Source organism: uncultured Eubacterium sp. (genome assembly GCF_937958975.1).
Lineage (GTDB): Bacteria > Bacillota > Clostridia > Lachnospirales > Lachnospiraceae > Eubacterium_G.
This window is the reverse complement of record NZ_CALGRE010000045.1, coordinates 1-57,671: the sequence shown is the minus strand read 5'-3', so window position 1 is coordinate 57,671 and position 57,671 is coordinate 1. Positions and strand designations below refer to the sequence as shown.

The window sequence follows — 57,671 nt, the reverse complement described above, 5'->3', positions numbered from 1 at the left end:
CGCCAGCTTCTACTTTCTTTAATGTAATTGTTGCTGCATCTGATGCAACTGATTTTCCTGTGCTGTCTGTTACTACACATCTAAGCTGTTTTGCATCATATGTATCTTTCATTGTCAATGTGAAAGTTGCAGTTTTCGCACTTGCTGCTGTGCTGTCTTTCCATGTCTTTCCAGCATCAGAGCTAATCTGCCACTGATATGTAAGTCCTTCTCCTTCTGCAACTACACTTGCTGAAATTGCTTCACCACTTGCAGCTGTGATATTCTTAGGCTGACTTGTAATCTTTAATTCAACTTCTGTTTTTGTTGTTGTTTCTTCTTCCTGCTTAACTTCTTTCTTAATAGATACTGTTGATGTTCCAACTCCATGTTCAATGACAATCTCATTTACACCGTCTTTTAATGCTGAAAGATAAATCACTGCTCCAGCACCGTCAATTGCGGCTACATTTTCTGTCTCACCATTTACTGTTACTTTTGAAACTCCTGCTTCAACACTTACATAAATACCTGCTGCTTCTGACCAATCCGGCTTCTGAACACTAACTACTTCATTCACTGTCATATTGCCTTCATCATAGTAATATGTATGTGCTTTGTCTAAAGCATCCCAGTCAACAAGTGCAAGCCAGTTTTCAACTCCTGTAGGAATTTTCTTTGTTGTTTCTTCAGCAACAACCTCTTTCTTGATAGAAACTACTGATGTTCCAAGTGCATGTTCAATACTAACTTCATTGATTCCTTCTTTTAATGCTGAAAGATAAATTATTGCTCCAGCACCATCATAAGCACCTACATTTTCTGTCTCACCATTTACTGTGACTTTAGAAATTCCTGATAAAACATTTACATAAATACCTGTTTCTGTTGCCCAGTCCGGCTTCTGGATGCTAATTACATCGTTAACTGTCATATTACCTTCATCATAGTAATACTTTGTTGCTGCGGAGCTTCCAGTAACTTCAAGCCAGTTTTCAATTCCCGTAGGAATTCTTGTAGTAGGTTCCTCCGGCTTAACTGTAGTCTCATCTGAATTTACTACTTTCTTAATAGCTACTGTTGATGTTCCAAGTGCATGCTTAATAACGACTTCGTTGACACCTTCTTTTAATGCTGAAAGATAAACTACTGCTCCAGCACCATCAATTGTTGCTACGTTTTCTGACTCGCCATTTACTGTTACAGTTGAAATACCTGATGTAACATTTAAATAGATACCTGTCTCAGCTGCCCATGTTGGTTTCTGTACGCTAACTACATCGTTAACTGTCATGTTTGCCTTATCGTAGTAAAATGCTAATGCAGGATTACTTCCGATAATCTCAACCCATTCTTCCTCAGATGGCTCTTTTGTTGTCTCATCTGATGGAGCTTCTGTTGTTGTCTCATCTGATGGGGCTTCTGTTGTTGTTTCATCTGATGAAGCTTCTGTTGTATACAACCACCAGAATGGATTTGTAATCACATCTCCATCAAATTCATACGGATCACTGACACTTGCCCCCAAAACAGTGATCGCACCTACTGTCACTACTACCGAGAATAAAATTGCTAAAATTTTTTTCATTATACCTTCTCCTTCCTTTTAACTCGGACATAACCTTGTACGTTATATTAACATATTACCAGATTTTTTTAAAGACTTAAACATAATTTTTTACAAAAAAAATTCAAATACCCTTTTAAAAAAATAACACCTGCATATCACATTTTCCTATTTGCATTCTAATATATGTGCACTTTTCCGTTTTTTCTTCTCTTATTCCTCTTTACTTTGTGATAATTTTACAAATTTTGTCCACTTCTTCCATTGGCAAATCAGAATACATTGGCAAAGTCAGAACATTCAAAGATACATTATATGCCACCGGCGTCTCATTTATATCAAACATTTCTTTGTAACAATCATAAGAATTTGTCAGGGGATAAAAATATTTTCTCGCTCCTATACCATGTTCCGCCAATTTGTTGAAAATTTCATCTCTATTACAACCAAACTTTTTTTCATCAAATACAACCGGAAAATATGCATAATTACTTTCAACACCTCTTTGCACCTGACTCAGTTTTATCCCATCTATCCCTCTCAAATTATGGACATATCTTTCCATAACCTTTCTTCTTTTTTGAATTTCAGCATCTAAATGTCTTAAATTACATATTCCCATTGCCGCAGCAAACTCATTCATTTTTGCATTACCGCCTACAAATTCAACAGTCTCCTGACTTGTAATTCCAAAATTTTTCCACTGATTCAGCTTTGTTTTCATTGCTGCATTTTTAAAGCAGACCGCCCCACCTTCTATTGTGTTAAAAACTTTCGTAGCATGAAAACTAAACATAGACGCATCCCCATATACTGCACTACTCACTCCATCCCTTTTAACTGCAAATGCATGTGCTGCATCATATATAACTTTTAAATTGTACTTTTCGGCAATCTTATCAATCGTCTCTGTGTCACAAAGATTTCCATAAACATGTATCGGAACAATAGCACATGTTCTGTCCGTAATTAATGACTCAATTTTACTTGTGTCTATTGTATAGTCCTCTTCATTGATGTCACAGAATACCGGTTTTAATCCTTTTCTGACAATAGCATGTGTAGTAGAAGCAAAAGTGAACGGCGATGTTATAACCTCGTTTTTCGGTTCTCCCCAGGCATTCTTTTCCTTTCCCAGCTCCATAGCTTCCAAAATACATTCCAATGCCTGATGCCCATTTACAAACAGCGCAATATTCTCTTCCGGTATCCCCAGATATTTTGCCAAATCTGCTTCTAATTGTCTATGCTTAAATCCCATGTTTGTCAACCAATGTGTATCCCACATGTCTCTAATTTCTTCCGTATATTCTTCAAACGATGGCATAGACGACCTTGTCACTAAAATTTTTTTTCCCATCACTTACCCTTTCATTTTTTTAAAACAACTGTGGCAATTCTCGGTTCAAAACAACAACACGGTCTTAAACACACTACTCTTACTCCGCTTGCTCTCTGTGGACCCGTTTTCATAAATGTCGCCAAAACCGTCGTATCACCTCCAAGTCCGAGGGGACCAACATATGCTTCATTCACTTTACTCGTAATATATTCTTCCATCCTGCTCTGTTTATCATATGTTCCATCCACTAATGCCATAAGCATCATTGAAGCTGCCTCATAATGGGAACGTCCCACACCAACAGCTAATGTACACGGAGTACAGCCAAGCTGTTTTGTTGCTTCTTTTGCCCAATCCACTATTTCATCTAATACAACCTGTGTATTATGCTTATGGAATATTCTATATGTTTTACCTCTGATAGCCGGTCCTCCACCAAACATTAACACATGAAGTCTTATAACATCCTCCTCTATATCTCTAATCAATATAGGCGAAGCCTCTAATTTCGCCGGGTCTTCTTCCATCCCTAAAGATTGTCCTATTCTTTGCTCATCATTCCCCTTCACTGCCATTGGTCTTCCCGGCAGTTTTTTAAGTCCCTGTCTAATTCCTTCTTTAATAGATTCTAGCATTCTCCCGGTGACAGCCTGATTCCTTCCCACTTCCAGAACCAAATGAGGAATACCTGTATCATCACAAAGCGGACTTTCATTTTTTTCAGCCACTTCTGCGTTTTGCAGTATTTTTTCTAATGTCCATTTTGCCTGCGCATTCGTTTCTTTATTTATCGCCCTCTGATATGCACACTTTTTATCCGGCAAAAATGTCGAACCTGCCTTCACTAATGCATCACACACCTGACCAACAATCACTTCATCATACATTTCATTATCTCCTAATAAATGCTCTCATTATGGGCTGCAGCTATAATCGCCGGATAATCAACTACTTTCAACTCGTATAATGCTTCCATTCCTAGTTCCGGAAAAGCTACAACTCTTTGCTGTAAAGTGTTTTCTCCAAGCAGAGCCGTTACCGGCGGTATTACTGCATAAACCGAATTATTATCATCTAAAGACTTTATAGTCTCCTTGCCAATAGCCCCCTTGCCCAAATGAAGTTTCACTCCGGCTCTCGATAGCGCTGGAAAACTACTCTCAATCTCTAATTTATTGCTCGAAGTCGGTCCTACACCTGCCGGACTTACCGCTGTATGAAAAATAACATTTCCCCGTAATTTAATATCTGTCTTCTCTATTTCATTATTTTCTATTAAGGCACAAACCTTCGGTAAAACGGCATCTCTCCCACAATATATATAACCGGATATAAGAACCTGTTCTCCAACTTTTAATCCGGCAATATCTTCGTCCGAAATTGGCGTTTGAAGCCTGATTGGTTCACTCATTCCCTATATCTCCTTTAATTTTGCTAACATTTCTTCGTTTACCTCGCTGAGAAGTAAATCCAAATTCTTCTCTATTTTTTCTAAACTCCAATCCCACCACTTAATTTCTAAGAGTTCTTCAATATATTTTTCATTGTCATATCTCATCTTAATTGGCTTAGCCGGACATCCTGCTACAATTGTATATGGCTCTACGTCTTTCGTCACAACAGCACCTGCCCCAACAACTGCTCCATCACCAATTTTTATTCCTCTTAATATAATAGCACCATTACCTACCCACACATCGTTTCCAATTATTGTATCCTCAAATTTACTTGGAATAATCTCACTGCTCCCATGAAATATTCTGCCAAACTGATAATCCGATACTGTTGTAGCTCTCCTATAGTTATGATTTTTTCCTCCTACACTAACTCCCCATGAAAGACCGCTAAACTTTCTCATCTGAGTATTTTTAACTACCGTACCATGACTTATAGTCGAACCATATCCCAAAATAGAATCTGTTACATAACAATCTCTTCGGATTTCATTTGAACCTTCCAGTCTGGTATTAAATAAAATAGTTCTGTCTCCCACTGTACAATTTGGTCCGACAAATGATTTTGTAAGTCTTGTATCTTTATAACACATTGAACTCTCATCTAATTCTGACCTGTCAATTATTGCTCCATATTTTAAAATACTCTTCTCGTCCATATTCTCTCCTTATATCTTATCTAAACAATTTTAAATACTCTGTTTCATTTTGTATTACACCATAAGCTCTGGCTCTCATGACAATTCTTTCCGCCCACATCCTATGTGGTCCAATCTCATTCATCTTATTTCCATTAGAACTTTTAATAACCCCTCCACTTGTATTCATAATTTGATATGCATCTTCATACTCTTCTCTTGTCACTGCCAGCATACCGTTTACATATTTTATATGTGTCGGGTGAATAATTGTCTTTCCAATAAATCCATTTGCTTTATCTAAAATCAGTTCTCGCATCAATCCGTCCACCGCATCATTTACGAGTGGTGTACGCTTTAAAAGCGACTCCTTTAAGTCTATTTCAGGTAACTCTTCATCAAATTTCAAGCTCTTATTAATTTTAAAATACTCCCATACCGGTCCCGAAACAGTGTAGTCATTATCACGCGTAAAAACATTTAATATATCCATAAGAATATCACGAACAGTCATAATATCATATATCGTATAATTAATATCGCGCCTTGCGCCAAAACATGCTGAAAAATCGGTTGCCCCCACACGCACATTCAACACCAGTTCTTTATATTCATCCAATATTCTTTTAATATCAATTAATTCCTGAATCCTGCTCTCTTTAAATGCCACTCTTCTATCTTCTAAAATAGGCATCCCATACAAAATTTCTCCAAATCTCTCATTTAACTCTTTTAAATACCCAAAATATCTTGCCCCATTAACCGCATTAAATTTAGGGAAATTAAATCCCGTAATCAACTTAATATGCTCCGGTTTCAGCATATTTGCAAACTCTTTAAACTGCTCCACGGAACGCACTCTAAACACAATCAATGGAAGATTTTTATAGTCAAACCTTCCTTCCTGCAACTCTGCATTTATTTTATCTAACATCCTGATACAGTTTCGTTCTGCCTGCGGCACATCCTCCTCTTTGCACGCATCTTCAAAACACATCGTCATAGATGTGAGTCCTGCACGTTTTTCCTCTAAAATGGCCTCTGTAAAATCTTTTGTTCCCGGCATATACATCGTTGCCCCAAGACAATATTGAAGCATCGACCTGTCTGTATACTTGTTAAAATCTTCCGGTTCTTTTACAAATTTATACTCTGTATTATATTTGTGGTGTCTCATCCCAATCCCTTTCAATCACTATTGATTCAACAAATAATCTATATTTAACTCTCTTCTTATGATACTGTTTCCTGTTTTATCCTTTGCATCAAGCGTTTCATATGCTTTTTTCACCTTCTCAAACATTTCTGTCTCATCATCTGCTTTTACAATAAATGCGCCGATTCTACTGCTGCTCGCCCTGCTATTATCCAGGATTGCTCCTTTCTTTTTATGATAAAACATATATTCAATTGTACCATTATCGATAAGCTTCTCAAACCCTTCCATATGGTCATAAACACTATCCTCACCATAAATTGTATTCACAACATATATGTGTTCCGGATTATAATACTTGTACTCCGGACTACGTCCTAAATAGGAATCGATTGTGGCTGAGATAATATCAAACCCTGTATTGCTCAAAATCGTTCTGTAGCTGATTCCTCCCCCAACCCTCGGTGCAAATTCTATCACATAAATATCATCTCCCCGCACAATTCCCTGAAAGAACAAGGGAGTATTATCCAAACCGAAAGCGTTCGCAATTTTTGTCGTAATCTCCTCAGCATTTTTTTCAGCCTGCTTAGAAATCCTCGCCGGAGCAATCGATGCATAACATTTAATAACCTTTTCCTGACCTTCTGTTATACTAAGCCTCTCTGCGGTCATTAAAAGTTTTGCCTTATGATTCTGAACAAAACAATATGCACTTATCTCCTGACCTTCCACAAATCCTTCGATAATTGCTCTTCCATTTCTGCTGATTTTTAAAGCCTCTCCGAGATACTCTTTCATTTCTTCTTCATCAGATGCCTTTTTCACTCCATTTGCAGAATTACTGTCTGCCGGTTTTACCATGACAGGATATTCAATATCTATCTGTGGAATTTCATCACTGTTTTCAACATATATGTATTGTGATGTGGGAATACCATTCTCTCTCATCACTCTTTTCATATAACCCTTATTTGTTATTTTTTTCGCAACATCATAGCTATACGGAGCATGCAATCCCATATTTTCCAATGCGTAACATGCAGATATATTTGCCTGGTCTACACATCCACTAATCACAAGGCTTGCTCTGCGCTGTTTTGCAATCTCCAGCACCTTTTCTTCATCTAATGTACTCTCTTTTATATGTTCATCTGCGACATCTGCTGCGGGTGGATTGTCCAGATAGTCTATCAGTATTGTATAATACCCTCTTTCCTTTAATTGCCTGATTAATTCCATATGAGGAACTGTACCACCTAAAACTAATGCAATCTGTTTTTCCATGTTTGGTCTCCTTATACACTTTCCAGTCTGTTTGCTACCTCAAACTTTTCTGCCAATTCGTTATAATCTTGTATCTGTTTATCTTTTAATTCAACCTTTACAGCATTTTTTAATGCATTCCTTCCCGATTTTTCACCCGGCATATATATATTTCCATCTTCTCCACAGCCCTTCACTGCCAAAATAAGCTGTTCTATTTTTTTATCGTATTCCTCCACCGTCATTAACTTACTAATATCAATTGCCAACATCATATGACCATGTCGTGACGGTGCATCTTCTGCTCCCAACGGCTTTATCTCGCCCCCAAAAGCTGAACCGCTTAAAAGTCCCGCCAAAATATCAATTGACATCGCAAGGCCAAAACCTTTTACACCACCTATGGCAAGCATATTTCCTTTTAATGCCTCTGTCGGATTATCTGTGGGGTTTCCTTCCCGGTCAACTGCCCATCCAAACGGAATTTTCTCACCGTTCTTCTCTGCCAGTCTTATTTTACCTCTTGCCGCCTCTGATATCGCCATATCCAGAACAATATTTCCATTTTTCGACGGAAATGCATAGCAAATCGGATTTGTTCCAAAAATAGACCTTGTCCCCCCTGGCGGCGCAACTGCCGGCCCGGAACTGGTTACTACCATTCCAACCATCTCTTCATTTGCTGCTATCTCTCCAAAATATCCCGCTACACCAAAATTATTACTATTTCTGACAAACGAAATACCCACACCTGTCTTTTTTGCCTTTTCAATACAATTTCTCATAGCGATATCAGCCGCAATCTGTCCAAAACCGTTATTGCAATCAAAAACTGTCATGGAAACTGTGTCCATAATTTTTTCTACCACAGTATTCCGAGGCATTAAACCAAGTCTCATCTTCTTCTCATAAATAGGCATTCTTGTTATTCCGTGAGTATGTTTCTCATGGGTATGTGCATATACAATAGTATCTGTGATAACTTTCGCCTGTTCTTTCGGAACCTGCCATGTTTTCAACAATTCCTGCGTTGTCTCTCTCAAACTCTCAATTGTTATGTACGACATATTCTTTCCTTTACTATCTGTTATTTTATACTGCCCTTTGGTGACTGAACCGCTTCCGGATAGTACGCATCAATCATTCTCTTTACTAATGATACCTGTTTCGCTCTCTGCTTCGCATCTGCCTCAGAGCTGTCCCAACTATGCGTTTTAGCTACAGAACCTCCTGTTTTCAAATAAATCGGAGAGGCAATCCGAATCATTTCAGGAACTTCATAATGCCTTATAAATCCGCCTGTGGACTTTGGATTTTCTGTATGAATGTCAATTGGTATATCGATTGCCTGACGCATTGCCGCTAACATAGGCAATTGAATATCTCTGACAGGATTTACAGAATTTGCTCCAATTGTCTCAAGAAGTTTTGCTGCACAGGGATTTCCATGACCCGCATGTGCTGATATCTTAAAATGACAATCTCCCGGTATCTCACCCGCTTTTCTCATTTCATTTAAGAGCCACAAACAGCCTTCATCATACACTAAAAAAGAATGACAGCCCAGAGCTGCTGCTCTTTTCACATCTTCTACCGCTCTTACTATCTGTTCCTGTCCGCGAAGCCTATAGCCCATCCTAACTCCCTCAGGTGTATTAACCGAAGCACTCGTGTCCGTTGTTGCTCTAGGTCCTATCGCAAGGATTAAATCAGTACCATAATCCTTTGCCAAACTTACCATGTCCATTATTTCATTATCTGTTAATAACATGATTCCTTTTGTCTGCGTTACTCTGTGAAGACTAATCTGATACTTGTCCATTTCATTTAATAAAGCCTCCATTACTTTAGGTCCCTGTATTCCCGGCACTTCAAAACGATACTGTCCTCCATCGTCGAATCTCTTTTCTGATGAAGGAAGATTATAAGCATCTCCCTCGGGCATTCCTATTAATTTTAAAAATTCTCTTGTCTCTTGCATGACTAAATCTCCCTCTTAATATCTAAACTATTTTTTTAAAGTTCCTAAAACACCTTTTAACAATAAATAATTCATCTTGCCTATTCTATATGTAATCGTGTGAAAAATCTTTTTTGCCTTTCCAACACCCAAATATTTATCTAAATACAACACCCTGCTATCATATGCCAAATTAAGCCTCTTTCCCACAGATTTGATACTCTTCGATATACTTATGGAATGATGGTGAAGGTATTCATACCTATTGAGTACATAATTTTTATAACCTTTTTCTTTCAATTTATATGCCAGTATGTTTTCCTCCCCATATAAAAACGTGTCCTCATCAAACATTCCCACATCTAAAAACGTTTTTTTATGAATGGCAAAAAAAGAACCGTTAATCACATCCACTTCGCTGAACTCTCTTTCAAAATATGTGTCTTCATAGACACCACCGCGTTTATGTAATATTTTTCTTAAAACCAGAAGATTCTCCCATATACAATCAGCATATCCCGGAAGCTTCCATGCCGAATGTATATTAATATCAGATGTCGTAATCATTTTTCCTGTTACAATCCCGACTTTTTCATTATTCCCTTCTTTTTTCTTATAAAAATTTAAAATCTCCTCTATAATTTTTTTATTAAGTTCTATATCAGGGTTGGCTATCAATACATACTCAGGCGAATATTGTTTTATGGCATAGCTTATTCCATAATTATTCCCATATGCATAGCCGCCATTTCTTTCTGTTTTAATTACATCTATTTTTTCATTTTTGTACTTACTTAATTGTTCAAATGATTTATCTGTGGAAAAGTTATCCACTACAATGATTTTATTTATCCTATTAATATCCCTTACATTTTGTAATAGCTTTTCTGTTGTGACATAATCATTATAATTCAAGACAATTAAAACAGTCTCCATCTTTTTCTCCTTTAAAGTATTTAAAACTGTAATACTACTATACCATATCTCCTAAAATCTCGAACAAACCTGCTATTTCCATATTTTCATTATCTGTTTCCCAAATAAACTTCCAAACTTTTTCAATCTCTGTTTCACCTATTCCTCCACTATTCATTAAGGAATAAAATTTGTCTGATAACTCCTGCTTATCTATAGGATTTTCAGGTTCTCCCTTTGGATAATCCACTCTTGCTGTCACTGCTGTGCCATCTAAATAATTTACTGTCACAACTGCACTTCTCTTGTCCGGAACGAGCTTGGAGAGTTCTTCATTTTCTTTTACCATTACCTTATTTGTCAAACTTGTTATTTTCTCATCATAAATAATTTCCTGACGAAACATTTCCAGACCTGCTTTATGATACATTAGTGCCACCGCTACACTATACGGAATACTCATCTTTGCTGAATTTACACCCTCAATTTTTTTATGTTCATGCCCATACACAGCCAAATTGTAAGTATCTACAACAACGTTTTCGATATTCCTCACATCCACTTCTTCCCCTGCGGCAATCTTTAATGCTGCTTCTATCGGTGCATGACAGTGTCTGCATGCCGCATACGGTTTCATATATATTCCATTTATTGCCATTTTATCTTGTTTCTGAATTAGTAAATCCATATCATATTCATCACTCATATTTTTGACAAATCCTCTTTCTCCCCCAAGGATATCTTTCGGACCGCAAAAATATTTTCCAAACAATGCTGCATTTACTCCGGCATTTGCTGCATTTGCTATATTATATGGTTTTTGCTCGGACTTACCCGTGATAGCCTCCAGCAATCCTGCGGCCGATGTAGCAGCTGCACACAAAACATTAAGCATTTCCTGTTTATTGTATTTCAATAAAGTTGCTATCGCTAAAGCACACCCAACCGTTCCACATGTACCTGTTGCATGAAATCCTTTTTTCTTGTGACTTGGCTGTACAGCACTTGCCAGGCGGATTGAAACCTCATATCCAATCACCGCACTTTTCAAGATTTCCTTCAATGTACACTGGTTTTTTTCACCCACGCTAATCAATCCTGAAAATATTGGAGCAGCTAAATGCATCATTGCAACCCTATGGCCATCATCCAATTCTAAAACATGGGAATTGTAGGCATTCACCATTACGGCACTATTAAAAGACACTTTTTTGCAATAACCGATAATGCCATATTCCCCTTGATTACTCTCTACAAACTTTCTAACTTTTTCTTTTGAAGTCTTTGCACCACCTACAGTAACACTAATATAATCTGCAAAACATTTTCGTGCCTGCACCAAATCTGTCTCTGAAACTTCATTCTGGGCTAACTCATATATAAAATCTACAAATCTTTCTGATATATTTTTCATATGCCTATTTCGCTCTCATTTCCTATTCTTTTCTTATAAACATTCCTTTTACCGTATCTAATAAATAATAAAAGCTGTCAAACTTAAATACAACGGAACCTGCTACATATATTATTACTCCTAAGATAATTTGAAAAACAAGTGTAATTGCATATCCCATTCCAATAAAATTTAACCCATAAACGCACACACCCATTATAACCGAAAGCAACATAAACGGTGCAATATCCTTTAGCTGCTCTATATAGCTATAATTCAATAATTTCTTATTTGGCCACGAATTTACAATTTGATTAACAAGGCTGGTAAATAAAAGGCTGTACGCCATAACTAATGGCCCAAACCACATCGTACATATTACGACAATAATACCTATAACTTTCTTGATAATTTCTAATTTTAGAAAAACATCACTTCGTCCCACAGCCTTAATCGCATTCAAATTTGCAGAATGTATCGGATAAAACACATATGTTATACAAAATATTCTAAGATATGGTATACATCCTGCCCATTTGTGAGTCAGCAATAGTTCCACAATAGGTTCGGCTGTAAATACGAACCCTATCATAATCGGCCACATAATATAACTACTGATTTTTATCGCCCTTCTGGTCATTGATTTTACTCTTTCCAGAGCGTCCTGCTGAGAGGATAACGCCGGAAACAAAACACTGTCAATGGATGTATTAATATTTCCTATAATGGTAAAAGGCAGCTGCTTTCCACGATTATAATATCCTAGTTCTGCTGTCGTATCTAACTTTCCCATAATCAACTGCCTTACATTATTATACACAGTCTCAAGCAATGCGGAAACAAGTAACTTCCATCCATATGATACCAGTCCTTTTAATCTGTTAAATGAAAACATTAACTTTGGTCTCCATTTAACAGTGAGCCATAATACAATTGTATCAATTATTTTATTCGTTAAATTCTGAGCAACCAAAGCCCATACTCCATATCCTGCATAAGCCATCCAAATCCCGACAACTGCTGCTACAACAGTTCCGCCTATAGTTGCAAAGAAAAATCTTTTAAACTGCATGGTTTTAGAGACATATGCCTGCTGAATATTCTTCACTCCCGCAATCACAAGCACAAGACTCATAACCCGAATCACCGCTACTAATTCATCATCATTATAAAATGATGCAATATACGGCGATGCAATATACATGCCCAAATAAAGCACACCGCACACTGCCATATTGAAATAAAACACACTTGAAAAATCCAAATCGTCTGCATCTTTCTTTTGTATCAGCGCATTTCCCATTCCACTATCAACAAATATCTGCAATATAGCTGTAAATACGGTAACCAATGCAATGGTTCCATATAATTCCGGCGCAATTAGTCTTGCCAATACAATTTGCACTATAAAATTAACGCCTTGGGCGCCACAGCGCTCCAAAAATCTCCATATTAATCCTGATATTGTTTTATTTCTTAAATTTGCTTCCGTCATTTTCCTCGCCTACACAATCATCTTTATACCCACAATGTTTTATGCAAAACATGGTGCCTAATCCAATGTCTTATATACAGTACAACCGTTCTAAACTTATGATTTATATTTTTCATATAAATCAACATTTGTCTGACACTGCACTGTTTAGAACTTAATCCACTTATCAAATTCCTAAAATAAAGTAATTCTCCATACTTAATACCATCTTTGAAATTATTTTTTTCAGAATATTCAATCAGTGCATAGTTCCATCTTTCTTCTTTTTTAAAGTTATACTTATATGCTGCCGTAAAGCTTGTACCACTTTTTCTAATTTGTCGATATGCACTCATTGGTTCTTGAATACAATATACTTTCCCATTTAATATAAATGCAAAATATGCCAGCCTGTCTCCCGGACTGAGTCCCTTATTCAAAAAAAAAGCTGTATCCATTGTATCGTCTTTTATATAGTTTCGACACATCACTGTCGTGAGTTGTCCCGGCATTATTTCGCTTGCGAAATGTTTTATTGTATATTCCTCATCTTTACATTCAGGATAACTTTTGCCACACGGTTTAGAATTTTCATCTACAACAATACAATTATGGGCAACTGCAACATAATCCTCATGCTTCTCTAAAAACTCAATTTGTTTTTCAATCTTATTTTCATCAATCCAATAATCATCACCTTCTAAGGCAATAATATATTTACCTCTACACCGGCGTTTTAAATCGCCTGCATTGTTAGGATGCTGTCCATGCATATTTTTTTCTCTATAAAACATGCGAAATTTCCCCGGATACTTTTCCTCATACTGTTTCAATATATCTCTTGTCCCATCCGGAGAGCAGTCTTCACCAACTAATATCTCATAAGAATACTTCGTTTTTTGTTTCAACACACCATCTAATGCCTGTGCAATATATTTTTCATGATTATAAGTAGCAATATATATACTTAACATCACTTCATTATTCATATTTTAACTCCTTCTTAGTATCCTCTTCTGAAGCTCTTTAAACCGTTCACCCTTTCCGAATAAAAACAAAATATCATCAACTCGTTTGCCAATTTCAGTAATTATTAATGTAACCGCCAAAACCACAAAGAATAATACGATTCTCTTTGTAAATAGTGGTGTATTCATAAAATAATAGCTTCCCCAAATCATTTTCATGACAACAGGCTGAACAAAGATATAGTGAATTACCATTATATAAAGAGAGTTTTCACCTAAATAACTTACCGGCTTTGTAAGTATGGCTGCCCACCGGTAATTGCACAAATGAATTATAATAAGCGTTTCTGCTAAAGTATATAATACCTTATAAAATTCCAACTCAAAATGATATAAAACAGCTCCCAATACCAGAAATGCTACACCAATGAATAAATTCGCTATATTTCCAAAATTTAATTTTGATAATATTTTATTGGCAATATATCCCATGACAATATACACACATCCAATAACTATCCTATCAAGAAATCTCACTTCCTCAAATATGATTTTTGATGTTGTATTTGTAATATTTATATCAATCCTACATATGACAAAAACATAAAACAAATACATAATTAAACAGACCAGCCCCATAATAAGTGTCTGATTTTTACATTTTTCTGTCTTTTTTATTAGATATATCAATACTATATTTGCAATCAGTATAACCGGTAAAAACCATAACGTTCCTATTCCTGTAAGTGAAAACGCACAATAAAGATTTCTTAATAACAACTGCTTTCCATGATATGTATCACTGATAAAATTATTTCCAAATACAGTACCCACAATAAACTGATATACTATGGCAAACACACTCAATAATATATATGGAATCCCCAGAGCTATAATTTTTCTCTTAATTTTAGTTTTGTAATTATTATTATTCTTACTATATGCATATACCCACCCTGCAGCAAAAAAGAAGGCGTTTAATAAAAATGCACTCAAAAAATCCAAGAACTGCACCGGAGAAATATAGCTGGATGTGATTGTATGATATATAACAACCAACATAATACTTATCCCTTTAATCACATCTATGCCCACAATTCTATTATTCATATAACCTCCATCAATCTTTGTAAATCCATAGTTATTTTAATATTTGTTTTAATTTACAACTATTCCATCCTATAATAGTACCCCAAACCAAAAATGTACCGCTTCCAATAAGTCCTCTTATTACATATGTGGTAACCATCATCATAACATTTACAATTAGCATTTGTGTATAAATGTCAATTAGATACTTTGATTTTACTTTTGAACTCAAAATCCTAATCGGATATAAAAGCCAGAATAAAATTCCAAAAACAGCTAAAACTCCGCCTTTTGTAAGTAATGTATAATATCCATTATGTAATAATGGGGTACTGCTATTTGTAAGTCCATATTCCTGTCTCTGTGTCTTTGGCAGATTTTTTAATTTAATTTCAGTTCCTATTCCCTGACCAAATACCTGCTCAGCAATATTTGTCTTCTGCCACTGTTCTTCTGCATTTTTCTTTTCATATCCTCTCCAGTTACTACTGATACTTGACTCATCATCAAATTCGTTATCCGTAGATAGCTCTGTAAAAGTCTTCTCAACTTTATTAACAAACGGAGCGGTAAAATCCTCCGGTAAAAACAAAAATGTCAGAAATACAAGACAAACTCCAACCGCTGTAGAGACAATCAGATTCATAACAAACCGCTGCTTCTTTTCCGCCTTAATTATAGGTATGATATAAGCAACAAAAACACCGATAATCATACACAGTATCTGCGTTCTTCCAAGAGAAACTAATACTGTTACCATTATGGCTAATATCAAAAATAAATCTCTCTTTTTCCCATAGATAGTTTTTTTATTTAACACGCACTCATAAAATAATAAAACCGAAAACATCATCAAATCCATTATATGATTGTTGAATACGTTTCTTAAACTTCCAAGCGTGCCTATATCTGCTATATTTATTAATAATTTGAGCCAGTCGCCAGCCAGCTGTATTGCACATACAAAATAAAGCGTTTTCATCAATGATTTATTTCTCTCAAACCTGCATGCATAATACCCAACAATAACAATCATAATATTATTAATGACATAAAACGTTCCCTTAAACAAACCTGACATATCATTAACAAAAAAACCATAAACTATCATTATAAGAATCGATATAAAATATATTCTTGCACCATAAATTGCCGGAACAACAATCCTTTTATTCAGTAAAAATACAGCAACAAGTAAAAATGTATATACTATCACTCTAAGTTCATTGTTAAACATAGACTGAATCAGAAATAATAATAGGACCGTTACTGAAATATCTTTCGTCCATTTTGTATTTATTTTTATGACTGGTTGAAACATATTTTTTACCTTTCTTTTCCGTTTTTGTTAATATGCATTCCTCTAAATTCGCATTTTCTATTCCTAGTCGATATTTTCAAATAATTCATCCATTTTCTTTTTATAACATTCGTACGAAAAATTCTCATCATATTGCATAGCCGCACAATTTTGCATTTCAAATATCTCTTCGGGACTAAATTGACATATCTTTTCCACCACCTGGTCTATTATAGCATGATTATAGTTTATTCCAATATTCTTTTGATTAACCATGTCCCATGTATCTTCTTTGCAGCAATTTATAAGCGCCAAGGCATTTGACATATACTCCATACTTTTATAGGAAAGTGCAATTGCAACATTTTCCTTAAATCCATTAAATCCGAAATGACACTTTTTCATGACGTTTGCTTTCATATCCTCATCATAAACTCTACCAAGAAAATCATACGGAATCTTTCTACTGTCTAATTCTTTTAGAAGCCATTCCTTTCTTGGTCCGTCTCCGATAATACTAAGTTTCGCCGGTTTTGTTTTGTTGATTTTTTCCATAATCTCAACAAGTCCTTCAAAGTCATAATTTCCTGTTAATGCTCCAAGATAAAGTATATTTAACTTATCAGTATCTAATATTTCTGTTCTTCTGACACTCTTTTCACTTTTACACAATGGAACAACTTTTAGTTTTTCACATTCTTTAAGATTTAACAAGGTAAAATAATATTTACACGAACCAATAAAACAATCACACTTGTTTATCACGGAATTTCGCAAATAAGACCACCACCAAAATCCACAAATCTTCGCTGCTTTTTTTATGTTTTTATTAAATGGTATTGTTTCGGGATATAAATCATAAATATCAGAAACGAAAAATGCTCCTTTTTTCTTTGCAGTTTTTCTTAACAGGTATGCTGTAGAATTTGGCGGACCTACAACATAAATAATATCAGCCTCCATATTTTTTATTCTTTTCTTTATATTTAACCCAAACTTCCATGCCGAAATCATTCTCGTGAGCGACATATTTTTTTTATATGGAATAACATCGATTTCTTCAGCCACATCAATATCATAATGTACCTTTGTTTTAGAATTATGATCATAATTTCCACATAACAATTGAATTTCATATTCTCTTTCCGTGAAATACTTTAAAACAGTATAACATCTGTCCGTATCCCTCAAATTAAGATAATACGACACTATTAATACTTTCTTTCTTTTCATTTTTATATTAACCTTATTCCTTATGTAATAATATAATTTGTAACATCTATTTATAAACTGTTTCAATTAATTCTTTAATATGTTCTTCCATTTCAGGCACTTTGAATTTCTCTTTGATATTTTTCTTCATACTTTCTACTTTTTCTAAATCTTCCAATAAGCTTCGAATATTTTCCTTTACGCTTTCAAAATTATATTCACAAATCACACCTGTCTCATTATGAATTACCAAATCTTTAGCTCCTACTTCCTCTGTGACAAAAACAGGAACACCATAACTTAACGCCTCTAATACAGTAAATCCATACGAAACATCATGTAATGCCACAACTATATCTGCACGATTCATTACTTGATTTAGATTTTCATACCGATATGGCGGCATAACTTTCATATATGGTTCCGGATTAGAAATTTCATGATATATAGTAAGCTGAAAATTTTGCATTCCCTCTTCATATAACTTGTCCAAAACATTTTTTAACAAGTAAAACCCTTTGTATTCTGCAATTGGACCCATATAAGTTATCTGCAGTACATGATTTTGAATTACTTTATTATACTGATACTTATTATCTTTAATTTGACTATGAGTTATATTACATACAATACCTTTGTCTATATTCATATACTTTTCAAAAACTGCTTTCATATAACTACTATTAAAATGTATTACAGTAATTCTCTTAAAATATTCGAGATACCCTTCTCTTAAACGGGCATATCTTTCTTTCGCCAACTCGTTATTTTCATCTACTTCCTTAACCTCATCCTCAAGTGCAAACACTCTTTCTTTCTGATTTAATCTAACTTTTTGAACAATTTTCGTATTTTTAATACTTCTATAAAATCGGCTTTGCAAAACTCTCATCTTATTTATTCCGAGTGCATTCTCACAACATACTGCACATCCACTGCAATCAAAATTATCTTTGCAGCTCTTCTTGTTAAAAAATAATGTGCTTTTAGGACAAATACCAAAAAAGTCATGCGTTGTATATACTGTCTTAACCCCTAACTGTCTGGCAGCTTCTAAAAAATTAATATGCATTCCCATTAATGTATGTATATGAATAATATCCGGTTTCATTTTTTGTAAGAATTTTATGTAAACTTTCATATTTACATCTACCTGAAACTGTTCAAACTCTTTAATTCCATATATTTGTGGTAAAAACTCCGGATTTTTCAACTCATAGCTCTTAATTCCAAAGTAATCCCGTGTTTTTACAATTTTGGGACAACCGAAACGCATAATTGTACCGGGCCATAACATAGCCACATCATGCCCATGCTTCTTCTGCTCCATAGCCAAATCTACTGCATATTTCGTCAAACCACCCCTTGCATATGGTGGAAAGCCCAATGAATAATGTAATATTTTCATTTAATACCTCTTATTTAGATAAAATTTCTAAAAGACTCAATCTATATTTTATTTTACTATCATCTAAATCCATTTGATTCTCTGTCCGCACCAGATAAAAAGTAATAGTATAAAGAAGATAAGAACAAAATGCCTTATCCGGCTCGCCTATAAACCGTAACATTCGTGATTTAAATATATTGTATTCTTTAATTGTATTTTTTGTATCCATTCCCCGCATAATAAGATTTTTTTGACAAATAAAATGAAAAAAATCAAAAAAAGGAACAGCTCTCTCCAAACAATATTCAAAATCGTATGCATATATTTTATCTTCCACCATATATGTATTCCACGGAGTAAAATCCCCATGCGCAAAAGTATAAATCTTTTCTCCCGCTCCAAGCCAATCTTTCACATAAGATAACGACCCACATAAAACAGCATTTTTTTTCAATTCAGGGTTATTGGCTATTAAATCAGAGAGCTTATTAAAATAAATACATATATCACTATTCTGATACTTTGCTGCACATTTTGTAGCATTGTAAATATTGATTAAAAAATCCCAGTGCGCTTCTGAAAATACAAAACTGCTTTTTATTTTTTTGTTTGTTGTGTCCTGGATAAACGCACTCCATTCTCCAAATTTATGAATAGCAAGACATTTTGGAATATTATCTATTTCTTTTTTTTCTAAATATTGCAATGCCCTCTTTTCTTTTACAAACGTCTTCTTATTCTCTGCATTTTTCGTTATTTTAATATATACAAAGATTTTATTTTTGTTAAAAACCTGTATTGTAGCTTTTGCATTCTGTTGAGATTCATCTAAATTTCCATAATAAACTGAACATTGATAATCGTTATCACAATACCTTTCTATTATCTGAATAATTTCCTTTTTTAAAGACAATTTTTTTATTTGGCATTTTGCAACTTTTCTCACTATTTTACTCCATCTAATCATTGGAAAAACTGTTTTCATTATTTTCCCCTTTATATTAGATGCCTGATATATGCCAAATCCCTTATTCATATTTTTAGCCGGAATAATCCATGTCTTTTTTCCATTATCAAAAACGAAATATTTATGACCATTTATATTCTCTTGAAAAATTTGATTAAAAAAATCATCTTTTACCATTAAAGTCTCCCATTACTGTTTTGTATAATTATCCAATATAATTTTCATTGCCTCGTCACATAAAACATTTATCGATTTTTCAGCATCTAAAAAATGTATATTAGGATATACTTTTTTTAGCTTTTTATATTCTCCTAATTGCCTTTCTATTTCTATCAATGACAATTCCTGTTTTCTTCCATAAATAGTCTCAGGATTCGCAACGAGACAAAACATTACTTTGGGTTTTGGTGTTAATGCCACAAAAAAACGCCTCACCCAATAGGGTAATTTTATTTTACTTCGTTTAGGGTCAACAATCATATCATAACTATACCTGTCAAAAACCGAATATTTGTCGTAGTGAACATCTACTCTTATCTGTTTTCTCCATCCAACAATATAATCCATAGAATAATAGATAATCCTAATCAGGGAAATAATTGGCCCTGATTGCTGTATCTGTTCTCTATCTGTTACATTATCTGACTCTTTTGTTATCTTTATCTTTTGCCCCATTTCGTTTAAATTGGGAACAATTGTAGGCCTAAAATGATAAGACCTGCATTTATTCTCCGAAACATAGTAGTAATTTAAACTATTTTTAATTTCTTTAAGTAAACTTGACTTTCCTGTTCCATCTGGCGCTATCATACCAATTGTGCGTGAATATTTATTATATCTGAAAACAATTCTTTCTAACTTTTCCAGTAAAAACTGTATACGATTTAACAAAGTCTTTATGGGACTTCTATACCTTACATTTATCTTAATCTCTTTATTTAATTGTTTATAATCATTTAATATAGCATCATAATCTCTTGTTAATATGTAAGACTTCACACGCTGTAAATATGACTTTGAAACTCTTTTAGATAATTCTTCAATAAAAAAATCTGAATTATTCTTTAATAAATTACTTATCTTTTCCTGATATTCTAATTTCACAATAGGTCTTTTCTGGCCAAATAACTTACAAATATAAAGCCAAAACGCCTCATATTTATCCTCTAATACCACCATTCCTCTATATTCTTGTGTATGGTCGTACATTTTATCAAATTTTTCTAATTCATATCCTTTTGTATTTAATCCCTGAAGTAAATCAATATGTATTCCTATATTATTTTTAATACTCATGCCATGCATACATATCATTTTTGAAGTTCTAAATTCATCGTAATACTCTAAATCGTTGTTTGAAAACACTTCTCTTAACAACCGATAAGCAACTTTTACTTGCTTTGGCTCAACAACAATATCTATATCTTTTGCTGTATTTTCAAACGGAAGCCCCTGGTAATTTCTCAAAATAAAGTATGCAATTTTATGGTGTTCTAATTCTTTTAAATATTCGATTAACACTTTTCCACATAATTTATTCCACATCTCTTCTACCTATTTTAACTTGTTCCTCAGCTTTATTTCAATATTTCGGGTTTTCTCTTTTCCAATAACTTTTTGCAATATTTTTCTTAAACTTTGTAATAACGGTCGTACGACCTCAATCCATAACTTGCTTTTTCCTCTTTTCTTTTCTCTTTCACTAAGCCAGCTGTTATTGCAATAATGTATTGCCGCCGTTTCCTTCGTTACTCTAAATTCTGTATCACTTAATTTCTTTGGGAAAAAAACCTCCCTTGAAAATACCTTTATACCACATACTTCCTGTTCCCCGCCTCCAAGTACCAATCCTTTTTCTAACATAATATCTGTAAATAATGAAACATTTGCCACAATATCCATATTCCCATCTTCAGAAATAAAGTCATTATTTTCATAATAATCAACTAATTTTCCTATTAATTTATTTTTTGGTTTGCATCCTAAAACTGCCGTTCCCAAAAATTTTCTTCTCTCGAACGCTGCAAAGCCTTCAAAACTATCAGTGTTGGGGAAATTCCGAATCACTTTTACATCTGTGTCTAAATAAATTCCTCCATATTGATAAAGAACCTTTGCCCGGACATAGTCACTCACAAAAGCATACTCTCCCATTTCATATGCCTGTCTTGCAAAATTGCATCCATTAATATCAAAATTTTGTTCATTCCATATTATAAAGTCATAATTTTTAAAAAACCTTTTGTTGTTTTCAATAAACCCTAAATCTCTTTCAGAAATATTTTCTTTCCCAAACCAACAATAATGTACTATATTTCTATCACTCTCAATCAAATGTTTCACCATTAATCTTTTATTTTTATCTATATCTAACACACAAAACGACCAGAGTTCATTTCTGGTCATTTAATGTATTCATATTATCCTGTTATGTTTCTCTGATTTTCAAACAACTCCTCATATCGACTGGTTATATATTCCCAACTATAAAATTTTTCAATTCTTTCTCTTGCCTTGTCTCCCATTATCTGAATTTCTTCCTGCCCCATTTCATCCGCCATTTCTATCACATGGGCAAGCATTCCATATTCATGATTCCAATATTTTGCCCCATCTTCTGCGACTTCTCTATTAAATGATACATCAAACAACAAATTCAATTTTGTCAGTCCAAGTGCTTCTAAAAGACTTGGATTTGTCCCACCTACAGAGTGTCCATGAATATATGCATAAGCTTTTTCTCTTATTTTCTTTAACAGCGGTTGGTCGTAAACTGTTCCCACAAATTTTATTCTATTATCTTTGTCAAAATGTGTTTCTTCAAGCAAAGTATTATAAAAAGGATTCGCTTCATATCCTGTCACAATAACTAAATCTTTATCTGTATTCGACTTTATGAACTCTTTAATCATTCTCTCAAAATTATTTTCCGGTACAAACCTCCCGACAATAAGATAATAATTATTAAATTTAATATCAAATGTAGAAAACCACTCTTTTACTTTCTCATTATCATCAGCCAATTCCGATTCACTCGTCTCAGCACCATATGCTATAAAAGTGGTCTTTGGATTGTACTTCTTGTAATCATTCTTTATGTAATCCTCAATTCCCCTGCTGTCACATACAAGTAAATCTGCATGTTTTACCATGAGCTTTTCTGAAATCTTCCAATATCGTCTTACCGGAGCGCTCCACTTTGCACGTTTCCATTCATGCCCATCCGGGTTTACATAAAGTTTTCCATTTAACTTATGAATCTGTCGCTTTAAGCTTCCAATAAACGGTCCTATCCTACAGGCAAGCACATAAACAACAAAATCCTTAATATTATTTTTCTTAATGTAATTAATGCTATATTTTATAGCATCAATATCATAAAATATAGCTTTCGCAGGTCCGCCCATTCTCTGTTTTATATCAAAACAATGAGCGCCATTATACTCATATTCTGTATTTTTATCATCATATTCGTTATTATCTAGTATTCTCGAAACATGATACTGGATAGACTTGTCCCCGGTATATTCTGTAAGCTTATCAACAAAAGTCTCAAACCCACCGTATCTGGTAGGTATTCCCTTACATCCCACTATAAAAATATGCTTTTTTGATACATCTGTAAAATTCTTATTCATATTACTTCCCATTTCGTCTTTTATCAGATTCATTATTTCTAAATAACCAAATAATTATTTCTTCTTATACAGAGCCTTTTCTTGTCAATACGACAATCACCGTCTTTAAAATAATTTTAATATCCAGTCCAAGACTCCAGTTTTTAATGTATTCATTATCTAATTTGACAATTTCTTCAAAATCTGTAAAATCACTTCTGCCACTAACCTGCCAGATTCCTGTAAGCCCCGGTTTGACAGCTAAACGGCTCTTATGATGTAATTCGTACTTCTCATATTCATCCATTGTCGGTGGTCTTGTCCCAACCAAACTCATATCACCTTTTAAAATACTCCAGAAATTTGGAAACTCGTCAAGAGAAGAGGCTCTTAAAAAGTGTCCCAGCCCTTTTTTCTTTCCGTCAGGTCCGCTTCCTATGATTCTAGGGTCAGCATCTATCTTAAACATTAGACCATCCATCTTATTTTTATCCATAAGCTCTTTTTTACGGGCTTCTGCATCAGAATACATAGAACGAAACTTATAAATTTTAAAGATTCTTCCGTTTTTTCCGGCGCGCTCTTGGGCAAAAAATACCGGTCCCTTCGGATCGGCTATCTTAATAGCCGGCGCAATAAAAATAAATAAAATTGCTGTTATAATACATCCAAATCCCCCGGCACATATATCCAACGCTCTTTTTAAAAATATTTCATATGGTTTTACAGTCTTCATACTTGTTGTCATAACACTGACAGCGTTTATTTTTCCAAAATAGACATTCGGAAGCCCTTTTGCAAACATATTCATCTTGATATGAACTGTAATTCCCATCTCTAAAAACTTGTTTGTTATGCTCTCAATTTTTTCCTGCTCTGACGGATTGATACAAAGCAAAACATCATCTATTACGTTCCTGCACGCATATTCATATATATTCTCCCCATAGGAAACCACCGGAATCCCCAACACCTGTTTCAAGCTTGAAGAAGAATTATCGATTGCAACTCCAACAATCTCATAAGACTTATCATGACCCTGACGAATCAATCTGACCGATTCTTCTACGATATCCTCTGTGGAAACCAATAATATTTTTATCTGACTCTGTTTTACAATACCTTCCCTGCCGGCATGCTTTTTTTTCATGCAAATATGTACCATGTACATACAAATTGTATTGATGAAAAAGTATCCTACCAAAACAGTTCTAGAGTACGAGTTCCCCAACTGCATAACAAACAAATATGTAAATAATAAACCTGTCAATTGTATGTTATATACTAAAACATTTTTAAACTCTGTAAAATATCCTCTTCTTAAGATACCGGAATAAAAATTCGAAAAATATCCAATACAAAAATGCAATATCATGGCAATCACAATTAACATTCGATAACCTTTTAGTGCATATACATTGCATATATCATGCCGTAACCAGTACGCAAAAAGAAATGTTATATTCAGGCAAATCAAATCTGCTAAAATAAAATCCAAGTGCTTTAACCAGCTGCTCTTCTTTATGTGCATATGTATTTCTCCCCTTCCAATTGAATATCAATTTTTTCTCCCCTTTTGCCCATTTTTTCAACTTGATATCGTTTTTATTCTATCTTATTATTACTTAAAAGTAAATATGGAATATTTGTAAACTTTTGTAACGTAAATGTTAAAACTTCTCTATTAATATTGATTTTATTTTTTAGAATTGATAAGTTGTATTTTATATTAGTTTCAGTTTATTGAAAGGAGCCTGTCATGGGTTGGAAAGAAAAATTTTCTCGTTTCATGTATGGGAGATATGGGGTTGACCAATTATCACGTTTTATGATTACATCGACCTTTATTCTCTGCATATTATCTTTTTTTACGAGAGGGCGCATCAGCTCGCTGATTAGCACTCTCATTTTAATTTTGATTATTTTGGTATACCTTAGAATGTTTTCGAGAAACATTTATAAACGTTCTGCTGAAAACGAAAAATATTTACATTTTATTTCAAACTTTAAACGGAATAACAATATAGACCCTCGCACAAGAGAGCAGAAAAAATACTATAAGTTTTTTAAATGTCCGGGATGCGGTCAGAAAATCCGTATTCCAAAGGGGCATGGAAAAATAGAAATACGCTGTCCCAAATGCCATCACAAGTTTATAAGAAGAAGTTGATATGTTTGGTTATGTCGTTGTTCATCAACCCGAATTAAAATTTAAGGAATTTAATATCTATCAAGGTTATTATTGTGGTCTATGTCACTCATTAAAAAAAAGACATGGCATCCTGGGACAGCTTACTTTAACTTATGATATGACTTTCCTTTCTATGCTTCTAACGGCTCTCTACGAACCGGATATTTTTGACGAAACACATCGTTGTATCGCACATCCAATGAAAAAACATAGATTTATTTTTTCGGAATATACTGATTATGTGGCAGATATGAATATTATTTTATCCTATTACAAATTTATGGATGACTGGAATGATGAACATAATTTATTAAAACTAGCATTTGCCAAACTAATTCGCACTAAAAACAGCGTTTATCAAAAAAAATCTGAACTGATAGCCTCTTTACTTGACGAACTTGGTACCCGCGAAAAAGAAAATGAAGCAAGTATTGACGTTATGGCAGGTATTTTTGGTAGAATTATGGCTGTACTATTTGTTCCCAAAAAGGATGAATGGTCTGCCTGTCTGGAACGCATGGGCTTTTTTCTCGGAAAATTTATTTACATACTCGACGCATATGACGACTTGCAAAAAGATATAAAAAAGAATTGTTACAATCCCTTAAAAGAAATTTGCAAAGACAATATGTTTGATGATAGAATAGAGCAGATGCTTACAATGATGATGGCAGAATGTTCCAAAGAGTTTGAAACTCTGCCAATTTTAGAAAATGCAAATATTTTGAGAAATATCCTATACGCAGGTGTATGGAACCGTTTTAGAAAAATATATAAAGAACGAATGGAATAGAGAGAGTTAAAATGAGTGACCCATATAAAGTTCTTGGCATTGACAGAAATGCCACAGACGACGAAGTAAAAACAGCATATAGAAAATTAAGCAGAAAATACCACCCTGATGCCAATGTGAATAACCCGAACAAAGATAAGGCTGAAGAAATGTTTAAATTGGTACAACAGGCATATGACCAAATCATGAATGAGCGTAAGCATGGCGGATATACATCCGGAGGATTTGGCAGTAATGGAACATATGGCGGATTTGGTGACTTTGGCAGTTTTAATGGAAATACCGGATACAGCCAGGATAATTCATATTATACAGCTGCTGCCAATTATATTAACAATGCCAGATATCACGAAGCTCTGAATGTTCTAAATAATATTTCCGATAGAAATGCTCAGTGGTATTTTCTAAGCGCCTTAGCGAATAATGGTGTGGGAAATAATATTCTTGCGCTCGATATGGCAAAAACTGCTCTGCGTATGGAGCCTAATAACCCTACTTATCAGCGCCTTGTCCAAACTTTTGAGAGTGGCGACCAATGGTACAATGAGAGACAATATTCATATGGTGGCGACAGAGACGGTATGTTCTGTTGTTCAGACCCTTGCACCACATTATGCTTGTTAAACTTATGCTGTCACTGCTAATTTTTTATTAATCTAAATTAATAAGACCAAAATTTAACAGTTTCCTCGTGTCACTCCATCTCTCTTCGTCCGTATTGTCATTCAAGATAACACTGACACACTCCCTGCCATCCTTTCTGCCAACCGACACAAGGCATTTTCCTGCAAGGTCTGTGCTTCCTGTTTTCAATCCCTGACAATACTCATAATAAAATTTCCCATTTTTATTTAAAAGTTGGTTTGTAGATGTCCATGTCTTATCTAATGTCTCTGAATACGAAGAACTCTTCTTGCAAATATCCGATATCACTTTATTGCTATAAGCCTCAATGGCTATTTTAGACAAATCTGTCGCAGTGGTATACTGATTCCTGTCGTCATACCCATCAGGAGACGTGAAATGCGTATTATCCAAGTTCATGTCTCTGACATTTTTATTCATCTCCAAAATAAATCGCTGAATACACTGTGTATTTGAAAAGGTTTTACCTTCATTTGCTATATTATCCTCAAATATGGCCTCTCCTGCTGCTTTTGCTAAAACATATGCGGCATCATTTCCCGATGAGATAAGAAGTCCTTCTAACAACTCCTCAACCGTTGCCATCTGTCCCTTAGAAAAACCGGCTTTGCTGGAATCCGAAGCTATCAATGATACCTCATCCCCAATCGTTACGACATCGTTAATACTCATAATTTGAAGAACAGTTAATGCCGTCATTAGTTTTGTGGTACTGGCAGGGTACATCTGCTTATTTTCATTTTTCCCATACAGTATCGTTCTGGAATTTATGTCAACCAATACTGCTGACTTTGCACGAATTTCTTCTTGAAATACATGATTATCCGCAGCAGAATATTCTAATGGATGCAAACTGTAATCTGTCCACGGATTTTTTTCACTAATCACATAATTATCATGAATAAAATCCTGTAATACCACTTCACTCTGGGCAGCTTCCTGCACCGGATTATAATTTTTCTTTTCTTCTTTTCCTATGTTAAGTGTGTAGTTCAGAGTACAAATTATCAAAAATACTGATATGGCAGCACTTATTACACACGTCAAACGACCTTTCACTTTGTATCCTCCAATGTAAATATAGGTTCACCAAAATTAATCATTTCCCATTGTTCGTCTGCTGTAACAGTATTTCCTTTTTTCCATTTATTATACATATCATCTGTCAGGCTTTCATCTGAAGCTTTCAAAATATTCTCGACATGTTGCGCTATTTTCTGCTTTTCAAATACTTCTTTGAGTCTCTCCCGCTTAATATTAATTTTTTTTATTAATTTTTCACTGGACTGCTCAAAATATTCATCTGCCGCTTTCTGTATGTTTTCCTCTTCACTGTCAGATAACTCCACATCATATTTATCTGCCAGAGAGCAAAAATATTCTCTCCTACATATATCATCTAAAATAATGCTTTTTATTCCCTGTTGCCATGTAACCCCTTTTTTCATCTCGGCATTCCAGTTCATCTCTTTTCCCTCTGCCAGATAATAGGTTTCATATGTTGCCTGTGTCGTATACGCATAATACAAAACTTCATCCAGATAAACTTCATTTTTACCAAGCGAAATAACTGCAATCTCATCCGCAGATTCCCCAGCTTCATTATCCTCTTCACTCATTATTGTAGATACATTTTCTTTTGAATATTGTTTATTGCATCCCACAATTCCCATTCCAAGAATTGCAACCATACATAAAATCCAAAATCTTTTCATTGAAAACTCCATTCTTAAATGTTCATTCCATTCTTTTCTACACACTCTACCTGAGTGTCGACATAGATTCAACAAGCTTTTTCGCTCTTTCTATGACATTATCATCACTAGGCTTAGGTGAATAAATAAAATGAGGTGTGTCTCCTGCCACAAACTTCAATCTTCCTTTATATTCTCTCACAAGAATAGGGATTCTCTCCACATCAATCTTTGCCTCACTCCACATCATAACTTTCAACCTGTCTTTTGTGCCTGATATCTCAGTAATATAAGCTTCATGGGCTGCTGCCTTGAGCATGACAACCTGTAGCAGGTTTTCCACCTGAGAAGGAATATCACCAAACCTATCAAGGAGTTCATCCTGCATATCCTCATATTCCTCTTTTGTTTCAATCCCGGCAATCCTCTTATAAATGTCCATTTTTAGAGATTCATTTTTAATATAAGACGGCGGTACAAAAGCATCACACAATAAATCTACCTTCGTCTCAAAATCATCCTTTGGCGTATGCCCCTTCAACACCTCAATCGCCTGATTCAGCATTTTACAATAAAGGTCATATCCAACCGCCTCTAAGTGTCCGCTCTGTTGTGCACCGAGCAGATTTCCCGTTCCTCTTATTTCCAAGTCCCTCATCGCAATCTTTACACCTGAACCCAGTTCAGTAAAATCTCTGATTGCCCCAAGTCTCTTTTCAGCCACTTCTGTAAGCATTTTATTTCTGCTATACATCAAAAATGCATATGCCATACGGTTAGAGCGTCCAACACGACCACGAAGCTGATAAAGCTGTGATAGTCCCATGCGCTCAGCATTATGAATAATAATGGTATTTGCATTAGAAATATCAAGTCCCGTCTCTATTATAGTTGTGCTGACAAGCACATCAATATCACCATTTACAAAATCATACATGATTTCTTCTAATTGGCGCTCACTCATCTGTCCATGGGCAAATGCTACACTTGCTTCCGGTACCATATTCTGTACAGTCACCGCCATATCTGCAATATCCTGAACTCTATTGTGAACAAAATAAACCTGTCCACCTCTGGCTAATTCTCTATTGATAGCATCTCTGGCTATTTCCTCATTATACTCCATGACAAAAGTCTGTATCGGCATCCTATCCTGTGGCGGTTCCTCCATGACACACATATCCCTGATACCAATTAAACTCATATGAAGCGTTCGCGGTATAGGTGTTGCAGTCAAAGTAATTACGTCCACCGTGTTTTTTAGCTCTTTAATCTGCTCCTTATGCTTTACTCCAAATCTTTGTTCCTCATCAATAATCAACAATCCTAAATCTTTGAATTTAACATCTTTCGACAAAAGTCTGTGAGTTCCAATTACAATATCTACATACCCTTTTTTCAAATCTCTAATATTCTGCTCTATATTAGATTTTGTCCGAAATCTGGAAAGCATTTCTACTCTTACCGGAAAATCCTTAAATCTTTGTTTAAAAGTCTTATAATGCTGCTGTGCAAGGACTGTTGTAGGCACAAGATATGCCACCTGTTTATTATCCTGTATTGCCTTGAATGCTGCCCTGATTGCAATCTCTGTCTTGCCAAATCCAACATCTCCACAGATTAACCTATCCATAATCTTGGAACTTTCCATATCTTTTTTCACTTCATTTATGGCGCTGAGCTGGTCATCCGTTTCCTCAAACGGAAACATCTCCTCAAACTCTTTCTGCCATTCAGTGTCAGGCGAAAACATATATCCTTCGCCATTTTGTCTTACGGCATATAATTCAACCAACTCTCTGGCAATTTCAGCTACTGCTTTTTTCACCCTGGTCTTGGTTTTATGCCATTCCTGACCACCGAGCTTATTTAATTTTGGTGGTTTTGCCTCACTGTCAGCATATTTCTGTATCATATCAAGCTGCGTTGCCAATATATATAAGCTGCTTCCACCTGCATATTCTATCTTAATATAATCCTTTACAACATGGTCTACTTCTACCTTTTCTATGCCCCGGTAAATTCCAAGACCATGATTTTCATGTACAACATAATCTCCCACATTTAAGTCTGAAAAGCTGGAAATATTTGTGCCTGAGTAGCCATGTTTTCTACGTTTCTTCTTTTTGCGTTCTCCAAAAATATCAGTATCTGAGATAGCCACAAATTTTATCATCGGGTACATAAATCCTTTTCGAAGTCTCCCCTTAACAATCATAACTTCACCGGCATTTACCTGCCTCTTTGTATCCTTTTCAAAAAAAGCGCTCAGCCCAAACTCTCTCAAATCCTCCGCCAGACGTAGTCCTCTCGTTGTAGAAGATGTCACAAGCAAAACAGAATATTTTTGAACTTTATACTTCTTTAAATCCTCCACTAACATTTCAAATTTGCTATTATATGGACTGATATTCTTTGTGTCCACCTCAACAAATTCCTCTGTGTAAAAGAAAGAAACCTTTTGTGCAATTGCGGTTAAAACTACCTTTGGCTTAGAATTAATATACTCAAGTATTGTATCTTTATTCCATAAAATGTCTGTCTGACCCGCTAACACATATCCTTTTTCCAGTCGATTGGACATACTTGCCCTAAACTCAGCCTCCACTGCATTTAACTGTTCCACAACCCTCTTTGGTTCATCAATAAAAAATATAGGTTCGTCAAAGTAGTCCATTAAACTTACTAAATCATCAAAGAAATAGTTTACATAACTGTCAAAAGCGACATGAAACGGATTAATGTTTATATTCGTCAGAAACTCACCGACTGTCATCTCCAATCGATGTGCTTCCTCCGTATTAAAATTTTTCCTAAATTTCTGCACAGCCTTATTTAATTCTGTTTTAATTTTTTCTGTTCCAAATTTTAGTGATTCACTATCAAAGAAATATTCTGTGGCAGGATATATTTGAACGCTGTCAAGATTTTCAATAGAACGCTGGTTTTCAATTTCGAAGCTCTTAATTATGTCAACCTCATTATCCCAAAAATCTATCCTATATGGTACCTCATCTGTCAATGTGTAGATATCCAGTATACTTCCTCTCACGGCAAACTGACCCGGACTATCAATCTGTTCCACTGCTTCATAACCCATTTTTACGAGTTTTGTCTTTAAAGCATCCAGCTCTATCATACTTCCCTCTGAAATCTCTATACAATTGTCTTTTATCTTTTGAAAGGGTTGGATTTTATCCATAAAAGCATCTGCGGTTAAAATTACAGTAAAAGGCTCATCTTCCACTATTTTTCGGATAAACTCAAGACGTTGCTGCAATATAAAATTTCCATGAACATCCGCACTAAAAAATATGAAATCTTTGGATGGATATATCACTACATCATTTGTAAATCCCTTCATATCCTCATATAATTCTTTCGCTCTTAAGGCACTAAAAGTAACAATGACTTTCTGCTTGTAGCCATTGCTAAGACCTGTAATAAAATGAGCAAGCTGGGAATCACCACATCCTGTTACCTGACAGGATTTCCCTTGTGACAGGCAGTCCCTCACCTGCTCATACTCATTCAGTTGTAAAAGAGGATAGTCAAAACTATTCATTCACTCCTCCTAATTAAATTTATTCATTGCTTCCGCTATACCGCATATAATCATAACTTCTGCCGCGGAAGCTGCTTTTTTTATGGAATCCTCAACCACTTTTCTCTCTCCCTTGGAAAATTTCCCAAGAACATGCTTCACCAGGTCTCCCTCATTGGCTCCGACGCCTACTTTAATCCTTTGAAAACTGTCTGTTCCTGCGTGTGCTATAATACTTTTTAATCCATTATGGCCACCTGCGCTGCCCTTCGCTCTTATTCTGATTTTTCCTGTGGGGAGACTAATATCATCGGAAATAACAATAATATCTCTCTGGGGATTTAATTTATAAAAATCAATTATCGACCTTACAGATTCCCCACTGAGATTCATATAAGTCTGTGGTTTCACCAAAACCACTTTTTCCGAACCAATCACGCCAATGCCGCAAAGCGCCTTATGCCGCTTCGTCTTCACCTCAACTCCCATCTGAGCTGCCAATTCATCTATCACATCAAACCCCACATTATGTCTTGTCTTATCATATTTCTTGTCCGGATTCCCCAGACCTATAATTGCATACATAAACCTTCTCCAGTTCTAAACTCTCACTATCTATTTCTTCTAATTATTTTGCCGATTTTTCTTTTTACCTTTGTTTTTAAGGAATCATCTATCAATTTTACCAGCTCAGAACATTTTTTGCCTTGACCAAACTGTTTAAAAAACTCTTCCCTTTTTGGATGCGGCTTAACAGATTTTCTTGAATCTGAAGATTCCGGCAATATTTTTTCTATCTCGGCCTCCCTCACTTCTAAGTCACCGCAAATAGTTTGAAATAGCTTTTTTCCTGCAATAGAATGAATCAAAACAAGGGATGTCCCCTTATCATCATCCATATCCGGCATGTAATTTTCTATTCCCCAACAATCGCCTAGGGTAATATCTGACGGACGTTTTAAATCTTTAAACTCACATGCATAGCATGATTCTCTAAAACAAATATTTGACATAAACAATCTCATAAAAGAATCAAAATAAAACTGTTTTCTATATATTTTCAATGGTTCAAATACAATTTTTAAGCTGAATTTTTTCCAGCCAAAATGCTTATTTCTAAAATATATTTGTTTTACACTACTCCCACTTTCTTTCTGTTCATCTAAATACCTTCTCCATATTTTAGGACTTGGTACACCGTGGCAAAGTATATCTACTGTTATAAGATTTGCATATTCTTTTCCAAGATACCGCTTCAAACCTGCAATCTGACATGCCATTCCGGAAAAAAGGACTCTTTCCCCCTGCTCCAAAATATTTTTGGTCTCTTCGAATGTATTTTCTATTCTGCTTTGAAGATATTTACTTCCCCTCAATTTTTCTAATTCCGCTTTTTTTGTAATAGCAATATGATGTACCATAAACTCTTCATCAAATGCTGCTCCAAATACTACTCCCCCCTCGTCCAAAACTTTTTCAGCCAACAGGGTAAATAATCCACCCGAAGAACTCTTCACTCTAATATCTTCATTCAATGCATATGCTGCAAATGCTGTAATATCCTTTTGCTCTTCCTTCTTTTTTTGAAGTATTGGGCAAACCTTTTCGCACATATTACAATGAATACACTTTTCTTTATCAACTTCCGGGTACCAGAACCCATTCGCGTCTTCCTTAAAAGAAATACATTTCTGCGGACATACTGTCACGCATGCACCACAGCCACAACACTTTTCTTTTTCCTTAATCTCTATCACTATACTCTCCTAATTAATTTTCAATGCTTCTCTTAAAAAGCTTATTGACTTCTTCTTCTCTATTTCTAATTGCAAATCCACCTTGGCATAGTCTACTTTTTCATCAATTGTAAAAACTCCCTGCAAAAGATTTTCCTGTAAACCTACAGTTTCTGCCAATGTACTGATTCTTGAACTCATATCCAGACCTTTTCGCTTATAATTCTTAACAGATTTATGAAACAATATTGAAAATACCGTCGCATGAAATGAATCTGTCAAAATCATTTCTGCATGATTAATAAGATATAAAAATTCTGCCGGTCCTAAACATCTCTCAAATCCAAGAAAATTCTTGACCCTTATATCAAAAATTTCCCATTCCCCTTTCTTTTCAATTTCCTGTAACTCCCTTTGAAACTCATCACTTTTTTCACCAATTGAATATACAAAACAATATTTTTTCTTAGGACAGATAGACGGTTTTTTTTGAACTTTTCTCCATTCGTCTCCACTTAGCAGCAATGTAGGGTCTAATACAACCTGTGCTTTTCGTCCGGTTAGTTCCTCTATTAATTTTACAGCTGACTTTTCTCTTACAGAAATTCTTGCAAAATCCTGTAATGCATTTTTATATAATTCTTTCTTTGAATCCGGCAATGTTTCAATCCCAAAGCTTGCTGCATAAGATATTTTCTGTTCACTCTTCGCAAAAGTCAACAAATCACATTTTCCCACGAAAGGAAAGTAGGGATTCCACAGTTGGTCACTCCCTGCCACAAAAAAGTCATAATAGGATTCCAAATTTTTTTCTGCTTCATCCTTTCTTGCATAATGTTTACTGCTATGAATTAATTGATTAAATTCACTATACTTTACGCCCTTTGCATGGACAAGTATCTTAATAATGGCTTTAAATTTCTCACTTAATTTTTTCGTTATTTCCTTATAATTATTTCTATCAATCGTTTCCACTTCACATCCCAGTGATTCTATTATAGTTTGTAAAGCATAATTTTGAAGCCTGTTTCCAAAATTCTCGGATTCAATTGTGACTATTGCTACTTTTTTCATATTTTATACTTTTTAATAAATCAGTAATTTATCGACCTTTCTTTATGTTTTTATTTTAAACCTCATAACCATCATTTAAAATCACATCTGTAATTCTTTTCGCTACACTTTCCCATGAATATTTTTCTATATAATGCTCCTTCTTTTGTATTACCCCCTGTCTTATTTTTTCATCACTTAACAGGTCATACATCTTTTTTGCTAAATATTCAGCACTATCTTCATGTATTAAATAACCATTTTCGCCTTCAACAATAAACTCTTTCATAGCAAACGCATCTCTTCCAATACATGGCAGTCCATATATCAACGCCTCTGCAAATACAATTCCATATGCCTCGAAATATGATGGCATAACAAAAATATCACACAAATTATAATATTTCTCTAACTCTTCCGTTGTTTTTAAGCCTAAAAAGTGAATCCCGTCCGGAATATCTCCTTTCCCCGGCCACTCCTTTGGTCCGGCAATATATAACTGATATTTTCCGGGATATTTATCATTTAATATTTTAAACGCATCTAAAACTAAAAAACCACCTTTTCTTTCAAAATCCTTTCCAACAAACAGGATTTTATTTCCCTGCTTTTTAGAATCATCTACCTTCTCTATAGAAATATTACATCCCCCACCAACACAATGCACTTTTTTCTCTTCGACTTTGGTATTTTTAACTAAATCATCTGCAAGCCATTGTCCCATTGTAAAAATACCTCTACATTTTTTATAAAAAACATCTGCCCGATTTTTTCTAATATGAATCAGGCTATGTTTCCCCGTTTTTTTCAGCGGAATGTATTGGGAAAATAATTCCCCGCTGTTCTGACATCGATAGGCAAAATCCACCGAGCAGTCAATAAATAGATAACTATTGTCTATGTACTTTGATAATTGCTCTGTAAACATAATATTAGGCTGCTCATGACAATCCATCAAAAGTTTTTTTACTATTCTGTCATCAAATTTATGCTCCGTAACCTCACATTCGTTTATATGAAATATTTTACCAATTCCTCTTACTACTTTGCACAAAACTTTTTGTATTCTTTTTTGAGAAATCACTACATCTTTTATCTTTTCTTCACCATGTATTTTCTGAAGACCTGATAAAATACCTAACGGAGTCCCTGACCATGTGTCAGCCTTACTATCTCCCCACTTTGTAAATAACAATATCATATATCTCTTATCCTTTTCCTATACTTTTCTAAAAATCTCCAATATGAAATCTAATACATATAATTTTAATAATATTTTTTAAATCTTGTATTCCCAAGTGTTTTGCCTTAATAATTTTATAAAACTCTCTATGTGATTTTTTTCTCTCCCCCGCTTTATAATACAGTATCATATTTAGCCTATAATATTTTACCTTTACTTTATCAATAAGTCTTCTTTTTCTGCCCTCATTCATATCAATACTCTCAATTGTATGAATCAATATCTCCTGATGCATCTTATATCTGTTAATATACTCCTGTGCATCCAGCATCTGCCTCGAATGGCTATTAGAGACCACCCTGTAACCATATAAAACCTCATCAATATATGCATACTTATATTGATACAAAACCGGCAATAGCATCTGCCAGTTTTGTCCTCCCCTTCCGGCGTAAATCTGCATATTGGGAACACAGTTTCGAAACATCTCCGTCCTACACATAAAAATTCCCGGACAAAAAATAATGTTTCTCTCAAAAATAAAATCTAAAAATAAATTATCTTTTTTAGAACAATCATCTCTTTTTAAAATTTTATCTGTTTTCTCACCTGATTCCTTAATAATAACAGCCTGTGCCATTACTAATCCTATGTCTGTATTTTCCTCTAATACCTCTATCTTTTTACTTATATTATTTGGCAATAAAATATCATCTGCATCCGGCCACATGAAATACTTTCCCTGAATCAGTGGTAAAGCTTGATTAATTGCAACTGCCTGTCCTCCGTTTTCCTGCTTTATGTAATGAAACTGCATATTGTTATCAACAAACTTTTCTTTATATCTGATTGCGATTTCTTCTGTCTTATCCGTAGAACCGTCATTTATAAAAAATAACTCTATATTTCTATAATTCTGGTTCAAAATTGAATCAAAAAAATCACCTAAAAATCTTTCACCATTATAACAGGGTGTAATAATACTTACTAATGGTTCACTACTGTTTATCATTTTGTTAGTCCTTTATATATTATTTTTTATTCCTTTTTATTATAGCATTTTTATTCTTTATATCAATAAAAAAGGGGATTGGAATGCTTACTTTCAAACGCCTTTTATTGTTTATTTGTCTATTAATAATCTTTTCTCTCATAATTTAAAACAAAATCTATTAAAATTCAAAAATAAAAGCCTCATAGAGATTTTTTCTCTACAAGGCTTTTATTTTATCGCTTTCTTTTAAAAACTTTCAAAAGTCTCTTTTTTACTTTTCTCTTCGCTTTGATTTTAACTACCTTTCTTACTTTTTTATGGAAAGCATTCTTTGATACTTTTACTAATTTCGTTCCTTTAATTATAATCTGCTTCAGCTTTCGGCTCTGGTAAAAAGCCTTGGAATTAATTTTCCTTGCATTTTTTCCTATTATGACCTTTTTCAGTCTTCTACAATTTTTAAATGCCTTTTTACCTACCACAGTTACTTTGAATCTATACCCATTATATTTTATAGTTGTTTTTACTGTAGCGCTTTTCAGCTTCCTGGCATATTTTTTCTTACTTACCTTAACAAGCGTAACTGTTCCTTTTTTTCCTGAAACCTTTGTTATCCTGTATGTATACTTTCCTACCGTAATTTTTTGTCCTGACTTTAGCGTAATACTATTATAAATATTATCATCTTTCTTTTTATCATCCGGCTTTACAGTAGGAGCCTCTCCGTTTTCACAACCCTCTATCTTTTTATCAAAATCTTTCTCTGTCATTTGCCACAGAGGAGTCTCCGAATCTTTGCTAAATGTCTCCTTTTTTATATCCTTTTCAGCAAGATTATCTCTTGTTGGCTCCTTCCCCTGTTGAATTTGTGGCTCAACGCTGTCCTTACTTACATAATAGTCCGGAAGAGAAATGGAATTACCATTATTATAACTTAAAAGTCTCTGGATTGCATAACCACCGTTATTTTCTGCTCCGGTTCTTATTCCTGCTGTTGTTCCATTGATAATATGATTAATTCCTACTTTGGGTCCACTTCCCGATGCGATTTCTACAATACACACATTTTCAATCAGAACATTTTCTTTATTTGGTACCTCAACAGCGCTATCCAGATAAATACTCGCACCATTCGTATTAATAAATACATCATAAACGCCAAGGCCTACTGCATAATGTTCTCTGACATTGTTCGTAACTTTATATGCCGCAAACCCCTTCTTTTGTCCATCATGGCTCATCCAGCCTTTCTGACTCTGTGGGTCATAACATTTTTCATTTTGCAGAAAATAGGTTTTTCCCTGTTCTCCACGCCACAATATATCATATTCTTTAAAATGCTCTACAAATAAACCATAAGCCGTCACATTGTCGCCATTAACCACAAGACCGTTCTTTGCCACATTGGCATTCCATCCTGTATTATCACCATGGTCTGCTCTCCAAATCCATGTATGGTCGATAATTACATTATTACTATTAATTACCTGACAACTGTCACTCCTTCCAAGATGCCCTGTTCCCCCTACACGATAAATGACATCGCTGAGAACCGTCGGGTTATCCTCATGATTTTTATTACATCCTTCGTCTCCCACTGTAAGCAGAGTTTTTGAATAATTACCTGCATCCAATATTAATCCGCAAATTGCAATTCCTCCAACATCTGATGTCTTAATTGCCGCTATATTATTTTCAGGAATAATTGTAGCTTCCCCGATTCCTAAAAGCACTGTATTGGCCTTTTTAACCTGAATGGGTTCACTGACATGGTAAACACCCGGACGAAAAATAATGTTTTTTCCTTTTTCTAGTTGTTCGTTTATTGTCTTTGCTGTATCCTTTTCCGGATTAGCAATATAAAAATACTTATCTACACTAATTGAGGTTCCCTCGCCCATATTTTCCTGAGACCAGCTTACCCCCGATGTATTTTTCCTTTCTGCCGGAATAAACACTTTATATTTTTCCTGTTCCGTATCAAAATACAAAAACGGTTTCTCTCTTATTTCCGGTGTTTTCCCGATAATCGTGGTGCAGCCTCTATTGTTCCAGTTCGTCACGCCATTATTATTTTTAAGAGAAACTGCCTCCGCCAATGGCTTATTACTATTATCAGAACTGTTTTGTGCCGTTACACCTTCACTTCCCTGAATGACCTGATTCCAGTTTACACCATAAGTTCCGCCATTAAAATTACAATTTCTATAATAATACTGCTGTTGCGAAAAAGAGCCTGCCGGTTTTGCAAAATAACTGTCTGCAATATATCCACCACTGCACCAGCCTTCCCAAAGCCATTGCAGATGTGTTTTTCTCTCTACATTTAGTCTCCTTGCGGGTGAAGCCTGCGAAACTCCCCACTGAAAACAAAACCAGGCATCTGAATCATTCTGCTCTACATCTGCAATTGTCACATTCTCTATTCCAACCCAGAAATTACATGTTGTGTTATTACCTGAAAGCGCCGCCGGTGTATGCACATTGTTCAGTCTCACATCATATGGTGTCTTTCCCAACCCCAATATCTGTGTATAATACCCAACATTCACAATACCTGCATCTGTGTAATTACCTGGTTTATATGCCAGTGCATATCTCTCCTGACCGAACTGATTATAATGCTGGTTTTCATATATTTTCTGTGTCACCTCATTTACCTTTTTCATGTCGTCTGTGTCATTAAAAATATATGTATTCAAACCAAACATACTTATTTCCAGTGAACCTGCCTCCGAAAACTCACCCACGTCGGAATCATTAAATGCTTTTATCTTATAATAATTACCATATCTTGACTGATTCCTGTTCTTATCTGTAAACGTTGTTGCTGATGTTTCTCCAATCTCCTTATACTCGCCAAATCTGCTGACAGCACGGTAAACTTTAAACCTTTTTGCATTTTTCACCTTATCCCATGAAACAACTAAATCACTATTTTTCTCTACAACATTTACATTTAAAGGCTTAGAAGGCTTATACTCTTTTAATGTGGTTGCATATGCAATTTTACTATCCGCATACACGCCCCCTTCATTATTCGTCATTGTACGAACTTTAAAATAATATCTCGTGTTCAAATCCAGACCTGTAATATCCATTTTTGTCTCTGCGGTCTGCCCTGATGAGACATACCTTCCATGCTCTGATGTAGCATACAATACCTCATAGCCACAATACAAACATTCACTGACACCTTCCCAGAATACTGTGACCGAATCTCCTGCGACATTAGAAATACGCACCTTTTTTGCTGTCTTTGGCTGTGTATCTGTGTACAGAATAAATTTCTCATTTGGAGAAATCTCGTCTCCATCTTTTAATTTAGATAAAGCCAGTTTGTTTTCCTCGACTGTAAAATATGCATTGTTTGCACTACTTTTAAACGATATTGTTCCATCTCCCTGCGCTTTCATCTGAACCGATTCCCAACCACTTGGATTTGTTCTCTTTCCCATCTGAAAAACCTTATCATTGTCCGCTTTCCAACTGGTATTTGTAGCATTATTTGTAAAATTGACTACACTAAGGTCATTCCATTGTCCATAATATACTGTAAACAATCCATTCTGTGGAATGTTATTCTTATCATAAACGTTACTACAATCAATAGGATTATTTTCTATTCCATCTAATGTAATTATTTTTTTCGTTGCTGACTGTACAAAATATACATTTGCATTTTTCGTTTCTTCTATTGAATCATCAATCATTTCTGTACTCATTGATGCCGAGGTACCTTCTACCGCATTTACCTTTTGTGTAAAATGAATACCGGAACAAATCATTGTTACAGACAATAACAAGGACAATCCCCTTTTTAACTTCGTTCTCATCCTGCTCTCCTCCTTAAAAACCGCTTTATGTGCAATATATAATATTTTTACTATTTTTATTTTACATTTTGCACAATACATTTTCAATATCAAAAATGTTTTTAGGCACTTTCAACAATTATTATAATTTTTATTAATAGATATTTCATAACAAAATAATGGTTTTCTAATGAAAAAGAGGAACTATCGCTATTTTACATTTTTTATGTAAAAATGTTTTTATGAAAAAAATACCGATGGGCAACATGCAGCCGACCCCTTTGTCGGCCACACCTCACCCATCGGTATCAGTGTATAATATTCAAAACTTTTTTTGGCTATGCCTCTACCGGAACATCCGGCTCTAACAAAGCCTTTTCATAAGCTTCGAGAACAATGTTCTGAATAGAACTGCGGGTACCTGAGTTAATAGGATGTGCAATATCTCTATATTCACCATCTGCTGCCTTTCTGCTCGGCATTGCAATAAACAATCCCTTATCTCCCTCAACTACTTTAATATCATGAACAACAAATTCATCATCAATTGTAATTGAAACAACCGCCTTCATTTTTCCTTCTTTTGTCATCTTCCTAACTCTTACGTCTGTTATATTCATAAATTTACTCCTTTTCTAATTTACAAGCTATATCTGAAATTTCTTTCATTTATTATTTTCAGTTCATCGGGAACACCTATATGCTCTCCCGGATTTATTGTACTATGACTCTCGACAATACAATTTTCAATCACTGTATTATCTCCAATATAAACGTCATTTAAAATAATTGAATTTTTAATTACACTATTGTTTCCAATATATGCCTGCTTAAAAATAACTGAACCTTCCACAGTTCCATTTACAATACTTCCACTGGAAATCAAACTATTCTTCACATTGGAACCCGGATTATATTTTGCCGGTGGTAAATCTTCTACCTTAGAGTAAATATCCGGATACTGCTTAAAAAAGAAATCTCTCACTTCCGGTTTCAGGAAATCCATATTTGTATCATAGTAACTCTTTACACTTGCAATGTTTTTCCAGTAGGATTCTAACTTGTATACATAAATTTTCTTTATGTTCTTATTTCTAATAATAATGTCATTTACAAAATCATATCTGTCCTCTGCGATACACTGCTCTAAAAGCTGTATTAAAAATCTTCTTCTTATGATGTAAATACCTGTGGAAATCAAACCACTTGTATTGTTAAGAGGTTTTTCCTCAAAATCTGTTACCCTTCCGTTATTATCTGTACTTACCACTCCAAAAGAGGTGACATCCGCTCCTTCTCCCATATCCTTACATACTATTGTAATATCTGCTCCGGTTTCAACATGTCTTTCCAGCACCTTATTATAATCCATTTTATACACTGCATCTGCCGAGGCAATCACTACATATGGCTCATGGCTCTTTTTTAGAAATGCAATATTCTGTGCAATTGCATCTGCTGTCCCTCTATACCAGAATCCATTGTCAGATGTAATAGACGGGGTAAATACATATAACCCACCTTGTTTTCTACCAAAATCCCACCACTTTGATGAACTTAAATGTTCATTTAAAGACCATGCATTGTACTGAGTCAGCACCGCTACTTTCTGAATATGGGAGTTTGACATATTACTGAGTGCGAAATCAATAGCTCTGTAACTTCCTGCTATTGGCATTGCACCCACCGCTCTCTTCTTGGAGAGTTCTTTCATTTTACTGTTATTTCCGCCTGCTAAAATTATACCAACTGCTCTCATTAAATCTCACCTGCCTTAACTATATAGCCACCTGATGGGAGCTTTCCTTCAGGATAATCCGATATCTCTGTCTTTCCTGAGATGGCAACATTCTTTCCAATTGTCACTCCATCAGGAACTACTGAGTTTTCACCAATAATTGCCAATTCACAATTATAAATTTTCTGACTTAACTGGCTGTCAGCATAATCTCCAACACCGATAGTACAGTCTTTACCGATTATAGTGTTTTCTGCAATAATCGCATTGTAAATCTTAGTACCTTTTCCGATTCTACATCCCTGCATAATAATTGAGTCATGTACTTCAGCTCCCTCTGCAATATCAACATTTGCACTGATAACTGAATTGAGAACTTGTCCTCTCACATCACACCCATTACAAACAATACTTCTCTCAATCTTTGAATCTGCTGAAACATACTGTGGTGGAAGCGCCTCACTCTTTGTATAAATCTTCCAAAATTCTTCGTATAAATTGAACTCCGGAATAATATCTATTAATTCCATGTTTGCTTCCCAATATGACTTGAGCGTTCCAACATCCTTCCAATATCCTGTGTATTCATATGCAAATATCCGTTTTCCACCTTCGTGAACATAAGGAATAATATGCATACCAAAATCGCAGTTTGGCTGATCTTTTAGTTTAATTAATGCCTCTCTCAGTACCGGCCAGCTAAAGATATAGATGCCCATAGACGCAAGATTGCTTTTTGGATGTTCCGGCTTTTCCTGAAATTCTGTTATTTTATGGTTTTCATCAGCAACAACGACACCAAATCTGCTAGCCTCCTCGATAGGCACTGGCATAGCTGCTATCGTGACGTCTGCGTTGTTTGCTTTATGGTAATCAAGCATAACTTCATAATCCATCTTATAAATATGGTCACCCGATAAAATTAAAATATAATCCGGATTATATGTTTCCATATAATTTAAATTTTGGAAAATTGCATTTGCTGTACCTGTATACCATTCTGTGTTCTCACTTTTTTCGTATGGTGGGAGAACTGTCACACCTCCAATATTTCGGTCGAGGTCCCAAGGCATACCAATACCAATATGGTCATTCAGCCTGAGTGGCTGATACTGTGTAAGTACGCCTACCGTATCTACCCCTGAATTAATACAATTGCTTAGCGGAAAGTCTATAATCTTATATTTTCCACCAAAAGCAACTGCCGGTTTTGCAACTTTTGCCGTTAGCACACCAAGACGGCTGCCTTGTCCACCCGCCAACAGCATTGCAATCATTTCTTTTTTAATCATGTCACTTACCTCGCTGCTTATTTTAAGTATATAAAATTATACCATTAAATGGATTTTAATAAAAGTATTTTTATTCTTTTTTTTATTTATTTTTTCTCTATTTTTCTTTATTTTTCGTCTTTTATTGTGCAAAATAACCAATTTTTTTGTTACTTTTTAGCAGTTTTTCTTTTTATCAAACTGTAATTAATATTTGTTATCTATCGAACCTTAAATATTATCTCTATTTTTTTAGATATCAAACATAAAATATAAAAAAAACTTCATTCTTATTTATAATAAAATTTACGTTAAAATCTTTAAAAAGTAAAAAAACGAGTGTATAATTAGATATGATTTTTATGGAGATTGGAGAATTAATATGTATGAATTAGATTTTAACACTCCTGCTAAATTACACTTTACGGGTATTGGTGGAATTAGCATGAGCGCTTTGGCAGAAATAATGATTTCAAGAGGTTTTACCGTTACCGGTTCTGATACACAGGAATCTGATATCACAAAGCATTTAATTAACCTGGGAGCCACTATTTACTACGGACAAAAACCTGAAAATGTTTCTCCCGATACCGAAGTTTTAATTTATACAGCGGCTGTAAAACAGGATAATCCTGAATTGATGACTGCAAAGTCTATGAATATTCCTCTTCTGACAAGAGCAGAATTTCTCGGACAGATTATGTTAAACTATCCTATGGCAATTGGTGTTTCCGGCACACACGGAAAAACAACGACAACTTCTATGCTTTCACAAATTATGCTGGAAGCAGATACAGACCCGACTATATTAGTAGGCGGAATCATGCCTGCCATAAAGGGAAATACAAGAATCGGACACTCAGATAAGCTAATAACAGAAGCATGCGAATATACCAACAGTTTCCTATCTTTCCAACCAAACATGGCGATTATTTTAAATGTCGCGGCAGACCATCTTGACTTTTTTAAGGATTTAGATGATATCAGGCATAGTTTTAGAAAATTTGCGGAACTTGTTCCTGAAGACGGTGCACTTATTATCAACAGTGATATCGATAATCTGGAATACTTTACGAACGGTTTAAAATGCAAAATCATTACTGTTGGTTCCGATTCTGCAAAAAGCATATACAGCGCTGCCAATATAACCTATGATGAATATGCGAGAGGCTCCTATGATTTAGTTGTAAATGGTGAAATAAAAACACATGTAACTCTCAACGTCACAGGAGAACATAATATATATAATTCTCTTGCTTCCATTGCTGCGGCACATTTTATGAATATCAGTGATAAAGACATTTTAGCGGGTCTGAAAGCATACGGCGGAACAGACAGACGCTTTCAGCTCAAAGGCAAATTAGGGAATATTACCATAATAGACGATTACGCCCACCATCCTGATGAGATTAGAGCCACTATAAATACTGCAAAACATTATCCACACAAAAAGATGTGGGTGGTATTCCAGCCTCATACATACACAAGAACCAAAGCTCTGCTTCCGGAATTTGCGGACGCTCTCAAGGATGCCGACACGGTTGTCTTGGCCGACATTTATGCGGCAAGAGAAAAAAATACTCTTGGAATTAGTTCCAAAGACGTGATGGATGAGCTGAAAAAATCCGGCGGAAATGTTTTCTACTTCCCAAGTTTTAGCGAGATAGAAAATTTTTTATTGGAAAATTGTTCTGATAACGATTTGTTAATAACAATGGGAGCCGGAGATGTAGTAAAAATCGGAGAACACCTTCTTGGAAATTAACTTATTAACATTCCACAAAATTTTGTTGATAACTATGAACAAAATTTTGTGGATTTTTTGTTTACATAAATATGCTTTTTAGAAACCACTGTTTTGCTATATAAACTAGGTACTTTGACACAATTCGACAAATTATGAACACGAATTATTATCATTATTAACATTATCAACATTACCTACAAACCCTTTAATAATGGGCATTTCACCCAATTTGTGACGTTGCGTTTTTACATTTTTATGCTATACTTCAAATGTATTTTGAAGAAGATTTAAGAAATTAAAACTTTTGATTGAAGTATTAGGAGAGAAATTATGAGCAGGTTAATTTTAGATAGGGGTAGTTTTGCTGACTTTACCTCCATTTCAAATGTTTTTTTAGATGAATATATGCCAAAGGCCAACGGTGAATTTATAAAAATATATCTTTATTTATTAAGACTTGTCAACGATACCATCAACAGAGATTCTGATGATGATTTGTCTATATCTAATATTGCGGACAAGTTTAATATGTTAGAAACAGATGTGAACCGTGCCCTACATTACTGGGCGGACCAAAGTCTTCTGACACTTTCATCAGATAGCATAGGAAATATTACAGGTATCAGATTTGAATCTCTGCACAGAAACCGTTATTTTGTAAAAGGACTTTCACAAAATACTTCTACTGCCGATATTTTGTCTGATTCCGATGTAAATTCAAGTATTCTTGCAACCGCCTCAGGAGAAAGTTCTTGTGTCCCGATACCGGAAGCATCCGGCATTATTATTCCGGCAAAAAAGAAATATACCGCGAGAGAAATTTCATCTTATTCGGGTGACGAGAGATTTGAACAGTTAACCTTTCTTGCTCAGACATATTTAGGTACAATGCTGAATTCTGCCGATATTAACAGCATTATCTACATGCTTGACGGTTTAAAATTAGATACAGAATTTATTGAATACATAATGGAAAAATGCATTTCCCAAGGACATAAAACGATTTCTTATATTGAAAAAAAAGCAGTTGAATATGCAGAAAAAGAAATTTACACAATAGAAGATGCTAAAATAAACGAACAAATTCGAAAAGACATCTATAAAAATATTTACAAAATTTTTGGCTTAACTTTAAAAACACCCGTGAAAAAAGAAGTTTTATACATCTCAAAATGGACAGATAAGTACGGTTTTTCTGATGAGATTATTTTAGAGGCATGCAATAGAACTATGGAACATACACATGCTGCCAGTTTTCGGTATGCCGATGGAATACTGACGAACTGGTTTAAAAATAATGCCAATTGTCTCGAAGCGATTGAAAAGCTGGACAAGCTTCACTCAGAGGAAAATGCTAAAAACTTTCATGCATTATCCGGTACGTCCAATAAAAAAACAGTAAAACAACGTAAAATAAAATCTTTTGAACAGCGTACTTATGACTACAATCAGCTTGAAAAAAAGATACTTGAAAGTCAAAATCAAAAGTTTGACAAAACAGCAAATATTAATAAATAAATATAAGGAGTATACCTCTAATGGGTCTTACCAGAGAACAATTCGATATTATAAATAACAGTTATAACAACCGGAGATTAGAAAATAAAATAGAAATGGACAAGCGTGTAAAAGAAGTTTATGATAACATTCCTTCGATTGCCGAATATGACAAAGAAATCGCCGCCGCTGCTGTAAATGCTACAAGACTTGCATTATCCGGCGAGCTATCTGCAAAAGCCTCCCTCAGGGAAGATATCGCCCTTATCAGCGAGAAGAAAAGGGCAGCACTTTTATCTCACGGTTATTCAGCTGATTATCTGGATGAAATTTTTACATGCGCTCTATGTCAGGATACGGGATTCATACATGGAAAACCATGTGAATGTCTAAAGTCTGAAATAATAAAATTAATATACTCACGTTCTGAACTGGATAAGATTTTATCATTAGAAAACTTTGATACCTTTAATTTTGATTACTATTCTGAAAATATTATCGATGATATTTCCGGTCTTTCTTCTCTGGAGAATATTGAGAGAATTGTCGACCAATGTCATTATTTTATAAATAACTTTGACAAACAGCCCTGTAATCTGCTATTCTATGGCAGGGCAGGTACAGGAAAAACCTTTATTATTAACTGTATTGCAAAGGAACTGATTGATAAATCATATTCTGTAATATACCTATCTTCTGTCCAGTTTTTTGACTTACTGGCAGATTATTCTTTCAAAAAAAACAACAGTTCCATTTACCGGCAAATCAGTATAACCGAGCTGTTGGGATGCGACTTACTGATTATCGATGACCTGGGAACCGAAATGAGTAATTCCTTTACCGATTCGGCACTGTTTGATTGTTTAAACGAGAGACTTATACATCAAAAATCTACGATTATCTCTACCAATTTTTCTATTGAGGAATTACAAAACAAATACGAAGAGCGTATTTTCTCAAGAGTAATTGGAAGCTACACATCTTTTAAGATTTTTGGTGATGATATAAGAATAAAGAAGAAATTTACTAATTAACACTTTTACACATGGAGGAGAATTTTACAATGGCTATCAAAAAATTTATTGAATCTATTCCTGTTGGACCACTCGCCATCGTAGCATTATCAGGAAGCAAAGCTTTAGGACAGACTGTTGATGCATACATATCTGACTGGAGAAGCGAAAGAATTGAGGCAAAAGAGTCACCGATTACATTTAAGGGATATGTGAAAGATTCTTATCTTTTAAATGTAGATACACCAAGATTTGGTACCGGAGAAGCAAAATGTACTTTAAGAGACACGGTTCGTGGATGTGACCTTTACATAATTGACGATGTGACAAATTATAGTGTTGAATATACTGTATGCGGTCATAAAAACCATATGTCTCCTGATGACCACTATGCCGATATCAAAAGGGTTATTGCAGCTGCCAGCGGCAAGGCAAGAAAGATTACAGTTATTATGCCTTTCCTTTATGAGAGCAGACAGCATAGACGTTCTTCGAGAGAATCTATGGATTGTGCAGTAATGCTTCAGGAACTGGTGAATATGGGAGTAGATAATATTCTTACATTTGATGCCCACGACCCTCGTGTGAATAACGCAATTCCTGTCAGCGGATTTGAATCTATAATGCCAACATATCAGTTTATCAAAAATCTTTTGAGAAATGTGGATGATTTAATCATTGATGCCGACCATTTAATGGTAATCAGTCCTGATGAGGGGGCAATGGGAAGAGTTGTTTACTTTGCAAATGTACTTGGAATTAACATGGGAATGTTTTACAAGCGCCGTGATTATACGACTATAGTAGACGGAAGGAACCCGATTGTGGCTCATGAATATCTCGGAGAATCTGTTGAAGGTAAAGATGTACTGATTATCGATGATATGATATCATCCGGTGACAGTATGTTAGATGTAGCAAAACAGCTCAAAAAGCGTAAAGCAAACAGAGTTTTTGTTGCTTCTACATTTGGTCTTTTTACAAGCGGATTAGAGCGATTTGACAAGGCCTATGAAGATGGATTAATCTACAGAGTCATGACAACAAACTGTATTTATCAGACTCCGGGACTGCTCTCCAGAGAATGGTATATCAATGTCGACGTGGCAAAATATACTGCACTCTTTATAGACCGATTAAATCACGATTCCTCTATCAGCGATTTATTAAATCCTGCAGAACGAATCACAAAGAAAGTGAATGAATATAAAAACAAGCAAAAATAATTTGTTAATTATGTTTTCTTACAGTTAAATACAAAAACAGAGCAGATATTAAAAATTTCACTAATTTTCAATATCTGCTCTGTTTTTTTAACTCTATACAGCACTATCTCTTGAAAATACTGTTAGTTTTATAGTTTAATAAAATTATGTTTTATCTGGAGCTTGTCCGCCATGACTTTTTCTCTTGTATGGCACGAGAATATAATTACCTGTTCCATATTTTCAGCCATAAATTTCATTGTATTTCCCATGCGCTTATTATCATACATAACAAATGCATCATCTAAAAGAATCGGTTTTTTATCTTTCTCAAAAATAATATCTGCCGCACCCAGACGAAGCGCCATATAAATCTGTTCTACTGTTCCCTTGCTCAGCTTTGAGGCAGGAATTAAAGACCTCTTGCCATTAATAGAAATATTTAACCTGTCATCTATGGATAAACTGTCATACTTTCCGTTTGTAATCTTAGACATATAATAAGAAGCACGTTCATTTAATTTCTTGCCGAAACTGTTTCTAATCTCAGCTGCAATCTCTTCAATATTTTTCTTAGCCTCTTCTATCGCACTGATTTCAACCTTTGCCCTATGTATCACCTCTATCCTATGATTCAATTCTTCAATATGGCTTTCCAGTTCAATTTCTCTCTCTTTCTTTTGTTCAAGTATCCATCTTGACTTTGAGACAGACTCGTTTATTTCTCTTTCCTGACTCTCAATCTCTCTTAATTTCTGGCTATAATCCTCTGATTTTACTTCTTTTTCTTCCTCTCCCTGAATCAACTCCTGTGCCGCCTCTAAGGCCTCTTTTTTGCTGCTCATCTGACGTTCAGCATATAATTCCTCATGTTTTGCCGCATCCAGCTTATCCAAAACGAGTTTAAGTTCCTTTAATTTCTCTAATTTCTTTCGTCTCTTTTTTTTATTAAAATGATATTTAACAATAGAAAGTATTCCAAAAAATGCCGCACATCCAATGCAAACCAGAGGTCTCAACCAATACTCTGACAATGATAGCATTTCTATATTTCCTATCGAGAAACCAATTGCCGCGCCTATGCATGCCATCGTAAATATAATAAATACTATTGGCATATTACTTCTATTGACAACCTTTTCCGTCAGCAAATCCATCGTGTTCCAGTCATCTATCCCTTTGTTTTTTAGTTCCGTTTCTAACGTTTTTTTATGCTCCCGGATTTGTTCCAACGTAGAAGAATACTTTTCTATATCTGCTGTATATGACAATATCTCCTGATACAGATTATCTTTTCTTTCATTTTGTTTTGCCAACTCTTCCAGTCTTTTCGCATCTAAGGCAGATAATTCTTTTTTCTGTTCTTCCAACCTTATCGATGCCTCTCTTTTCTGTTCCAGTGAAGCTATAATTCCATGCTGTTCACGCTCTAATATCTCTAATTGGTCGGTGGAATTTCGTATGGATTTTAAAATAATATCTTCTTCTCCGATTTTATTATCCGAAGCAATCTTCTTTCTCTCCGCCTCCAATTCCTCAAAAGCATCTTTTATGTCAATTTCCATTGATTTTGTAGAGCCAAGGTTTGCCGCATAATTTTTTAAAATCGCTTCTAATTCTTTGTCTGTGACGCTTCCCAACTGACTGATACTAATCGTATTATAATAGCAGTTTTCATCCAGGCCGGAAAATAAATGTTCAATTTCTTCACTTGCCAATTCCACACCTAAATCTTCATTGACCACTTTAAAACTTTTATGCTCTCTGCTAAAATTCCGCTCTATACGGTAAGTAATTCCCTCACTTTCTATGCGCATCATTCCCTGATAATTTGCCGGGTTTTCCCAAGGTTCATACTTAGAGTATGTGTCTTTGATGCTCGCTTTTCCACGCTGCTTCTCAATGCCAAAAAGCATACCTCTAATAAACGTATGAAGCGTTGTCTTACCCGCCTCATTTTCACCGTAAATTATATTGAGGCCCGGCTCAAGGGATACCAACTTATGATTAAATTTTCCAAAGTTTGTCAATTGAATATCTTTAATAATCATGTTTTATCCTCCATAGCCTGCGCTAATGCCTTTGTCCCATAATAAAGGGCCTTCTGCTGCATCGTATTTAAAGATTCCTTTTCTAAATATTTACCGATAAACATTCCTAATATATTGTCCTTATTATCCTCATATAGCTCCTCAAAATCAAAATCCGGAATTGTTTCATCTATAACAGATACAATATTTCCACAATCCTGAAGCTCCTCAAAATCAATTATAAACTCAGGGGCCCGATACCCATTAAATGTAATACGGTACATATTCTCCCGGCCTCTCTCCTCGAAAATATCCATGAGCCGGTGTCTTATCTCCATATTTGTAGCTGTTGGGGTAACCGTAAAATCCAAATCCATATAGATTCTCTTAGAAAAAGGAATTAGCTCTAATTCTAAGCCCTTTTTATCAACCTCACCATATATATACCCTCTTTGACCCATATCATTTACATCAATTGGTTCCAGAGAGCCACAATAAGCCATTTTATACTTTTCATCCATAAACGGCTTATGAATATGCCCCATTGCAACATAATCGAAACCGGACATCGCAATTTTTTTTCTATTCATAGGTATATGCTTTTCATCACCACCATGAGCAACCAGAATATTAATCATATCCGGTCTGTCTACGATAATCCGGTCATAAAGAGCTTCTCTAATTTCTGTCTGATGATAACTCAGTCCATACACACAGGTATTTAACTCCTCAATTTCAACCTTCTCTATGTTTCTGTCGCCCAAAAAAATAACATTGTCACTCCACTGATATCCTTCATAAAACGAACCTTTTTTCATAGCATCGTGATTTCCTGCACAAAGTACAATTTTAGTTTCCGGTATCGTGGAAAATAAATAGTCTACTTCTTTCAACTCCCTTAAAAGAGGCTGTCTGTGAAACAAATCTCCCGCAATAATAAACAAATCAACCGGCTCTTCCTTGATTCGCTTTATTAATCTCTCAAATGTATGCCAGATTTCATCTCCACGGCTCTTTGCCCAACCTTTTTTACTCTCAGGCGTAGCGCCTAAATGAATATCTCCTGTATGAATAAAACGCATAGTACCTCCCGCCATTTTATACTATTCTTAAGTATATCATTAATAGAATTTTCGGTCAATTCTAAGCCCTGCAAGCTGTCCCTTGATTTTTTAGTTTTTCTGTACATGGCTGTGGTATAATAATGTATATTTATATAAAATATGGAAATTTTAATTAACACATGAGGAGGTTAATATGGATGAAAGAATTAAAAAGCTGGCTTACAATCTGGTAAACTACTCAGTGAAAGTCCAGCCCGGAGAAAAAGTATATATCCACTATATCGGTGATACTACAAAAACGCTTGCAAGGGCTCTCGTAAAAGAAACATATAATGCAGGCGGATTACCTTTTGTACACAATACAGACACGACCCTGCAGAGAGAAGTTCTGCTCAACTGCAATGAAGAACAAATGAAACTGATGGCAGAGATTGATGCAAAAGAAATGTCTGAAATGGACTGTTATATTGCAATACGGGGAACCGATAACATCGCAGAGCTTTCAGATGTTCCCGAAAAACAGATGCATATTTATGAAACAATCTATCAAAAAGAAGTCCACAACGATATTCGCGTTCCCAAAACAAAATGGGTAGTTCTTCGCTATCCCAACTATGCAATGGCACAGCTCTCTAATATGAGTTTAGAGGCTTTTGAAAATTTTTATTTTGATGTCTGTACATTAGATTACAATAAAATGTTAAATGCAATGCAGCCTCTCATTGATTTAATGAATAAAACTGACAAAGTGCGTATGACCGGTCCCGGAACAGATATATCGTTTTCTATTAAAGATATTCCTGCGATTCCCTGTGCCGGAAATATGAACATTCCTGACGGTGAAGTTTATACAGCCCCTGTGCGCAATTCTGTAAACGGAACTATCCAATATAATACGCCAAGCGTTTTACAGGGATTTACTTTCGAAAATATAAAACTGACATTTAAAGATGGAAAAATTATTGATGCCGTTGCAAACGACACAGAACGGATTAACAAAATCTTTGATACAGACGAGGGCGCCAGATATGTGGGCGAGTTTGCAATTGGTGTAAACCCTTATATTACCAAGCCGATGAAAGACATTTTATTTGACGAAAAAATTAAAGGATCTATTCATTTCACACCGGGGAACTGTTACGACGAAGCGCCAAATGGCAATAAATCAGCTATTCATTGGGATTTAGTATGGATACAGACACCGGAATTTGGAGGCGGAGAAATTTACTTTGATGATGTGCTCATCAGAAAAGACGGACGATTCATTCCAGATGAGTTGCAATGCCTGAATCCCGAAAATCTAATGTAATTATTTTAAAAAAGAGGAGTCTGCATAGATTTCATTCGCCATCTGCGAAAATAAATATTGCACACTCCTCTCTTTATACACTTTTATGATGAATAATGTTCTTCAAACACCCATATCTTGCTTCCCTTTTCATCGGTTACCAGGCCATAAGCCTCTCTCGCTGCTTCCTCGGCTTTTTTTCTGCTCGTATAAATTCCCTGCAGCTTTCCATAACCATAAACATAAAACTTTCCTTCTTTTTTTGTCACAAACTCAGATTTCACCTCCGAATTACTGCGAAACTGTAGTTCTCCCCATTTACCAATAGATAGTTCTATATTTGCATCTAATTTATTTGTAAAAGACAGTGCCAATTCACGCATTTTCATATCGTCACTATAATAACTGGAATTTGCCACCTGTACTTTATCCTCTGTATTGTCAAGAAGCTGGTCATCATCTATTCGTTTGCCTTTTCTAAAACGTTTAAAGCTGATAATCGTATCCGTTATCTCAACATCCGTCATCGTAATTCCACGCTGTGAGTAAGATTTTACTTCTTTTAAATTCTCATCTACTATCTTTAATTCCCCAATAGGAAAGCTGGTATAGTTCTTATTCGGGGATATTTTCCCTGTTCCATAAACAAGATTTGCTCCTGTGTACCCACATACCGTAATTTTGTCACCCTTATCTGCCAAAATCTCATTTTTGTTGCCATTCACCAAATTAACAATCGTAATACTGTCACTATTTAGTCTGCTTCCATTTGTATTGTAAGCAATTACCGTTCCCTGTTCATTTACTGTCAAACAGCCATCTTCCATATTCTCTATTAATGTTCCCCATTCCTTTGTTCTCAGATTTGCAAAATACACAGTTCTCCCAAGCATAATATAAAGGGTACCATCCCCCTCATAACAGAGCTGTGACATCTGTGTTTCTAATATCTGTGCCGGCTCGTCACATGGAATAAATGCCTTTTCTATGGATTTATTTTCCTTCCAGCTATATTCCATAATAGATATCCCATTTTTCCCCACATGGTTTTTACTCGGACTATATCCATAAATCATATATTCGGTATTTCCGTCATCATTTACTTTGAGCACTTTAGAACGGATTTTATATAATTGTTCACTATTTGCAGCCTTCGCATGATATACTTGCGCAAACTTTTTATTTACAGTGTCCATTGTATATACGTCTCCATTTATTGCGTAAGATATAAAATTCTGCTTTTCACTTTCTATATGTTTTATCGCAGACTGCTTTTGTATTCCCAAGTCGATAAAACTATTACCCACATTATTTTTGTTTGCTTCCCAAATTTGATTGACTTCTCTATTATATGCCAAGACATACTGTTTACCCGAAAAAGTCCACACAGTAATTGTCTCAGAAACATTATACGTTTCCTCAATTTTCTGGGCATTTTTTGCCTTAATCTGATAATTCATCGTATAAGTTCCTGCTTCCCCACTATCCTTAATACAAAAATCCTTTATATAAACTTTACTCTTTGTAATTTTTTCGGGGTGAAGCGTTTTCCAAATTAACATACCATAATTTGACCTAATTGTAGTCTCACCTAAACTATCGCTGGCATACTCAGAATTTGGCTCTAAATAAGCCGCCAGCTCTGACGATTTTTCCTCGTCAAAAGTCTTATCACTAAAGTCTTTTGCAAAATCAATCTGCTTCCCGATAATATCCTCTCCAATTGACATCACTCTGGTATAATAATATATTTTTTCATGCTTATCTGTCTGCATTGTAAATTTAAGCAGATACTCCTGTCCTTGCTCCATAATGGCACTGGCATGATAATCAAAAAATATTTTCCCATCCTTTTCTTCTAATCCGTCAATACTACCATTATCTATGAGTTTATCGTTTTCAGCATAAGTCACTTCATAAGATAAACTTTTAACTTTATTTTTGTTTACTCTGATTTCCATTGGCACAGTGTTATCAGGGAGAACCGGTACAATATTGTCTCTCATATGTCCATGATTCATCTCCATTGTATAACCATCTATAGTCCCTATAATTTCTCCATCATAGTATATATTAACATCCGGTATACTATCTGTAACCTGACTTACATTGATTTCTTTTTCTTTTTTTTCTGACTGCTTCTGATTATACATAACGCCAATGGTTATAGCTGCGCCTAATATAATTAAAATTACAATTACAATTATTACTTTTTTCATTCTTTTCTCCAAGCAAACCTTTTATGCTGACAAAGGGCAGCTACACGACTGCCCTTCTATCATTCAAACTTTATTTCTTTTTTGTGCTTTTTGTTTTTCTTTTAACAACCTTGGGAAATTCAAAAACTACTGATTCAAAAGGTCTTAATGAAATCTCAAGCCTATAAGGCTTTCCATCGCATTCATCTTTCTTTGCCTTGTATTTTACTACCTCGGTATCTCCTGTTTCCGTTGTAAGGATTCTCTTGTAGGTTCCCGCTTTCGGTACACCAACTACATAATCAGGCCTCTCTACCGGTGTAAAATTACATACAAAACCAATCGAATTTTTATAATCTGCCTCTGTTGTTTTTCTAATAAAGCTAAATATACTTCTCTCCGCATCATTTGCGTTAATCCACTCAAACGCTTTATATCCCTTTGTCTCGGTATACAATGCCGGATAACTTTTATACATATGAAGAAGCGTCTTCACAAACTCCTGCATATCTTTATGCTCCGGCTCCTCTAAAAGATACCAATCCAGACTTCTCTTTTCTGACCATTCCTGAAGCTGCGCGAACTCCTGTCCCATAAATAACAATTTTCGTCCCGGATGTCCCATCATAAAAGTATATGCCGTTTTCAAATTTTTAAACTTGTCAGAAGGATAGCCCGGCATTTTATTTATCATGGAACACTTTAGATGAACTACTTCATCATGGGAAAGAACCAAAATAAAATTCTCACTGAAAGCATATGTCAATCCAAATGTCATTTTGTTATGATTGTTTTTCTTAAAATATGGGTCAAGCTTTGTATACTCAAGAAAATCATGCATCCATCCCATATTCCACTTATAAGAAAATCCTAAGCCACCATCCTCAGGTGACATCGTTACTCTTGGCCACGCTGTGGATTCCTCTGCAATCACATATGCTCTTGGATTTCTATATCTCATAATACTGCTTAAATGCTTAAAAAATTCTATGGCTTCCAGATTTTCGTTTTTTCCATATTTATTTGGTATCCATTGTCCATCCTCCCTGCCATAATCCAGATAAAGCATAGAGGCAACCGCATCCACTCTCAAACCGTCAATATGATATTTTTCTACCCAAAATAATGCATTTGCAATAAGAAAATTGCTTACTTCAGTTTTAGAATAGTCAAAAACCTTTGTTCCCCAGTCCGGGTGTTCCCCAAGTCTCGGGTCAGCATATTCATAAAGCGGCGTACCATCAAACATTGCAAGTCCATGGGCATCCCTCGGAAAATGTGCCGG

The 57,671-nt window shown here is 35.0% G+C and carries 46 protein-coding genes (1 of these 46 running past the window's edge); 8 read left to right on the top strand and 38 right to left on the bottom strand.

Translation table 11 applies throughout. From position 1 onward, the window contains the following. The 22 genes from Q5O86_RS08100 to Q5O86_RS07995 form a co-directional block, all read right to left on the bottom strand. Positions 1-1,567 carry the 5' portion of a hypothetical protein gene (locus tag Q5O86_RS08100; RefSeq protein ID WP_302626638.1) on the bottom strand. Its footprint begins 851 nt before the window's first position, so only the first 1,567 of its 2,418 coding nucleotides appear in the window; its start codon is at positions 1,565-1,567; the stop codon falls past the left edge of the window. A gap of 202 nt (positions 1,568-1,769) precedes the next feature. Beyond that, complete coding sequence (locus Q5O86_RS08095) at positions 1,770-2,906, bottom strand: DegT/DnrJ/EryC1/StrS aminotransferase family protein (RefSeq protein WP_302626637.1); 1,137 nt, start codon at positions 2,904-2,906, stop codon at positions 1,770-1,772. 11 nt (positions 2,907-2,917) lie between these two features. Continuing rightward, positions 2,918-3,775, bottom strand: a complete 858-nt coding sequence (locus Q5O86_RS08090; protein WP_302626636.1) for a fumarate hydratase — start codon at positions 3,773-3,775, stop codon at positions 2,918-2,920. 11 nt (positions 3,776-3,786) lie between these two features. Continuing rightward, complete coding sequence (locus Q5O86_RS08085) at positions 3,787-4,299, bottom strand: fumarate hydratase C-terminal domain-containing protein (RefSeq protein ID WP_302626635.1); 513 nt, start codon at positions 4,297-4,299, stop codon at positions 3,787-3,789. Positions 4,300-4,302: 3 nt separating this feature from the next. Next, the gene (locus tag Q5O86_RS08080; RefSeq protein WP_302626634.1) at positions 4,303-5,001 is read right to left on the bottom strand and encodes a DapH/DapD/GlmU-related protein; all 699 of its coding nucleotides are present in this window, start codon (positions 4,999-5,001) and stop codon (positions 4,303-4,305) included. Between the two features lie 16 nt (positions 5,002-5,017). After that, positions 5,018-6,157 (bottom strand): HpcH/HpaI aldolase/citrate lyase family protein, encoded by a 1,140-nt coding sequence (locus Q5O86_RS08075; protein ID WP_302626633.1) that lies wholly within the window; start codon positions 6,155-6,157, stop codon positions 5,018-5,020. An 18-nt stretch (positions 6,158-6,175) separates the two neighbouring features. Then, complete coding sequence (locus Q5O86_RS08070) at positions 6,176-7,423, bottom strand: acetyl-CoA carboxylase biotin carboxylase subunit family protein (protein ID WP_302626632.1); 1,248 nt, start codon at positions 7,421-7,423, stop codon at positions 6,176-6,178. Between the two features lie 11 nt (positions 7,424-7,434). After that, on the bottom strand, positions 7,435-8,469 hold the full coding sequence (locus Q5O86_RS08065; RefSeq protein ID WP_302626631.1) for an Ldh family oxidoreductase: 1,035 nt from the start codon (positions 8,467-8,469) through the stop codon (positions 7,435-7,437). A gap of 20 nt (positions 8,470-8,489) precedes the next feature. Next, a complete protein-coding gene (locus Q5O86_RS08060; RefSeq protein WP_302626630.1) occupies positions 8,490-9,383 on the bottom strand; it encodes a peptidase in 894 nt (297 codons plus the stop codon). A 27-nt stretch (positions 9,384-9,410) separates the two neighbouring features. Then, entirely contained in the window at positions 9,411-10,298 is an 888-nt protein-coding gene (locus Q5O86_RS08055; protein WP_302626629.1) for a glycosyltransferase, read from the bottom strand. Between the two features lie 37 nt (positions 10,299-10,335). Then, positions 10,336-11,691 carry an MmgE/PrpD family protein gene (locus Q5O86_RS08050; RefSeq protein ID WP_302626628.1) on the bottom strand — a complete coding sequence of 452 codons (1,356 nt, stop codon included), beginning with the start codon at positions 11,689-11,691 and terminating at the stop codon, positions 10,336-10,338. A 22-nt stretch (positions 11,692-11,713) separates the two neighbouring features. Continuing rightward, the gene (locus Q5O86_RS08045; protein ID WP_302626627.1) at positions 11,714-13,165 is read right to left on the bottom strand and encodes a lipopolysaccharide biosynthesis protein; all 1,452 of its coding nucleotides are present in this window, start codon (positions 13,163-13,165) and stop codon (positions 11,714-11,716) included. A 23-nt stretch (positions 13,166-13,188) separates the two neighbouring features. Beyond that, positions 13,189-14,133, bottom strand: a complete 945-nt coding sequence (locus Q5O86_RS08040; RefSeq protein WP_302626626.1) for a glycosyltransferase — start codon at positions 14,131-14,133, stop codon at positions 13,189-13,191. A 3-nt stretch (positions 14,134-14,136) separates the two neighbouring features. Continuing rightward, a complete protein-coding gene (locus Q5O86_RS08035; RefSeq protein WP_302626625.1) occupies positions 14,137-15,222 on the bottom strand; it encodes an acyltransferase in 1,086 nt (361 codons plus the stop codon). 31 nt (positions 15,223-15,253) lie between these two features. After that, the gene (locus Q5O86_RS08030) at positions 15,254-16,522 is read right to left on the bottom strand and encodes an O-antigen ligase family protein (RefSeq protein ID WP_302626624.1); all 1,269 of its coding nucleotides are present in this window, start codon (positions 16,520-16,522) and stop codon (positions 15,254-15,256) included. Positions 16,523-16,585: 63 nt separating this feature from the next. Then, positions 16,586-17,734, bottom strand: a complete 1,149-nt coding sequence (locus Q5O86_RS08025; protein WP_302626623.1) for a glycosyltransferase — start codon at positions 17,732-17,734, stop codon at positions 16,586-16,588. A gap of 46 nt (positions 17,735-17,780) precedes the next feature. Continuing rightward, positions 17,781-19,121 carry a glycosyltransferase gene (locus Q5O86_RS08020; protein WP_302626622.1) on the bottom strand — a complete coding sequence of 447 codons (1,341 nt, stop codon included), beginning with the start codon at positions 19,119-19,121 and terminating at the stop codon, positions 17,781-17,783. Positions 19,122-19,131: 10 nt separating this feature from the next. After that, positions 19,132-20,247, bottom strand: coding sequence for a hypothetical protein (locus Q5O86_RS08015; RefSeq protein WP_302626621.1), 1,116 nt, complete (start codon positions 20,245-20,247; stop codon positions 19,132-19,134). A gap of 12 nt (positions 20,248-20,259) precedes the next feature. Next, positions 20,260-21,615 (bottom strand): hypothetical protein, encoded by a 1,356-nt coding sequence (locus Q5O86_RS08010; RefSeq protein WP_302626620.1) that lies wholly within the window; start codon positions 21,613-21,615, stop codon positions 20,260-20,262. A gap of 9 nt (positions 21,616-21,624) precedes the next feature. Then, positions 21,625-22,476, bottom strand: coding sequence for a glycosyltransferase family 32 protein (locus tag Q5O86_RS08005; RefSeq protein ID WP_302626619.1), 852 nt, complete (start codon positions 22,474-22,476; stop codon positions 21,625-21,627). A 14-nt stretch (positions 22,477-22,490) separates the two neighbouring features. Then, on the bottom strand, positions 22,491-23,708 hold the full coding sequence (gene cps2T, locus Q5O86_RS08000) for a beta 1-4 rhamnosyltransferase Cps2T (RefSeq protein ID WP_302626618.1): 1,218 nt from the start codon (positions 23,706-23,708) through the stop codon (positions 22,491-22,493). A gap of 64 nt (positions 23,709-23,772) precedes the next feature. After that, positions 23,773-25,218 (bottom strand): sugar transferase, encoded by a 1,446-nt coding sequence (locus tag Q5O86_RS07995; RefSeq protein WP_302626617.1) that lies wholly within the window; start codon positions 25,216-25,218, stop codon positions 23,773-23,775. Between the two features lie 228 nt (positions 25,219-25,446). Here Q5O86_RS07995 and Q5O86_RS07990 point away from each other — a divergent pair, with 228 nt between their 5' ends. From Q5O86_RS07990 to Q5O86_RS07980, 3 genes are read left to right on the top strand one after another with little or no spacing between them, the layout of a single operon-like run. Continuing rightward, positions 25,447-25,857: a hypothetical protein gene (locus Q5O86_RS07990; RefSeq protein ID WP_302626616.1), complete on the top strand. Its 411-nt coding sequence runs from the start codon at positions 25,447-25,449 to the stop codon at positions 25,855-25,857. Position 25,858: 1 nt separating this feature from the next. Beyond that, entirely contained in the window at positions 25,859-26,671 is an 813-nt protein-coding gene (locus Q5O86_RS07985) for a DUF5685 family protein (RefSeq protein ID WP_302626615.1), read from the top strand. Between the two features lie 11 nt (positions 26,672-26,682). Then, positions 26,683-27,315: a DnaJ domain-containing protein gene (locus tag Q5O86_RS07980; RefSeq protein WP_302626614.1), complete on the top strand. Its 633-nt coding sequence runs from the start codon at positions 26,683-26,685 to the stop codon at positions 27,313-27,315. 7 nt (positions 27,316-27,322) lie between these two features. Here the strand turns inward: Q5O86_RS07980 and Q5O86_RS07975 are convergent, their stop codons facing one another. The 12 genes from Q5O86_RS07975 to Q5O86_RS07920 all read right to left on the bottom strand — a co-directional run bounded on the left by Q5O86_RS07975 (position 27,323) and on the right by Q5O86_RS07920 (position 44,365). Continuing rightward, on the bottom strand, positions 27,323-28,375 hold the full coding sequence (locus Q5O86_RS07975) for a D-alanyl-D-alanine carboxypeptidase family protein (protein WP_302626613.1): 1,053 nt from the start codon (positions 28,373-28,375) through the stop codon (positions 27,323-27,325). Next, on the bottom strand, positions 28,372-29,031 hold the full coding sequence (locus Q5O86_RS07970; protein ID WP_302626612.1) for a hypothetical protein: 660 nt from the start codon (positions 29,029-29,031) through the stop codon (positions 28,372-28,374). Before Q5O86_RS07970 ends, Q5O86_RS07975 begins: the two co-directional genes overlap by 4 nt. Before the next feature lie 46 nt (positions 29,032-29,077). Beyond that, positions 29,078-32,575, bottom strand: coding sequence for a transcription-repair coupling factor (gene mfd / locus Q5O86_RS07965; protein WP_302626611.1), 3,498 nt, complete (start codon positions 32,573-32,575; stop codon positions 29,078-29,080). 9 nt (positions 32,576-32,584) lie between these two features. Beyond that, complete coding sequence (gene pth / locus Q5O86_RS07960) at positions 32,585-33,139, bottom strand: aminoacyl-tRNA hydrolase (RefSeq protein ID WP_302626610.1); 555 nt, start codon at positions 33,137-33,139, stop codon at positions 32,585-32,587. Between the two features lie 26 nt (positions 33,140-33,165). Beyond that, complete coding sequence (locus Q5O86_RS07955) at positions 33,166-34,311, bottom strand: Coenzyme F420 hydrogenase/dehydrogenase, beta subunit C-terminal domain (RefSeq protein ID WP_302626609.1); 1,146 nt, start codon at positions 34,309-34,311, stop codon at positions 33,166-33,168. 9 nt (positions 34,312-34,320) lie between these two features. Further along, positions 34,321-35,364: a polysaccharide pyruvyl transferase family protein gene (locus Q5O86_RS07950; RefSeq protein WP_302626608.1), complete on the bottom strand. Its 1,044-nt coding sequence runs from the start codon at positions 35,362-35,364 to the stop codon at positions 34,321-34,323. A 55-nt stretch (positions 35,365-35,419) separates the two neighbouring features. Then, positions 35,420-36,544: a glycosyltransferase family 4 protein gene (locus Q5O86_RS07945; RefSeq protein ID WP_302626607.1), complete on the bottom strand. Its 1,125-nt coding sequence runs from the start codon at positions 36,542-36,544 to the stop codon at positions 35,420-35,422. Between the two features lie 28 nt (positions 36,545-36,572). Next, the gene (locus Q5O86_RS07940) at positions 36,573-37,538 is read right to left on the bottom strand and encodes a glycosyltransferase family 2 protein (RefSeq protein ID WP_302626606.1); all 966 of its coding nucleotides are present in this window, start codon (positions 37,536-37,538) and stop codon (positions 36,573-36,575) included. A gap of 215 nt (positions 37,539-37,753) precedes the next feature. After that, entirely contained in the window at positions 37,754-41,356 is a 3,603-nt protein-coding gene (locus Q5O86_RS07935) for a leucine-rich repeat protein (protein ID WP_302626605.1), read from the bottom strand. Between the two features lie 317 nt (positions 41,357-41,673). After that, positions 41,674-41,955: a septation regulator SpoVG gene (gene spoVG / locus Q5O86_RS07930; protein WP_302626604.1), complete on the bottom strand. Its 282-nt coding sequence runs from the start codon at positions 41,953-41,955 to the stop codon at positions 41,674-41,676. 20 nt (positions 41,956-41,975) lie between these two features. Further along, positions 41,976-43,094 (bottom strand): glucose-1-phosphate adenylyltransferase subunit GlgD, encoded by a 1,119-nt coding sequence (gene glgD, locus Q5O86_RS07925; protein ID WP_302626603.1) that lies wholly within the window; start codon positions 43,092-43,094, stop codon positions 41,976-41,978. Further along, on the bottom strand, positions 43,094-44,365 hold the full coding sequence (locus Q5O86_RS07920) for a glucose-1-phosphate adenylyltransferase (protein ID WP_302626602.1): 1,272 nt from the start codon (positions 44,363-44,365) through the stop codon (positions 43,094-43,096). The genes glgD and Q5O86_RS07920 overlap by 1 nt, the downstream gene beginning before the upstream one ends. Before the next feature lie 361 nt (positions 44,366-44,726). Here Q5O86_RS07920 and murC point away from each other — a divergent pair, with 361 nt between their 5' ends. The 4 genes from murC (at position 44,727) to Q5O86_RS07900 (ending at position 49,827) form a co-directional block, all read left to right on the top strand. Next, positions 44,727-46,109, top strand: a complete 1,383-nt coding sequence (gene murC / locus Q5O86_RS07915; RefSeq protein WP_302626601.1) for a UDP-N-acetylmuramate--L-alanine ligase — start codon at positions 44,727-44,729, stop codon at positions 46,107-46,109. 312 nt (positions 46,110-46,421) lie between these two features. Next, positions 46,422-47,609, top strand: a complete 1,188-nt coding sequence (locus Q5O86_RS07910) for a DnaD domain protein (RefSeq protein WP_302626600.1) — start codon at positions 46,422-46,424, stop codon at positions 47,607-47,609. Between the two features lie 20 nt (positions 47,610-47,629). Continuing rightward, positions 47,630-48,622: an ATP-binding protein gene (locus Q5O86_RS07905; protein ID WP_302626599.1), complete on the top strand. Its 993-nt coding sequence runs from the start codon at positions 47,630-47,632 to the stop codon at positions 48,620-48,622. Positions 48,623-48,651: 29 nt separating this feature from the next. Continuing rightward, positions 48,652-49,827: a ribose-phosphate pyrophosphokinase gene (locus tag Q5O86_RS07900; protein ID WP_302626598.1), complete on the top strand. Its 1,176-nt coding sequence runs from the start codon at positions 48,652-48,654 to the stop codon at positions 49,825-49,827. A gap of 128 nt (positions 49,828-49,955) precedes the next feature. On the opposite strand, the gene Q5O86_RS07895 is transcribed toward Q5O86_RS07900, so the two are convergent. Together Q5O86_RS07895 and Q5O86_RS07890 are read right to left on the bottom strand one after the other, a co-directional pair. Then, positions 49,956-51,857, bottom strand: coding sequence for an ATP-binding protein (locus Q5O86_RS07895; protein ID WP_302626597.1), 1,902 nt, complete (start codon positions 51,855-51,857; stop codon positions 49,956-49,958). Then, on the bottom strand, positions 51,854-52,918 hold the full coding sequence (locus Q5O86_RS07890; RefSeq protein WP_302626596.1) for a DNA repair exonuclease: 1,065 nt from the start codon (positions 52,916-52,918) through the stop codon (positions 51,854-51,856). The genes Q5O86_RS07895 and Q5O86_RS07890 overlap by 4 nt, the downstream gene beginning before the upstream one ends. Positions 52,919-53,093: 175 nt before the next feature. Here Q5O86_RS07890 and Q5O86_RS07885 point away from each other — a divergent pair, with 175 nt between their 5' ends. Continuing rightward, on the top strand, positions 53,094-54,209 hold the full coding sequence (locus Q5O86_RS07885; RefSeq protein WP_302626595.1) for an aminopeptidase: 1,116 nt from the start codon (positions 53,094-53,096) through the stop codon (positions 54,207-54,209). 83 nt (positions 54,210-54,292) lie between these two features. Here Q5O86_RS07885 and Q5O86_RS07880 read toward each other — a convergent pair whose 3' ends face one another. After that, entirely contained in the window at positions 54,293-56,407 is a 2,115-nt protein-coding gene (locus tag Q5O86_RS07880) for a hypothetical protein (RefSeq protein WP_302626594.1), read from the bottom strand. 70 nt (positions 56,408-56,477) lie between these two features. Next, the coding region (gene glgB, locus Q5O86_RS07875; RefSeq protein WP_302626593.1) for a 1,4-alpha-glucan branching enzyme at positions 56,478-57,671 on the bottom strand (1,194 nt) is incomplete at its 5' end.

Bases quoted from the DNA above. Each gene is read 5' to 3' on its own strand.
- Q5O86_RS07920 (WP_302626602.1), bottom strand. From the start codon at position 44,365: ATGATTAAAAAAGAAATGATTGCAATGCTGTTGGCGGGTGGACAAGGC.
- mfd (WP_302626611.1), bottom strand. From the start codon at position 32,575: ATGAATAGTTTTGACTATCCTCTTTTACAACTGAATGAGTATGAGCAG.
- Q5O86_RS07890 (WP_302626596.1), bottom strand. From the start codon at position 52,918: ATGCGTTTTATTCATACAGGAGATATTCATTTAGGCGCTACGCCTGAG.
- murC (WP_302626601.1), top strand. From the start codon at position 44,727: ATGTATGAATTAGATTTTAACACTCCTGCTAAATTACACTTTACGGGT.
- Q5O86_RS07985 (WP_302626615.1), top strand. From the start codon at position 25,859: ATGTTTGGTTATGTCGTTGTTCATCAACCCGAATTAAAATTTAAGGAA.
- Q5O86_RS08075 (WP_302626633.1), bottom strand. From the start codon at position 6,157: ATGAGACACCACAAATATAATACAGAGTATAAATTTGTAAAAGAACCG.
- Q5O86_RS07970 (WP_302626612.1), bottom strand. From the start codon at position 29,031: ATGAAAAGATTTTGGATTTTATGTATGGTTGCAATTCTTGGAATGGGA.
- Q5O86_RS07900 (WP_302626598.1), top strand. From the start codon at position 48,652: ATGGCTATCAAAAAATTTATTGAATCTATTCCTGTTGGACCACTCGCC.
- Q5O86_RS07935 (WP_302626605.1), bottom strand. From the start codon at position 41,356: ATGAGAACGAAGTTAAAAAGGGGATTGTCCTTGTTATTGTCTGTAACA.
- Q5O86_RS08030 (WP_302626624.1), bottom strand. From the start codon at position 16,522: ATGTTTCAACCAGTCATAAAAATAAATACAAAATGGACGAAAGATATT.
- Q5O86_RS07980 (WP_302626614.1), top strand. From the start codon at position 26,683: ATGAGTGACCCATATAAAGTTCTTGGCATTGACAGAAATGCCACAGAC.
- spoVG (WP_302626604.1), bottom strand. From the start codon at position 41,955: ATGAATATAACAGACGTAAGAGTTAGGAAGATGACAAAAGAAGGAAAA.
- Q5O86_RS08080 (WP_302626634.1), bottom strand. From the start codon at position 5,001: ATGGACGAGAAGAGTATTTTAAAATATGGAGCAATAATTGACAGGTCA.
- cps2T (WP_302626618.1), bottom strand. From the start codon at position 23,708: ATGAATAAGAATTTTACAGATGTATCAAAAAAGCATATTTTTATAGTG.
- Q5O86_RS07880 (WP_302626594.1), bottom strand. From the start codon at position 56,407: ATGAAAAAAGTAATAATTGTAATTGTAATTTTAATTATATTAGGCGCA.
- pth (WP_302626610.1), bottom strand. From the start codon at position 33,139: ATGTATGCAATTATAGGTCTGGGGAATCCGGACAAGAAATATGATAAG.
- Q5O86_RS07940 (WP_302626606.1), bottom strand. From the start codon at position 37,538: ATGATAAACAGTAGTGAACCATTAGTAAGTATTATTACACCCTGTTAT.
- Q5O86_RS07905 (WP_302626599.1), top strand. From the start codon at position 47,630: ATGGGTCTTACCAGAGAACAATTCGATATTATAAATAACAGTTATAAC.
- Q5O86_RS08090 (WP_302626636.1), bottom strand. From the start codon at position 3,775: ATGTATGATGAAGTGATTGTTGGTCAGGTGTGTGATGCATTAGTGAAG.
- Q5O86_RS08060 (WP_302626630.1), bottom strand. From the start codon at position 9,383: ATGCAAGAGACAAGAGAATTTTTAAAATTAATAGGAATGCCCGAGGGA.
- Q5O86_RS08040 (WP_302626626.1), bottom strand. From the start codon at position 14,133: ATGAATAATGAAGTGATGTTAAGTATATATATTGCTACTTATAATCAT.
- glgD (WP_302626603.1), bottom strand. From the start codon at position 43,094: ATGAGAGCAGTTGGTATAATTTTAGCAGGCGGAAATAACAGTAAAATG.
- Q5O86_RS07950 (WP_302626608.1), bottom strand. From the start codon at position 35,364: ATGAAAAAAGTAGCAATAGTCACAATTGAATCCGAGAATTTTGGAAAC.
- Q5O86_RS08010 (WP_302626620.1), bottom strand. From the start codon at position 21,615: ATGTGGAATAAATTATGTGGAAAAGTGTTAATCGAATATTTAAAAGAA.
- Q5O86_RS07885 (WP_302626595.1), top strand. From the start codon at position 53,094: ATGGATGAAAGAATTAAAAAGCTGGCTTACAATCTGGTAAACTACTCA.
- Q5O86_RS08015 (WP_302626621.1), bottom strand. From the start codon at position 20,247: ATGGTAAAAGATGATTTTTTTAATCAAATTTTTCAAGAGAATATAAAT.
- Q5O86_RS08045 (WP_302626627.1), bottom strand. From the start codon at position 13,165: ATGACGGAAGCAAATTTAAGAAATAAAACAATATCAGGATTAATATGG.
- Q5O86_RS08035 (WP_302626625.1), bottom strand. From the start codon at position 15,222: ATGAATAATAGAATTGTGGGCATAGATGTGATTAAAGGGATAAGTATT.
- Q5O86_RS08025 (WP_302626623.1), bottom strand. From the start codon at position 17,734: ATGAAAAGAAAGAAAGTATTAATAGTGTCGTATTATCTTAATTTGAGG.
- Q5O86_RS08055 (WP_302626629.1), bottom strand. From the start codon at position 10,298: ATGGAGACTGTTTTAATTGTCTTGAATTATAATGATTATGTCACAACA.
- Q5O86_RS07945 (WP_302626607.1), bottom strand. From the start codon at position 36,544: ATGATATTGTTATTTACAAAGTGGGGAGATAGTAAGGCTGACACATGG.
- Q5O86_RS07990 (WP_302626616.1), top strand. From the start codon at position 25,447: ATGGGTTGGAAAGAAAAATTTTCTCGTTTCATGTATGGGAGATATGGG.
- Q5O86_RS07895 (WP_302626597.1), bottom strand. From the start codon at position 51,857: ATGATTATTAAAGATATTCAATTGACAAACTTTGGAAAATTTAATCAT.
- Q5O86_RS08005 (WP_302626619.1), bottom strand. From the start codon at position 22,476: ATGACCAGAAATGAACTCTGGTCGTTTTGTGTGTTAGATATAGATAAA.
- Q5O86_RS08050 (WP_302626628.1), bottom strand. From the start codon at position 11,691: ATGAAAAATATATCAGAAAGATTTGTAGATTTTATATATGAGTTAGCC.
- Q5O86_RS08070 (WP_302626632.1), bottom strand. From the start codon at position 7,423: ATGGAAAAACAGATTGCATTAGTTTTAGGTGGTACAGTTCCTCATATG.
- Q5O86_RS08095 (WP_302626637.1), bottom strand. From the start codon at position 2,906: ATGGGAAAAAAAATTTTAGTGACAAGGTCGTCTATGCCATCGTTTGAA.
- Q5O86_RS08020 (WP_302626622.1), bottom strand. From the start codon at position 19,121: ATGAAAATATTACATTATTCATTGGGCTTTCCACCATATGCAAGGGGT.
- Q5O86_RS08065 (WP_302626631.1), bottom strand. From the start codon at position 8,469: ATGTCGTACATAACAATTGAGAGTTTGAGAGAGACAACGCAGGAATTG.
- Q5O86_RS07995 (WP_302626617.1), bottom strand. From the start codon at position 25,218: ATGCACATAAAGAAGAGCAGCTGGTTAAAGCACTTGGATTTTATTTTA.
- Q5O86_RS08085 (WP_302626635.1), bottom strand. From the start codon at position 4,299: ATGAGTGAACCAATCAGGCTTCAAACGCCAATTTCGGACGAAGATATT.
- Q5O86_RS07910 (WP_302626600.1), top strand. From the start codon at position 46,422: ATGAGCAGGTTAATTTTAGATAGGGGTAGTTTTGCTGACTTTACCTCC.